53 protein-coding genes, 1 tRNA gene and 2 pseudogenes (1 of these 56 cut by a window edge) are annotated in these 56680 nt (G+C 54.6%); 39 read left to right on the top strand and 17 right to left on the bottom strand.

Features of this window, described 5'->3' with window-relative positions:
* The 4 genes from QZ280_RS08840 to QZ280_RS08825 form a co-directional block, all read right to left on the bottom strand.
* Positions 1-823, bottom strand: the 5' portion of a protein-coding gene (locus QZ280_RS08840) for a Gfo/Idh/MocA family oxidoreductase (protein ID WP_293442792.1). It extends 119 nt beyond the left edge of the window; 823 of the gene's 942 nt are visible here — the first part of the coding sequence; it begins with the start codon at positions 821-823; its stop codon lies beyond the left edge, outside the window.
* A gap of 9 nt (positions 824-832) precedes the next feature.
* Positions 833-1684: a class III extradiol dioxygenase subunit beta gene (locus QZ280_RS08835; protein ID WP_293442789.1), complete on the bottom strand. Its 852-nt coding sequence runs from the start codon at positions 1682-1684 to the stop codon at positions 833-835.
* A complete protein-coding gene (gene ligA / locus QZ280_RS08830) occupies positions 1684-2073 on the bottom strand; it encodes a protocatechuate 4,5-dioxygenase subunit alpha (RefSeq protein WP_293442786.1) in 390 nt (129 codons plus the stop codon). Before ligA ends, QZ280_RS08835 begins: the two co-directional genes overlap by 1 nt.
* Positions 2074-2191: 118 nt before the next feature.
* The gene (locus QZ280_RS08825) at positions 2192-3424 is read right to left on the bottom strand and encodes a LysR family transcriptional regulator (RefSeq protein ID WP_293442783.1); all 1233 of its coding nucleotides are present in this window, start codon (positions 3422-3424) and stop codon (positions 2192-2194) included.
* Positions 3425-3595: 171 nt separating this feature from the next.
* Between QZ280_RS08825 and QZ280_RS08820 the strand changes: the two genes are divergently transcribed.
* Genes QZ280_RS08820 through QZ280_RS16315 form a run of 6 tightly spaced genes read left to right on the top strand, consistent with a single transcriptional unit; the run spans position 3596 to position 8120 of the window.
* Positions 3596-4333, top strand: coding sequence for a PIG-L deacetylase family protein (locus QZ280_RS08820; RefSeq protein WP_293442780.1), 738 nt, complete (start codon positions 3596-3598; stop codon positions 4331-4333).
* Positions 4330-5019, top strand: a complete 690-nt coding sequence (locus tag QZ280_RS08815; RefSeq protein ID WP_293442776.1) for a 4-carboxy-4-hydroxy-2-oxoadipate aldolase/oxaloacetate decarboxylase — start codon at positions 4330-4332, stop codon at positions 5017-5019. The genes QZ280_RS08820 and QZ280_RS08815 overlap by 4 nt, the downstream gene beginning before the upstream one ends.
* Positions 5012-6073, top strand: coding sequence for a 4-oxalomesaconate tautomerase (locus QZ280_RS08810; protein ID WP_293442773.1), 1062 nt, complete (start codon positions 5012-5014; stop codon positions 6071-6073). Before QZ280_RS08815 ends, QZ280_RS08810 begins: the two co-directional genes overlap by 8 nt.
* Positions 6070-6966 (top strand): amidohydrolase family protein, encoded by an 897-nt coding sequence (locus tag QZ280_RS08805; RefSeq protein ID WP_293442770.1) that lies wholly within the window; start codon positions 6070-6072, stop codon positions 6964-6966. The genes QZ280_RS08810 and QZ280_RS08805 overlap by 4 nt, the downstream gene beginning before the upstream one ends.
* Complete coding sequence (locus QZ280_RS16320) at positions 6944-7552, top strand: hypothetical protein (protein WP_365734439.1); 609 nt, start codon at positions 6944-6946, stop codon at positions 7550-7552. Before QZ280_RS08805 ends, QZ280_RS16320 begins: the two co-directional genes overlap by 23 nt.
* Before the next feature lie 43 nt (positions 7553-7595).
* On the top strand, positions 7596-8120 hold the full coding sequence (locus QZ280_RS16315; protein ID WP_365734437.1) for a cytochrome P450: 525 nt from the start codon (positions 7596-7598) through the stop codon (positions 8118-8120).
* A gap of 6 nt (positions 8121-8126) precedes the next feature.
* On the opposite strand, the gene QZ280_RS08795 is transcribed toward QZ280_RS16315, so the two are convergent.
* Together QZ280_RS08795 and QZ280_RS08790 are read right to left on the bottom strand one after the other, a co-directional pair.
* Positions 8127-8918 carry a phytanoyl-CoA dioxygenase family protein gene (locus QZ280_RS08795; protein ID WP_293442767.1) on the bottom strand — a complete coding sequence of 264 codons (792 nt, stop codon included), beginning with the start codon at positions 8916-8918 and terminating at the stop codon, positions 8127-8129.
* A gap of 22 nt (positions 8919-8940) precedes the next feature.
* Complete coding sequence (locus QZ280_RS08790) at positions 8941-9432, bottom strand: MarR family transcriptional regulator (RefSeq protein ID WP_293442764.1); 492 nt, start codon at positions 9430-9432, stop codon at positions 8941-8943.
* A gap of 70 nt (positions 9433-9502) precedes the next feature.
* On the opposite strand from QZ280_RS08790, the gene QZ280_RS08785 reads away from it, so the two are divergent.
* From QZ280_RS08785 to QZ280_RS08725, 13 genes are all read left to right on the top strand, one after another.
* A complete protein-coding gene (locus QZ280_RS08785) occupies positions 9503-10444 on the top strand; it encodes a PDR/VanB family oxidoreductase (RefSeq protein WP_293442761.1) in 942 nt (313 codons plus the stop codon).
* 11 nt (positions 10445-10455) lie between these two features.
* The gene (locus QZ280_RS08780) at positions 10456-11796 is read left to right on the top strand and encodes an aromatic ring-hydroxylating dioxygenase subunit alpha (RefSeq protein WP_293442758.1); all 1341 of its coding nucleotides are present in this window, start codon (positions 10456-10458) and stop codon (positions 11794-11796) included.
* The gene (locus QZ280_RS08775; protein ID WP_293442755.1) at positions 11793-12266 is read left to right on the top strand and encodes an aromatic-ring-hydroxylating dioxygenase subunit beta; all 474 of its coding nucleotides are present in this window, start codon (positions 11793-11795) and stop codon (positions 12264-12266) included. Before QZ280_RS08780 ends, QZ280_RS08775 begins: the two co-directional genes overlap by 4 nt.
* Positions 12263-13864, top strand: a complete 1602-nt coding sequence (locus QZ280_RS08770) for an AMP-binding protein (RefSeq protein WP_293442752.1) — start codon at positions 12263-12265, stop codon at positions 13862-13864. The genes QZ280_RS08775 and QZ280_RS08770 overlap by 4 nt, the downstream gene beginning before the upstream one ends.
* Positions 13861-15030, top strand: a complete 1170-nt coding sequence (locus QZ280_RS08765) for a thiolase family protein (protein WP_293442750.1) — start codon at positions 13861-13863, stop codon at positions 15028-15030. The genes QZ280_RS08770 and QZ280_RS08765 overlap by 4 nt, the downstream gene beginning before the upstream one ends.
* A complete protein-coding gene (locus QZ280_RS08760) occupies positions 15027-16277 on the top strand; it encodes an SDR family NAD(P)-dependent oxidoreductase (protein WP_293442747.1) in 1251 nt (416 codons plus the stop codon). Before QZ280_RS08765 ends, QZ280_RS08760 begins: the two co-directional genes overlap by 4 nt.
* A complete protein-coding gene (locus QZ280_RS08755) occupies positions 16274-17047 on the top strand; it encodes a cyclase family protein (RefSeq protein ID WP_293442744.1) in 774 nt (257 codons plus the stop codon). The genes QZ280_RS08760 and QZ280_RS08755 overlap by 4 nt, the downstream gene beginning before the upstream one ends.
* Positions 17044-17769 (top strand): SDR family oxidoreductase, encoded by a 726-nt coding sequence (locus QZ280_RS08750; protein WP_293442741.1) that lies wholly within the window; start codon positions 17044-17046, stop codon positions 17767-17769. Before QZ280_RS08755 ends, QZ280_RS08750 begins: the two co-directional genes overlap by 4 nt.
* Before the next feature lie 57 nt (positions 17770-17826).
* Positions 17827-18111, top strand: coding sequence for a DUF4166 domain-containing protein (locus QZ280_RS08745; RefSeq protein WP_293442738.1), 285 nt, complete (start codon positions 17827-17829; stop codon positions 18109-18111).
* A gap of 866 nt (positions 18112-18977) precedes the next feature.
* A complete protein-coding gene (locus tag QZ280_RS08740) occupies positions 18978-20021 on the top strand; it encodes a C4-dicarboxylate ABC transporter substrate-binding protein (protein WP_293442736.1) in 1044 nt (347 codons plus the stop codon).
* 80 nt (positions 20022-20101) lie between these two features.
* Positions 20102-22426: a TRAP transporter fused permease subunit gene (locus QZ280_RS08735; protein WP_365734432.1), complete on the top strand. Its 2325-nt coding sequence runs from the start codon at positions 20102-20104 to the stop codon at positions 22424-22426.
* A 24-nt stretch (positions 22427-22450) separates the two neighbouring features.
* Positions 22451-24013 carry a sulfatase-like hydrolase/transferase gene (locus tag QZ280_RS08730; RefSeq protein ID WP_293442733.1) on the top strand — a complete coding sequence of 521 codons (1563 nt, stop codon included), beginning with the start codon at positions 22451-22453 and terminating at the stop codon, positions 24011-24013.
* 335 nt (positions 24014-24348) lie between these two features.
* Complete coding sequence (locus QZ280_RS08725) at positions 24349-24594, top strand: hypothetical protein (protein WP_293442730.1); 246 nt, start codon at positions 24349-24351, stop codon at positions 24592-24594.
* Here QZ280_RS08725 and QZ280_RS08720 read toward each other — a convergent pair.
* From QZ280_RS08720 to QZ280_RS08710, 3 genes are read right to left on the bottom strand one after another with little or no spacing between them, the layout of a single operon-like run.
* Positions 24591-27899 (bottom strand): error-prone DNA polymerase, encoded by a 3309-nt coding sequence (locus QZ280_RS08720; protein ID WP_293442727.1) that lies wholly within the window; start codon positions 27897-27899, stop codon positions 24591-24593. The genes QZ280_RS08725 and QZ280_RS08720 overlap by 4 nt on opposite strands.
* A complete protein-coding gene (locus QZ280_RS08715; protein WP_293442723.1) occupies positions 27896-29380 on the bottom strand; it encodes a DNA polymerase Y family protein in 1485 nt (494 codons plus the stop codon). Before QZ280_RS08715 ends, QZ280_RS08720 begins: the two co-directional genes overlap by 4 nt.
* The gene (locus tag QZ280_RS08710; protein WP_293443731.1) at positions 29322-29888 is read right to left on the bottom strand and encodes a hypothetical protein; all 567 of its coding nucleotides are present in this window, start codon (positions 29886-29888) and stop codon (positions 29322-29324) included. The genes QZ280_RS08715 and QZ280_RS08710 overlap by 59 nt, the downstream gene beginning before the upstream one ends.
* Positions 29889-30045: 157 nt before the next feature.
* Here QZ280_RS08710 and QZ280_RS08705 point away from each other — a divergent pair.
* Together QZ280_RS08705 and QZ280_RS08700 are read left to right on the top strand one after the other, a co-directional pair.
* Positions 30046-30755 (top strand): annotated as a pseudogene (locus QZ280_RS08705) (ABC transporter permease).
* A gap of 318 nt (positions 30756-31073) precedes the next feature.
* Positions 31074-31389, top strand: a pseudogene (locus QZ280_RS08700) (sulfate ABC transporter substrate-binding protein); the annotation flags it as partial.
* Here QZ280_RS08700 and QZ280_RS08695 read toward each other — a convergent pair.
* Both QZ280_RS08695 and ttcA read right to left on the bottom strand, forming a co-directional pair.
* Positions 31386-32513: a lytic murein transglycosylase gene (locus QZ280_RS08695; protein ID WP_293442720.1), complete on the bottom strand. Its 1128-nt coding sequence runs from the start codon at positions 32511-32513 to the stop codon at positions 31386-31388. The pseudogene QZ280_RS08700 and the gene QZ280_RS08695 sit on opposite strands and share 4 nt — an antisense overlap.
* A gap of 72 nt (positions 32514-32585) precedes the next feature.
* Entirely contained in the window at positions 32586-33431 is an 846-nt protein-coding gene (gene ttcA / locus QZ280_RS08690) for a tRNA 2-thiocytidine(32) synthetase TtcA (protein ID WP_293442718.1), read from the bottom strand.
* Between the two features lie 291 nt (positions 33432-33722).
* On the opposite strand from ttcA, the gene QZ280_RS08685 reads away from it, so the two are divergent.
* On the top strand, positions 33723-34562 hold the full coding sequence (locus QZ280_RS08685; RefSeq protein ID WP_293442715.1) for an alpha/beta hydrolase: 840 nt from the start codon (positions 33723-33725) through the stop codon (positions 34560-34562).
* Between the two features lie 26 nt (positions 34563-34588).
* Here QZ280_RS08685 and yidD read toward each other — a convergent pair whose 3' ends face one another.
* From yidD to rpmH, 3 genes are read right to left on the bottom strand one after another with little or no spacing between them, the layout of a single operon-like run.
* Positions 34589-34810 carry a membrane protein insertion efficiency factor YidD gene (gene yidD, locus QZ280_RS08680; protein WP_293442713.1) on the bottom strand — a complete coding sequence of 74 codons (222 nt, stop codon included), beginning with the start codon at positions 34808-34810 and terminating at the stop codon, positions 34589-34591.
* Positions 34807-35211 carry a ribonuclease P protein component gene (gene rnpA / locus QZ280_RS08675; protein WP_293442710.1) on the bottom strand — a complete coding sequence of 135 codons (405 nt, stop codon included), beginning with the start codon at positions 35209-35211 and terminating at the stop codon, positions 34807-34809. Before rnpA ends, yidD begins: the two co-directional genes overlap by 4 nt.
* Positions 35212-35236: 25 nt before the next feature.
* Complete coding sequence (gene rpmH / locus QZ280_RS08670) at positions 35237-35371, bottom strand: 50S ribosomal protein L34 (protein ID WP_009831305.1); 135 nt, start codon at positions 35369-35371, stop codon at positions 35237-35239.
* A 303-nt stretch (positions 35372-35674) separates the two neighbouring features.
* Here rpmH and QZ280_RS08665 point away from each other — a divergent pair, with 303 nt between their 5' ends.
* From QZ280_RS08665 to QZ280_RS08610, 12 genes are all read left to right on the top strand, one after another.
* Positions 35675-36415, top strand: a complete 741-nt coding sequence (locus tag QZ280_RS08665) for a TVP38/TMEM64 family protein (protein WP_293442697.1) — start codon at positions 35675-35677, stop codon at positions 36413-36415.
* A 2-nt stretch (positions 36416-36417) separates the two neighbouring features.
* Entirely contained in the window at positions 36418-37836 is a 1419-nt protein-coding gene (locus QZ280_RS08660) for an FAD-dependent oxidoreductase (RefSeq protein WP_293442694.1), read from the top strand.
* Positions 37837-37883: 47 nt separating this feature from the next.
* Positions 37884-39269 (top strand): HAMP domain-containing sensor histidine kinase, encoded by a 1386-nt coding sequence (locus QZ280_RS08655; protein WP_293442691.1) that lies wholly within the window; start codon positions 37884-37886, stop codon positions 39267-39269.
* Between the two features lie 68 nt (positions 39270-39337).
* Positions 39338-39414 (top strand) — tRNA-Arg (locus QZ280_RS08650).
* A gap of 160 nt (positions 39415-39574) precedes the next feature.
* Positions 39575-42454, top strand: coding sequence for a monovalent cation/H+ antiporter subunit A (locus QZ280_RS08645; protein ID WP_293442688.1), 2880 nt, complete (start codon positions 39575-39577; stop codon positions 42452-42454).
* Positions 42454-42822, top strand: coding sequence for a Na+/H+ antiporter subunit C (locus QZ280_RS08640; RefSeq protein ID WP_293442685.1), 369 nt, complete (start codon positions 42454-42456; stop codon positions 42820-42822). The genes QZ280_RS08645 and QZ280_RS08640 overlap by 1 nt, the downstream gene beginning before the upstream one ends.
* Positions 42819-44363, top strand: a complete 1545-nt coding sequence (locus QZ280_RS08635) for a monovalent cation/H+ antiporter subunit D (protein ID WP_293442682.1) — start codon at positions 42819-42821, stop codon at positions 44361-44363. Before QZ280_RS08640 ends, QZ280_RS08635 begins: the two co-directional genes overlap by 4 nt.
* Position 44364: 1 nt before the next feature.
* On the top strand, positions 44365-44865 hold the full coding sequence (locus QZ280_RS08630) for a Na+/H+ antiporter subunit E (protein ID WP_293442679.1): 501 nt from the start codon (positions 44365-44367) through the stop codon (positions 44863-44865).
* Positions 44862-45149, top strand: coding sequence for a K+/H+ antiporter subunit F (locus tag QZ280_RS08625; RefSeq protein WP_293442676.1), 288 nt, complete (start codon positions 44862-44864; stop codon positions 45147-45149). Before QZ280_RS08630 ends, QZ280_RS08625 begins: the two co-directional genes overlap by 4 nt.
* Entirely contained in the window at positions 45146-45511 is a 366-nt protein-coding gene (locus tag QZ280_RS08620; RefSeq protein ID WP_293442673.1) for a monovalent cation/H(+) antiporter subunit G, read from the top strand. The genes QZ280_RS08625 and QZ280_RS08620 overlap by 4 nt, the downstream gene beginning before the upstream one ends.
* 60 nt (positions 45512-45571) lie before the next feature.
* Positions 45572-46015, top strand: a complete 444-nt coding sequence (gene rpiB, locus QZ280_RS08615; protein WP_293442671.1) for a ribose 5-phosphate isomerase B — start codon at positions 45572-45574, stop codon at positions 46013-46015.
* A 10-nt stretch (positions 46016-46025) separates the two neighbouring features.
* Positions 46026-47351, top strand: a complete 1326-nt coding sequence (locus tag QZ280_RS08610; RefSeq protein WP_293442668.1) for a cytochrome c peroxidase — start codon at positions 46026-46028, stop codon at positions 47349-47351.
* Here QZ280_RS08610 and QZ280_RS08605 read toward each other — a convergent pair.
* The gene (locus QZ280_RS08605) at positions 47348-48829 is read right to left on the bottom strand and encodes a CRTAC1 family protein (RefSeq protein WP_293443728.1); all 1482 of its coding nucleotides are present in this window, start codon (positions 48827-48829) and stop codon (positions 47348-47350) included. The genes QZ280_RS08610 and QZ280_RS08605 overlap by 4 nt on opposite strands.
* A gap of 17 nt (positions 48830-48846) precedes the next feature.
* Positions 48847-50103, bottom strand: coding sequence for an ROK family protein (locus QZ280_RS08600; RefSeq protein ID WP_293442665.1), 1257 nt, complete (start codon positions 50101-50103; stop codon positions 48847-48849).
* A 205-nt stretch (positions 50104-50308) separates the two neighbouring features.
* Between QZ280_RS08600 and QZ280_RS08595 the strand changes: the two genes are divergently transcribed.
* From QZ280_RS08595 to xylA, 5 genes are all read left to right on the top strand, one after another.
* Complete coding sequence (locus tag QZ280_RS08595) at positions 50309-51337, top strand: substrate-binding domain-containing protein (protein ID WP_293442663.1); 1029 nt, start codon at positions 50309-50311, stop codon at positions 51335-51337.
* Positions 51338-51485: 148 nt separating this feature from the next.
* Positions 51486-52808: a sugar ABC transporter permease gene (locus QZ280_RS08590; protein WP_293442660.1), complete on the top strand. Its 1323-nt coding sequence runs from the start codon at positions 51486-51488 to the stop codon at positions 52806-52808.
* Positions 52805-53557: an ATP-binding cassette domain-containing protein gene (locus QZ280_RS08585; protein ID WP_293442657.1), complete on the top strand. Its 753-nt coding sequence runs from the start codon at positions 52805-52807 to the stop codon at positions 53555-53557. Before QZ280_RS08590 ends, QZ280_RS08585 begins: the two co-directional genes overlap by 4 nt.
* Positions 53558-54994, top strand: coding sequence for a xylulokinase (gene xylB / locus QZ280_RS08580; RefSeq protein WP_293442654.1), 1437 nt, complete (start codon positions 53558-53560; stop codon positions 54992-54994).
* A gap of 1 nt (position 54995) precedes the next feature.
* Positions 54996-56297: a xylose isomerase gene (gene xylA, locus QZ280_RS08575; RefSeq protein ID WP_293442651.1), complete on the top strand. Its 1302-nt coding sequence runs from the start codon at positions 54996-54998 to the stop codon at positions 56295-56297.
* Here xylA and QZ280_RS08570 read toward each other — a convergent pair.
* Positions 56294-56680 (bottom strand): class 1 fructose-bisphosphatase (locus tag QZ280_RS08570; protein WP_293442648.1); only part of this gene is annotated, 387 nt, incomplete at its 5' end. The two genes, xylA and QZ280_RS08570, sit on opposite strands and share 4 nt — an antisense overlap.

The following is a 56680-nucleotide window of genomic DNA, read 5'->3' as shown; positions in this document are numbered from 1 at the left end:
TCCCGTTATTGGACACTGCGACACCGCTCAGATCAATCTTATTGTCATTCCCGTCATAAAGATCGTCATAGCGCGCAATGTAGGTGCCATTGTCGCAAATGTAGCGAAAGAACGTGCCGAACGGGCCATCGTTGTTGAAGCTGAGCGAGAGCGTGCAGATTGCGCCGTTCGCTGCCTTAAGGCCGATGGACATATCCATTGCGATGCCTAGGTCCGGATGCATTGGACCTTGTAAACCATGCGCGGCAACAGCAGGTCCGCCCGTTTGGTATTGGAATAAATCTACCGTGTGGCACGCATGATGCCAAAGCAGATGATCGGTCCAGCTACGCGCTTCGCCTTTGGCGTTGGTGTTGGTGCGGCGGAAAAAATAAGTTTGCGCATCAAGCTGTTGCAGGGTGAGCTCGCCCGCTTGGATCTTGTTGTGGATCCATTGATGCGACGGATTAAAGCGGCGCACTTGCCCCGCCATCGCGACTACCCCAGTCTCTTCCTGAACGCGTACAATTTCGAGACTGTCAGCCAGCGAATCCGCCATAGGGATCTCGACCAGCACGTGTTTACCCGCTTTCATACAGGCGATGGATTGCGCTGCGTGCAGGTTTGTGGGGGTGCACAGGATCACCGCATCCACATCATCACGCGCAAGGCATTCGTCCAATGTTGTCGCTGCGTGACCAATCTCGCGTTCAGCCGCCAAAGCGTCGATCTTGGCTTGGGTTGGCCCCATGATCGAGGTGACCTTGACTTCGTCAATCTGCGCCAAGGCGTCGAGATGTTTCAGTCCAAACGCGCCATAAGCACCCGCTACACAAATCCGCATGATCGCCTCCTATTCGTGGTTTTCTAATATAATATGACCGACCGCGGTGTTGGACGCAGGCACGTGATAGTGGCGATGCACCTCTTTGACTTTGTCGTTTAAAGCGCCGCGCATGACGTGCCACATGACCATTTCGATGCCCTCGGACCCGGTCTCGCGCAGATACTCTTCGTGCGTGATCTGGCTGGCGGCGATTGGGTCCTCCGTCATCATATCAAGGAAGCGTTTGTCCCAGTCTGCGTTGATAAGGCCTGCGCGCTCCGCTTGCAACTGATGGCTCATTCCGCCGGTGCCAAAGATCATCACGTTCAGATCTTCGTCGTAGCTGTCGATGGCGCGTCGGATGGCTTTGCCAAGCTGGAAACACCGATTTCCTGTGGGTGGCGGGTATTGCACAACATTGACGCAGAGCGGCACGACGAGGCAGGGCCAATCGTCGTCCTGCGCAACTTCTCCGAACATGATCGACATAGGAACAGTTAAGCCGTGATCGACCTCCATTTCGTTCATGATTGTCAGATCGAACTCATCCAGAATGACCGACTGGGCGATATGGCTCGACAGTCGTTGATGGCCTTTCACGACGGGCACAGGACGCGGGCCCCATCCCTCGTCCGCAGGATGATATTCTGCGGCACACCCCAGCGCAAAGGTCGGGATGCACGACGCATCAAACGCGGTACAATGATCGTTATAGACCAGAAAGATGACGTCGGGCTTGTTGTCTTTCATCCACTTGCGGCTGAACTCAAACCCCTCGAATGCGGGGATCCAGTAGGGTTGTTCTGTGATGCCTTGATCCATTGCGATGCCGATCGCGGGCACATGGGAACATCCGACGCCTGCTGTTAGTCGTGCCATTAGCTTTTCTCCCATTCGGATTTATAACGATTGCCTTCAATCGAGCGACCGCCGTTGAGCATCATGTCTCTGTATTCTTCGCGGCTCACGCCGGTCATCATTGCGGCGAGGTCTTGGAAGGTGATCCCATCGAATGCGGCCAATTTGGACGTGTAATAAATGTTGCCGCCCAGTTCTAAAAGCCGGTTCCAATCGCGATCCCGTACCGCTTGGCGTTGCTCTTCGGTCATTGGATATTTCGCGAGATACGCTTCTGGATCTTCTTTCATCGCCTTGCGATTATTGGCTTGCCGCATCGAGATGCAGAACATGTTCAAATGATACCCCTCTCGCGAGCGATCCGCGTCAAAGACGTAGGTTCCGGGGATGTCTTCGTAGTTTTTTTCCATGTCCAGTCCTTGGGCTTCAAGGTGAGAAAGGTCGGGTTGGTCCGAGGCATAGCGTCAGCTTAGCCTTAGTTGAGCGGCCGCAAAATAGAAAATTCAATAGGACGTTTTGGTATTCAATTTAAGTATAGATGGGAGCAGACGCGTGCGTTGCGGCCTGTCTCAAGAGTTCAAAGAAATGGCCCTGCGTGGGGGTTGGCTTCCAATCTGTGCGGTAGGTTAAGCCAATGGATCGTATGCTTTCGGGCAAGGAAATGTTGAGCGGTATGATCAAGCCTTGCGCGCGCTCTACCTTGGTCTGCTGCAAGGATATCAACGTCACATAATTGCCCTTAGACAATAGGCCGCGTACGAGCACCAAAGAGCTGGAGACAACACGCACTGGTGTGGCGTCTGCATTCGCAATGTCGAGCATGTGGTAGAGATAGGTCCCCGTCGGCGTCGCCTTTGGTGGGGCAATCCAAGGGTAGGCCATCGTGTCGGCCACGCTTAAGTTTGATTTATGTGCAAGCGGATGATGTGGGCCGACGACGATGGCTAAGGTGTCGTCCAGTAGCGGTTCTTGAATGACATCATCGCTCGGCAAAGGGTCGCGCAAAGCACCGATCAAAACATCAAGGTCGCCGTGCCGTAAGCCGCGCAGTAATTCTGCATAGGGGCCATCAACCGTACGCACCTGTATGCTCGCGCCATGCTCTAGTAGTTTATCTATTGCTTCTGGTAATATTGAAGTCCGTGACAGTGGCATGGATCCGACAACAATCGTTGTGCTATCGTCTTCGCTTAGTCGAGTGATTTCATCGTAGCCTTGGCGTAACTCTGCCGCGGCCAGCTTGACAGCGCGCGCGAAAGGTTCCGCTTGTGGCGTCAGCTCAATCCCTTTGCGACTGCTTACAAAAAGTGTCATGCCCGAGAGTTTTTCTAGATCACGTCCTGCACGGTGAATTGAGGGTTGCGATATCCCAATCGCGCGTGCCGCGAGGCTGAAACCACCCGTCTCCCAAATGGCCACCAGTGCGCGCAACTGCGACGCGGTCACTTGATTTTGAAACCCCACATGAGGCTTGTCGCCGCGCCGCGCGGCGGATCTGACCGCATCATCCGCGCCGTTGTCGAGAAGTTGGAACAGATTTTGAACGCGTACGTGCAGGGCCGCTCCCGATTGGGTAACGAACATGCCATCGCGACGACGCTCAAAAAGCGGGGTGACAAAGTGCTCTTCCAGTCGCCTGATCGCTTGTGTGACGGCGGGTTGAGATAGATGAACGCGTACGGCTGCCGCACTTATCCCACCTTGGGATGCAACTTCTTTGAATGCCTTAAGATGGCGTAGATTTATGAATTTTACAGACATTACAGAGGGTTTTCTGTTTTAGTGCAATTGGATGGTGATAAGTCGTATAGCCAGAAATTATACAGTTTCTCGGGAATTGAAATGGCTGTTATGCCCTGCTTTGGGATAGTTTTTGAGGAACACTTGGCTGCTTAGGCAGGCACGCATTCATAACCCTTTGGAGGCTCTCCCATGTCTGACAAAAAAACCGCCCTTGTTATCTCTGCGCACGCTGCTGATTTTGTGTGGCGCGCCGGAGGCGCGATCGCGCTGCATCAGAGCTTAGGGTATGAGGTCACCGTTGCTTGTCTGTCCTATGGTGAACGTGGCGAAAGTGCGAAGCTGTGGAAGCAAGAGGGTATGACGCTGGAAGTTGTAAAAGAGGCCCGCAAAGAAGAGGCGCAGAATGCCGCGAACGCTCTTGGGGTGACAGACATACGCTTTCTTGATCTGGGGGATTATCCGCTGCGTTTAGATCGCGATGCGCAGGATCAAATGGTCGATATTATCCGCGAGGTGCAGCCCAAATGGATGATGAGCCATTCCAAATGGGATCCTTATAATACGGATCACATGAACACGACACGGTTTGCATTAGAGTGTCGGATGATCGCGCAAGCCTGGGGGCATAATCCGGGTGAAAAGGTGCTTGGGGCACCGCAAATGTATTTGTTTGAACCGCATCAGACCGAGCAGATGGAGTGGAAACCGAATGTGTTTCTCGACATCACATCAGTGTGGGACAAAAAACGCGCCGCAATTGAATGTATGCAAGGGCAAGAGCATCTGTGGAATTTCTACACCAATGTCGCTGAAAATCGCGGTAACCATTTCCGCCGCAACTCTGGTGGCATGGCAGGTGGGCGCAAAGCGGAATACGCGGAAGGCTTCGAGATGATCTTTCCGCAAACCGTGGATGAACTGGCATGATCGCGGCAGGTACAACGGGCGTTGTTGTTCAACAAATCGAGCGCGCGGATCAATCCGTCATTGACGGATTAGCAAAATATGGCGTTGCTACGGTGCATGAGGCGCAAGGCCGCAAGGGTTTGCTTGCAGATTATATGCGCCCAATTTATGCAGGATCACGCATCGCGGCTAGCGCGGTGACTATCCTTGCGCCACCCTGCGACAATTGGATGATCCACGTTGCGATTGAGCAACTTCAGGTGGGAGATATTCTTGTGCTGGGAACGATCTCCCCTAGCAATGCAGGCTACTTTGGCGATCTTCTAGCAAGTTCCGCAAAGGCGCGGGGCTGCAAGGGTTTGATAATCGACGCGGGCGTGCGTGATGTGGCAGATCTTACAGAAATGGGCTTTCCGGTCTGGTCAAAGGCAGTGTTCGCGCAGGGCACGATCAAAGAGACATTAGGCAGCGTGAACATCCCTGTCGTGTGTGCTGATCAGTTGATCAATCCCGGTGATATTATTGTCGCTGATGATGATGGCGTGTGTGTGGTGCGCCGCGAAGAGGCGGCAGATGTTCTGGAGAAAGCACAAGCACGCGAAGCCAACGAAACTGCAAAGCGCGTGCGCTTTGAGGCCGGCGAATTAGGCCTTGATATCTATGACATGCGCGGGCGTTTGGCTGAGAAGGGTCTAACCTATGTCTGATGGCATCCGTGCCATGTGGATGCGGGGCGGGACGTCGAAAGGCGGCTATTTCCTTGCCTCTGATTTGCCGCATGATTCAAAGATGCGCGACGCTGCATTGCTCTCGATTATGGGCAGTCCCGATAGTCGCCAGATTGACGGCATGGGCGGTGCGGACCCGTTGACATCAAAGGTCGCAGTGGTGCGGACATCTGAGCGCGTGGGCGTAGATGTGGACTATCTGTTCCTGCAAGTTTTTGTGGATCAGGCAATTGTCACGGATGCGCAAAACTGCGGCAATATCCTTGCAGGTGTTGGCCCTTTCGCGATTGAACGCGGCTTGGTGGCGGCGCAGAACGGTGAGACACCCGTGACTATTTTTATGGAGAATACAGGCCAGATTGCGCAAGCTATCGTGCAAACGCCTGATGCGCGCGTGATGTACAAAGGTAGTGCGCAGATTGATGGTGCACCCGGCACCTCGGCCCCAATCCCGATTGAGTTTAAGGAAACCGCGGGCAGTTCTTGTGGTGCACTCTTGCCAACGGGAAACGTCGTGGATCAGATCAATGGCATTGCGGTAACGATGATCGACAACGGCATGCCCTGCGTGGTGATGCGCGCGCAAGACTTGGGGATTTCGGGTACGGAAGATCCTGTGGATCTTGAAGCAAATGCACCGTTGAGAGGACGGCTGGAGGCCTTGCGTTTAACCTGTGGCCCCTTGATGAACTTGGGCGATGTCACAGACAAGACCGTGCCTAAAATGACCATGGTGTCGCCTGCGATTAACGGCGGAGCGATCATGACTCGAACGTTTATTCCCCATCGCTGTCATAAAACCATCGGTGTGCTTGGTGCTGTCAGTGTGGCCACCGCGTGTTTGCTCGATGGCTCGCCTGCGTATGATCTGGCCGATACCGGGTCAGGTAACACGCGCAGCCTAAAAATCGAGCACCCGACCGGGGAAATGACGGTTGTGGCCACCCTTAAAGGCGATACAGTCGCTTCGGCCGCTATCCTGCGCACAGCGCGCAAATTGATGGATGGCACCGTATTTATAGGAGACGCATGATGGACGTTGACTGGATCCCGTTCCATCCCAATCCGAAGACGCCTGATTTCGTGGTGCCAGAAGGGGCTGTGGATGCGCATTGTCATGTGTTCGGCCCTGTCGCGGAGTTTCCTTATGCCCCTGAGCGCAAATATACGCCATGTGATGCGGGCAAGGACCAGCTGTTCGCGCTGCGCGATCACCTAGGGTTATCACGAAATGTGATTGTGCAAGCGACCTGTCACGGCAAAGACAATCGCGCGATGGTTGATGCGTGTCGTGCAGGGGGCGATCTCACGCGCGGAATCGCAAGCGTTGGTGCGGGTGTCACGGATGAAGAGCTGGCTGATATGCATGATGCCGGCGTTCGTGGTGTGCGCTTTAACTTTGTGAAACGTTTGGTGGATGCGACGCCGAAAGAGGTCTTTACCGAGATTGCAGAGCGGATCGCAAAACTCGGCTGGCATATCGTTGTCTACTTTGAGGCCGCGGATCTCGAAGAACTTATTCCGTTCTTAGAAAGCCTTCCTACAATCATCGTCGTGGATCACATGGGGCGCCCTGATGTGAGCAAAGGCGTTGATCACCCCGATTTTCAACGCTTTGCCGATCTCATGGCGCGCAATGAAAATATCTGGACCAAGGTGACATGCCCCGAACGCCTGACACTCGCGGGGCCACCTTACGACGATGTGATTGCTTATGGTGCGCATATCGTTGAACGTTTTCCTGATCGTGTGATCTGGGGCACTGATTGGCCGCATCCGAATATGAGATCGCATATGCCCGATGATGGCGCGTTGGTGGACTACATTCCTAAGATTGCGCCTACGGCTGAATTGCAGCAAAATTTGCTCGTTGATAACCCGATGCGATTGTACTGGAATACCCATGACGAAACTGGCCCCGATTGATGACACTATCACGCTTGCTGATCTGACAAATGATCCGTTCCCGATTTATCGCAGGCTCCGCCGCGACGCGCCTGTAGTGCGTGTTGCGTCCATGGGGCGCACGCTTGTGACCAGAGCGGCGGATACGAAGTATGTCAAAGACAATCCGAAGCTGTTTAGCTCGGATGATCCAAAGACGCCGATGACGCGTGCCTTCCAAGCCCATACATTGATGCGCAAAGATGGGGCGGATCACATGCGCGAGCGCATGGCGATGGCCCCTGCCTTCGCGCCCAAGGTTATCAAAGAAAAGTGGGTGCCCGCCTACGAACGGATTGCGGAAGAATATGTTGCGCGCCTGCCGCATGGGGAAGTCGTTGATCTGTTTCCAATGCTCGCAGGCCCCTACGCAGCGCGCGGTTTGGCTGTGCTACTTGGGATGGAAGAGGCCACGGATACGCAAATGCAACGCTGGAGCCAAACGTTGATCGATGGCGCGGGCAACTTTGGTCTACGCGACGATCTTTTCGCAGCCTCAGATTCAGCGAATGCAGAGATGAATGCGCTGTTAGACACCGCGCGCGCGTCATCTGGTTACGCCCAATAGCTCCGCTTATTCAGTCATGCTCAACGCGCATGACCCTATCGAGATGAGCCAGATCTACGCCAACATCAAAATCGCGATTGGTGGCGGCATCAATGAACCGCGTGATGCTTTATTGACTATTCTGTGCGGACTTCTGAGCAATCCAGATCAGCTCACCGAAGTGAAACGGAATGGCGACTGGGACAAAGCGTTTGAAGAAGGCATTCGCTGGGTCGCGCCGATCTCTGCCTCCGGTCGCGTGACGACGCAGGACACAGAAATTCGCGGCCACCTGATCCCCAAGGGTGAGACGGTAATGACCATACAAGCCAGCGCCAATCGCGATGAAGAAATTTACGTGGATGGCGAGGACTTCAATGTGTATCGCGCCGCAAGTACGCATCAGTCGTTCGGCAACGGCCCGCATTTTTGCCAAGGCACACATGTAGCGCGTCGGGCGGTGGGACAAGTGATGTTGCCGATGCTGTTTGATCGTTTCCCTAACATGAGGATTCCTGAGCCAACCGATGTGATCTGGTCTGGTTTCGCGTTTCGTGGCCCTGTGCAGATGCCCGTGTTGCTCCAGTAGCTTCGCTTACAGCAACATCGGAAACCAGTCAGTGCGCAGCTTTTGGCCGGCTGTCATATCGTGCCCAGGAAAGGGCGGTGAGGTCGGTCCAGGGCGCTCCACATAACGCGCATCATCACCAAGTAGTCGCAGGGAAAAGGCGCGGCGACGGGTCGTGCTTTCGTTGCCTCGCGCGCCATGCAGCGTTTTGTAATTGAACGCCACTGCATCGCCCGGCTCCATCTTCCATTCAAGAACCTCCATGCCCTCGATGTCAGGGTCCGGTACGGGCATATAGTCGTCCTCATTAGGGTAAAAACTGGTCTCGGCCAGCCAACGCGTTGGAAGGACGGGCTTTTCCCAGTGGTGAGAACCTGCAATGCAGCGTAAGGATGCGTCACTTACAGGGTCCAAAGGTGACCAAAAGCTCACAGTTTGTGCGCCCTCAACAAAGTAATAGGGGCTGTCTTGGTGCCACGGGGTTGGCTTTGATGTCCCCGGTTCTTTCACCAGGACATGATCATGAAACATCTGGACTGTCGTTGATTTCATCAGCTCTGCGGCAACTGCTGCGGCAGGCGAAGCATGGATTGCCGCTTTAAACTCGGGGATGCGCGTCCAATTGCAATAGTCATCAAAGAAACGTCCGCCTTCGCCCTCTTTGAGGTTTTCTGCCGCGTAGGGCCCGGGGTCTGCCATATTGCGCTCAACGCCTGCGCGCAGCTGTTCGATTTGATCTTTGAACAGAGCTTTTACAAGGACTGCGCCATCGCGATCATAAGCCTCGATTTGATCTTGGCTGAGCAAGGGGTGGGTCATTTGGGGTGATCCTCTTTGGGGTTTAGTCAGTGTTGCTGGTTTTGCCTGTCGGTGCGACTGGATCTTCGAGGGTTTTCAAGAGCGCCTTTAGCATAGGTTTGAGGTTTGTGGCATCTGTGTTTGACAGCTGTGCTAGCAGCCTTTTTTCATGCGCACGGGCAAGTGGAACCAAAAGGTCCACAAGGTTTTGTCCCTCAGGGGTCAAAAACACACGCACACGCCTGCCATCGTCGGGGTCGTTTTGACGGCGCAGCACACCACGGGTCTCCATATGAGCGATGATCCTTGTGAGGCGCGATTGCTCGACCAGTGCCAGACGCGCAAGATGCGTGATCATTGCACCGTCGCGATCGTGCAGGCAGGCGAGCACACGCCATTCAGGCACGCGCAAATCATGGCTGCGCACCGTCGCATGAAACTGCGCACTCGCACCCTCACTTGCGGCGGCAAGCAGGTAGAGCAAGTAGTCTGCAACGAACTCTGGTTCGTCAGTTTCGAGGGGCGTGGATGTCATAGGAAGCCCCCAGAAATTCCTTGACCGAAAGTATATGAAAATTCATGTTGTTTCATAGGGAGACTGTCCAATGGCCAAAATCGAAGGTGTCGTTCTTGAGATCGTGTCGTTAACCGACCGTATCAGCAGCTTGCGCATTGCTGCAACCGATGGCAGCGCTTTACCCATTTGGGAGGCGGGCGCGCATGTGGAATTTGATGTGGTCGATGGTGCGCGTGCTTATTCGCTGATCGCCTTTGATCTTGTTACCGTCGCGCCAAACTTCTACCAGATTGCAGTGCAACGCGAGGACGACGGTCAAGGCGGGTCGCGCGCGATGCATGATTTGCAAATTGGTGATCCGATTACCTTTAGCGCCCCCAAAAATGACTTTCCGGTGAAGACAGGTGCCTCTGCGGTTCTTTTGGCGGGCGGTATTGGTGTGACGCCGATGATCTCAATGGCAGCAGCTTTGCACGCTGCGGGTCAGCAGTTTGCGTTTCACTATGCGGGGCGCAGCGCGTCGGTGATGGCTTATCACGCAGAACTTGCAGTGACTTGGGGTGATGCGTTTCACTTGCATTGCGACGATAACGGCAGCGCGCTTGATCTGGATGCCGTCATCGCCTCACTCAACGCTGGGCATTTGTATGTCTGTGGTCCGCGCGGCCTTTTGGATGCTGCACGCGCCAAAGCCGAGGCGCAGGGCATCCCGCAAGACCGCGTACATTACGAGCTGTTTGAAGCAGCGGCGACGCAATCCAATGACTGCGCCTTTGAGGTCCAGATCAACGATGGCACGGTCTATACAATTCCTGTGGGTCAAAGCATCATTGACGTGCTTGAGGAAAACGACGTTGATGTCATGTATGATTGCCAGCGTGGTGATTGCGGGATTTGTCAATGCGATGTTCTTGAGGGCATGCCGGATCATCGTGACGTGGTGCTGAGCGACGCGGAACGCGAGGCAGGTGATGTCATGCAAATCTGTGTCAGTCGTGCGAAAACATCGCGTTTGGTGCTGGATATTTAGAGGGTTTGAGTATGGAGCGATATGCAGGAAATCCGAGCGCGGCCGCTGCCTTGGTAGAGCCAAATCAGGTCCACCGCGATGTCTACATCAATCAAGATGTCTACAAGCTTGAAATGCAGCATGTCTTCGCCAACACGTGGGTGTTCGTCGGCCATGAAAGCCAGACACCCGCAAAGGGTGACTACTTTGCCACGCAAATTGGCGATCAGCCGGTGATCCAAGTGCGCCATAAGGCGGACGATATTCATGTGCTCTACAATCGGTGTCCGCATAAAGGGACCAAGATTGTGATTGATCGGCAAGGCAACACAGGCAAGTTCTTTCGCTGTCCTTACCATGCGTGGTCGTTCAAAACTGACGGCTGTTTGCTCGCGATCCCGTTGAAGAAAGGATACGAGGGCACGGATCTGGAAAAGACAGCCAGCGGCAAGGGGATGAAGGCTGTTGGCGCTGTGAAAAACTATCGCGGCTTCATCTTCGCGCGTTTGGCGGAGGAGGGGATTTCGTTCGAGGCGTTCTTTGGTGATAGCCTCAGCTCTCTCGACAATATGGTTGATCGCTCACCCGAGGGTCGCCTTGAGGTCGTCGGCCCGCCCTTACGCTACATGCATCACTGCAATTGGAAAATGCTGGTCGAGAACCAGACGGACACTTGCCACCCGATGGTTGCGCATGAAAGCAGCGCAGGCACTGCGGTGAAGCTCTATGAAGAGCTTGATCTGCCAGAGGGAGCGCCAAAGCCCCCCGCGATGGAGATTATTGCCCCCTTCATGAGCCCTTATGAGTTCTTTGAAGGCATGGGTATTCGCACATGGCCCAACGGCCACGGGCATACTGGTGTGAACCACTCAATCCATTCGAACTACACCGCCATTGAAGGGTATTTCGAGGCGATGACAGCGGCCTATGGGGAAGAAAAGGCCAAGGCGATTTTGGATGAAAACCGCCATAATACCGTCTATTTCCCCAATATCATGGTGAAAGGTCCAATCCAGCAATTGCGGGTCTTTATTCCTTTGGCGGCGGATAAAACGGTGGTGGAAAGCTACATCTACCGCCTTGTTGGCGCGCCGGATGAACTGACTGCCCGCACGGCGATGTATAATCGGATGATCAATGCGCCGACCTCGATTGTGGGGCATGATGATCTGGAAATGTACGAACGCGCGCAGGAAGGTCTCCAGAGCGACGGCATGGAATGGGTGAACATCCAGCGGCTTTTGGAAGAGGGTGAGGACTTCACTGAAGAGGCCGTCAACAACGGTACGACAGAGCGCCAGATGCGCAATCAATTCAATGCATGGGCCAAGTTTATGACTTATGACGTTGCAGCTCAGGAGGCGGCGGAATGAGCGTCTCTAAAGATCAATTGATCGACTTCATCTATGAAGAGGCCCGCATGTTGGATGAGGGGCGCTATACCGAATGGCTCGCGCTTTGGTTGGCCGATGGTCAGTACTGGATGCCGCTGGATTACAAGCAAAGCGATCCGATCAACGAGACGTCGCTGCTCTATGAAGATATGTTTATGCTGAAGTTGCGGGTGGAGCGTTTAAATGGTGCGCGCACCTTTAGCCAGAAACCCAAAAGTCGCTGTCATCATGTCATTCAACGTCCCTTTGTAGATGAGAGGGATGGGGACCGTTTTGTGACCAATACCTCCATGCATTACGTGGAAACGCGGCTTGATGAACAGCAACTACTGGCGCTGACTGCGCGGCACGAGTTGGCACTTGTCGACGGCAAGCTTCGGATTGCGAATAAGCGAGTGGATATCCTCAATTGCGATGCCGCGTTCCGCAATATCCAGTTGCTTCCATGAGCGTACTTTCGGTCTTTGAAACGTTTACGCAAACTGCGGCGCGGTGGCCGGACCGGCCCTTTTTGCATGTCTTGCAAGAGACCGCCGAGATCTATGGCATCGAAGCGGGCGAGATCTCCTATGCGGAGGCGTTGGCGTTGATTCAGCGCTATATCGCGCAGATCGAGGCTGCGCATTATGTCAAAGGCCAACGCGTGATGTTGCTGCTTGAGAACCGCCCCAGCTATTTCTTATGGTGGCTTGCATTTAATGCGTTGGGCATTTCCGTGGTTCCCATTAACCCCGATCTGCGCAAGGCAGAAATCGCCTATATGATAGGCCACGCGGAACCTGTTCTGGCGGTAAGCCTGTCGAACCGCGCTGAGGACTTGCGCGAGGCTGCGGCAGAGGCGGGAGTCAACATTCCCGTCACGGTGCTTGGCGATGCGTTACCCACTGCGGTGTCTCAGGATGCAATTGCTGAGCGGATCGGCGATCCAGAGGCGGCGCTGCTCTACACTTCGGGCACCACGGGTCAGCCAAAAGGCTGCATTTTGACCAACGAGTATTTCACCCAAGCGGGGCACTGGTATAGCACCGCAAGTGGTGTGTGCGCGCTGACCACTAAAGGCGAGCGTATGATCACGCCGCTACCAATTTTTCATATGAATGCGATGGCGTTTTCCTTCATGGCGATGGTCTGTGTGGGGGGCTGCTTGACGGTGCTGGATCGGTTTCATCCGCGCACGTGGTGGGCAAATGTGCGCGATAGCCACGCGACCTGTTTGCATTATTTGGGCGTGATGCCCTCGATGTTGATGGCAGCAGACCCTAGTGATCTGGATCGCGATCTTTCTGTGCGCTTCGGCTTTGGCGCTGGCATTGACCCCAAACTCCACGCCGCGTTTGAAGCGCGGTTTAACATCCCCCTTAGCGAGGGCTGGGCGATGACTGAAACCGGTGCGGGGGGTACGATCTGCGCCAACCGCGAACCGCGCGTGATCGGGAAAAGCTCTATCGGCACGCCCGACGAAACGGTCGAAGCACGTTTGGTTGATCCGGCGGGGCAAGATTGCGATCACGGTGAACTCCTAGTGCGCGCGGCGGGGGATAATCCGCGCAAAGGTTTCTTCGCCGGATACTTTAAGAACGAGGCGGCCACATCAGAGGCATGGGAGGGCGGTTGGTTTCATACGGGCGACATTGTGCGCCGCGAAGCAGACGGCACTATGTATTTCGTGGATCGCAAGAAGAACGTGATTCGACGCTCTGGTGAAAATATCGCAGCTGTTGAAGTTGAGTCCGTGCTGGCGCGCCACCCCGATATCAAAAGCGTTGCGGTTGCGGCTGTGCCGGATGCGATGAGGGGGAACGAGGTCTTCGCGTGCATCGTTGCGCATGATCGCGGAACTACAGAAATAGCAAATGAGATTACCAACTGGTGCCTAAGCCAACTCGCCTATTACAAAGCACCGGGGTACGTAGCCTTCGTCGATGAACTGCCCGTCACAGCGACACAAAAACTGCAACGTGCAACCTTGAAAGCGCTCGCCGCACACTTGGTGAATGACCCATCCACAAGCGACACGCGCCACTTGAAAAAGCGGAGCGTTGCATGACGCGTTTGCCTTATGATGGCGTTGTGCTCACGGCCCCTGTGTCTGTGCCCTATGTGCGCTATACGAATGAGAGCGCGCATTGGTGGATTGCCCGCGCGTTGCGGGAAACGCTTAAAAAGGCAAGTGTCACACCACAAGAATTGGATGGCCTGTCCGTTTCTAGTTTCACGCTTGCGCCCGACACGCCCGTTGGTCTGACGCAGCATTTGGGGATCTCACCGCGTTGGCTCGATACGGTTCCGATGGGCGGCGCGAGTGGTGTGGCCGCCATGCGTCGTGCTGCGCGCGCTGTGCAATGCGGCGACGTGGATATCGTGGCTTGCGTTGCGGGGGACACCAACCGGATCGACAGTTTTCGCAACCTGCTATCGGCCTTTTCGCGCTTTTCGATGGATGCGACCTTTCCTTACGGGTTTGGCGGCCCCAACGCGAGCTTTGCGCTTTTGCAGGACGCTTATTGCCACACCTATGGGGCTACGCGTGAGGATTTTGGCAAGATAGCCGTGTCACAGCGCGCCAATGCCTTGCACAATCCGCAGGCGATTATGAAGAAGCCCTTGAGCCTTGCGCAATACATGGACGGGCGGATGATTTCGGATCCGATCAGCCTATTTGATTGTGTGATGCCCTGCGCGGGATCAGAAGCGTTTGTGATGATGCGCGAAGAAATGGCGGTTGCGAAGGGTCTGCCATACGCGCGGATCAGCGCCACAATAGAGCGCACGAATGCGTTTCCTGACGACCCTATTCAGCTGCGTGGCGGTTGGGCCGTGGACATTGACGAGTTGTGGGGCATGGCGGGGTACGGGCCTGAAGCGATCGACGTTTTACAGACCTACGACGACTACCCGGTGATTTGCATGATGCAATTCGAAGATCTCGGATTTTGCGCAAAAGGCGAGGGTGGAGAGTTTGTGCGCAGGCATGATCTCACCATCGGTGGAGGCTTCCCCCATAACACGTCTGGAGGTCAGCTTTCTGTCGGACAGGCTGGTGCTGCGGGCGGTTATCTAGGGCTGGTCGAGGCGATTCGCCAAGTGACTGGCACCGCTGGACCGACACAGGTTGAGGGTGCTAAACGGGCGGCTGTGTCTGGGTTCGGGGTGATCAATTATGATCGTGGCCTTTGCTCAGCGGCAGCTGTGATCGAGGGGGCGGGTAGATGACAACACCCCTGACGCTACCGCCAAAGAAAGACCCGCAAAAGCGCACGACGGTCCCTGTCTTACCTCCCGTTGCACGCAGCCGCGCAGCGCTAGGCTTGGGGGTGATGGCGGCGCAAGGGCGCTTTGGATTGCAGGCTTGTTCCGAGTGCGCGGCAATCCAGTATCCGCCGCGTGATGCATGTGTGAAATGCATATCTGAAGATTTGGTGTGGCGGGATGTCGATCCCGCTGGCACCGTGATGGCTGAAACCACAATCCGCGTGTCGCCCGAACCTTATTTTCGCGAACGTATGCCGTGGCGCATGGGAGCGGTACAGCTTGCGGTTGGTCCAACACTGAACTGTCATCTGCACGGCGAAGTTGGTCGCGGAGATGCGGTTCGTATGGCACTGAAACTTGATAAAGCCGGGCAGGGCGTGTTGATTGCGCTGCCACTGAAAGGAAGTGAAGTGATGCAAGATGATCCTGTGCTACGGGCGATGTCGTGTGATCCCAAGCATCGCCGCATCCTAATCAGCGATGCCCGTGCGCCAATGGCTCTAGCGCTGACGCGGGCCTTGCTGTCCGCAGGTGCCGCGCATGTGTTTCTCGGTGAAGCAGAAGCGTGGCTGGCTTGGCCGGAACGTGCGGAGTTTGAGGGGATGGAGAACGTGTCGATCCTGCCCTTAGATGTGACGGATGTGTCTTCTGTCGCAAAGCTTGCGGCGGAAATTGGGGGTAAAATTGATATCTTGATCAACACCGCAAGCTACGTGCGCATGGGGGGGATCATGGACAATGATACGAGTTTTGCGAGCAACAGTTTCGAGGTGAACGCGCTGGGCCTAATGCGTCTTGCGCAAGGCTTTGGGCGGACCATGTCAGGACGCGTGCAGGATGGCATAAATTCGGCGGCTGCTTTTGTGAATATCCTCTCCGTGCGCGCGCTGTCGCCGGATGCAAACTACGGCGCATTTGGGGCGTCGCAGGCCGCCGCGCGCTCAATCTCGCAAAGTTTGCGCGCAGAATTCCAAGGCAGCGGGATGCGCATGATGAATGTTTACATTGGCCCCGTTGAAGGCGATGCATGGTTTCAACCTTTGCCACCTCCCAAAGTGACACCGAATACGATTGCGCGCTCTGTGGTGAGCGGCTTGGTTGATGGCTTGGAAGAGGTCACATGCGGGGATATTGCGCGCGATGTTTACGCGCGCTGGCAAGCTGATGCGCTGCTATTGGAACGCGAGATGACAGGGGGCGGATCATGAGCGATGTGATTGCAAATGTGGCCGAAGCCCTTGCAGAGGGAAGTGCGCGTATCGTCGATTTGACCCACACGTTAGACCCTGATTTTCCGGTCATCATCCTGCCGCCAGAGTTTGGCCAATGCGCGCGTTTTCGAATGGAAGAGGTCAGCGCATATGATCATCGTGGACCTGCCTGGAAGTGGCACAAGCTGACGTTGAACGAACACACGGGCACGCATTTTGATGCGCCCTCGCATTGGGTGTCGGGCAAGGATGTGCCCAATGGTGATGTGGACGAGATAGATCCAAGCGTCTTTGTTGGCCCTGTGGTTGTGATCGATTGCTCAGCCGGTGCGGCAGAGAATGATGATTTTGAACTTACGCCTGATGTGATCCTTGCGTGGGAGGCAGAGCATGGTGAGATCCCAGCAGATGCTTGGGTGCTGATGCGCACGGATTGGTCGAAACGCAGTGGTGCGCAGTATCTCAATATGGCCGAGGACGGCCCTCATTCACCGGGGCCAACTCCGGATACAATTCGGCTATTTTTAGAGCGAGATATTCGCGGATTCGGGACAGAAACAGTGGGCACTGACGCGGGGCAAGGATCGCATTACGTGCCGCCATATCCTGCGCATTATTTACTGCACGGTGCTGGTAAGTTCGGTCTGCAATGCTTGTGCAATCTAGATCAATTACCTGCAACAGGTGCGTTGCTGATCGCGCCGCCGTTGAAGATAAAAGGCGGCACAGGCAGCCCGACGCGCGTGCTGGCGATGGTGAGCACTTGAACAAATATACCGCCGTCATAACAGGGGGCAGCAAGGGTATTGGCGCTGATCTGGGTCAACGTTTGATCGTGAAGGGCTACGATGTTGTATCCTTATCGCGCGGTGCCCCTGAATGGTCCGATGCGCGTTTGCATCATGTTGAAGTCGATCTGCTTGATGCTGCGGCAACCGAGCAAGCCGCGTGCGAGATTGCCGCCGCTCACAACGTCACGCACTTTGTGCACAACGCAGGTATCATCTGGCCCAATCTGGTGGAAGAGGTGAACGCGTCTGATTTAACGGGCCTCACGCAAATTCATCTTGGCGCGCCTTTGATCCTGCTCCAGGCCTTTTTGCCTGTCATGAAAGCCAACCACTTTGGTCGTGTTATGTTCAACGGTTCTCGCGCGGCTTTAGGCGTGCCGACTCGCACCGCTTATTCCGCAACGAAGGCGGGCATTATCGGCATGGCGCGCACGTGGGCCCTAGAGCTTGCACCGCATGGGATTACGGTCAATGTCGTCTCGCCCGGACCTGTGCAAACCGATAATTTCTGGGACATCATCCCGAAAGGCAGTGAGCGTGAAGCTGATCTTGCCAAGCGAATTCCCGTTGGGCGTCTGGGCACCACGCGTGATATTTCAAATGCGTTTATGTTCTTTTGCGATCCTGAGAATAGCTTTGTGACCGGCCAAAACCTATTCGTGTGTGGGGGTGGTAGCGTCGGGGCGTTGTCGCTCTGAACTATGAGTTGACGCAACCCTAGGTTCGCCGCATTCTGAACCGAACGCGCATAAGGGATGTTATCATGGCGTCTGCCCTATTTTGTGCTGGACATAAGTTCAAATAAGAAAGGGATTGCCATGCCGGTTGCGGGTTGGCGGTTGGGGTTTTTGGGCTTGCCGCGTTTCCTTGCACCGCGTTCGGACACACGTGAGTATCAAGATGAGCAAGGCCGTTTCCGATTTGACGCGCGCTTGTCGCTGCCGCTTATCGGCCTGCTCGCGCATTATCGAGGCCGTTTAATGTCTGAAAAAAGCTGGATAGTTTCCGCGTGGGGCAAAGCGTATGATGCAGCATTTTGACTATGTGATCGTTGGTGGTGGAGCTGCGGGCTGTGTTCTCGCCGCAGAGCTGGCCATGCGATCCGATCGTTAGGTTGCGCTGGTTTAACGGGGGCGTCGCGAGGTAAACCCCTAAATTCATATTCCTGCGACGTTCTTTAAAGCGTTGCGATCCAAAGATGTCGAGGTGGTTGTCTCAGAACCTGATCTGAGTTTTGTGGATCCGCCGTTTCCTGTGCCGCAGGGACGTGTTCTTGGGGAGCAATTTCCGTCAACGGGATGATCTGGATGCGTGCCCAAGCGCGTTATTATAACGATTGGGAGGGTGAACATAGCTGACAAGGACGGTCTTGCGTCGATGTTTCGCCCGTGTTTAAGCGCCGAGAACGTTATATGGAACTTGGTAACGAAATTCATGGCATCGACGGGCCTTTAAATGCGGCTGCGCCGACCCCAAAACATCCCACAATACACGTTTGATCGAGGTGGCACTTGCTGTTGGGCAAACCGGTGACGCGCAGATTGAAAGATGTGCGCGGTTTTGCATGGGGCGCAATATTTGTTTGGGCGCAAAGGTTTGCTTGGTTCCAATCCGCAAACAAGCGCGCAAGATTTTTTATCCTGCAGGCAGATGTCGGATAGTCCAAGCGCTGTGATTGATGGAAGCTGCGTGTCAACGACATCGACGGGCTTAGGGTTGCAGATTGATCGGTCATGCCCGCTTTGGCTTTAGGCAATACCAACGCATCGACGATGACGATCGCAGGGCGGGCTGCTGATTTCATCCTTTCGGGATAAACAAGTCAGCGCCTAGCGTAATATTAGTTGTCATGTGAAGTATTTTGTATGATAGTTCTTTCAAACAAAAAGGTTTTTGGGAGGAAACTATGAAACATTCACTTATCGCAGCTGTCGTGGGCGCACTTGTTAGTGCGACGCCAGCTCTAGCGCAGGTTAACCTGACCGCGGAAACCGCAAGCCCGGGTGGTGCGGTGCACCTATCGCCTGCGCATTTGACGGAGGTCGCGGGCACGCTTGGCATCGCGAATATTCAGCTTGCTGAAGGTCAAACACTAACCAACTCGATCCAGAATGTGGCAGAGGGAAAAACTGATATTGCCGGTACGCCGCATATTCTACCATTCCTGATGAGCCGTGGGGTTGGCCCTTACGGATCGCTTGGCAAAGAAAAGGGTGCGGAGCTTGCGGGTAATCTGCGCGCGATTACGCCAGTAACGCTCGGAGTGTTCTTCTTGTTCGCATATGATTCTAAAAATCTGAATGGTTGGGATGATCTTGAAGGTAAAAAGATCTTCAACGGTCCACCACGCGGGGGCGCGCTTACGAATGCGCGTAGCATGATTCAGATTGTTACGGGCTTAAAGGATGGCGAAGGCTACGAGGGCATGCAGTCCAACTGGGGCCAAGCATCTTCTGTCATTTCCGGCGGTGAGCCTGATGCAGTTGTTCTGCCAGAGCTATTCCCGGGGTCACGTCTGACAACAGTTGCAGCGGCGGGTAACATGACCGGTTGGTCCATGCCGAAAGAAGCGTATGAATCTGAAGCGATGCAAAAGTACATGCAAGCGCCGGGCTCTGCGCCGTCTGAGATCGACATCAACGAATTGCGCGAGATTATGGGTGATAGCTGGTCATTTGTCTCTGAGGACGACACGTTCCGTGCGTTTGAGACGATTGGTGGCAACGTAGTTCACAAAGATATGGATGACACGCTCGTCTACGACTTGGTGTCGGCCTATGTTGCGTCCATGGATGAGCTTAAGGCGAAAGCGCCGTTTGGCAATAGCGTGAACTTCGACAATCCGATGCTTGGCATGTGTGGCTTGAACCCAGTGCAGTACCACCCAGCTGCCGCACGTGCATGGCGTGAAGCGGGCTATGAACTCGATGATTGCGCCGTTGCTGAGTAATCCCAGTTTTCGGTAAGTAAAATAGGGCGTCGCCAGACATTGGCGGCGCCCTTTGTGACACTAGACCCCGCAGGTGAGCCATGTCCGACACGAGCGACCAGAAACCGCAAGACACGATAATTCCAAGCAAATACGTGTACATTCTTGCGTTGATTTTTGTTGCGATGGGGATCGTCAACAGCATGCCAACAATCCCAGGGTGGGATCAGATGTGGCAAACGATGACGGGTATCAAAAAGCTGAAAGTGCGCTCTTTCTCTACTGAGTACTTCTATCCATTGGTGTTCTTCATCATGATGCTGATCGTTGTGATGAAACATTCCATGTGGCGCGCATGGGCAGGCACGTCGCGTGCTTGGTTTGGCTGTTTTATGGACACCGCTTTGGTGGTTGCCGCGGCTGCGATTTCCATCACCTATCTCATTGAGATTGATAGCGTTTGCATCATAGATGCCTTTACGGGCGAGCGCGCACGGATCATGGCGGAAACCCTTGCTGCAGAGATCGAGTTCGCGGAAACCATGGGGCTGCCTGTGCCAGACACAGTGGAAGACCCGAAATGCGTGGCGACCACCGGGGTCTGGCTTGTGGCGATCATGGGTGCGTCGATCCTGGTTTTCCTTGGCTATAACGTGAGGGTTTGGGGCTTGCCCTTGGTCTTGGTCGCGATGCTGGTTGCGGCCTACACGATCGGCACGGTGCTGGTGTGGTATTTCCACGGACCTGACGACATCAACAAATATTTGATGACCAAACTTGGCGGGGAGCCGCGCACCTTCCTGGACGGCGTGCCCAATGTGCATGACGCTTTGGTTAATAACTCCTCCGGCATGTTGGGCCGGTTCATGTACGTAATTATGAACCTCGTGTTTCCCTACATTATCCTTGGGGCAATGTTCGGTAAATCGGCGGGCGGAAAATCGCTGATCAAACTTGCCTTCCGTTGGACCCGCAATTTGCGCGGCGGGCCTGCCCATGCGGCGATTGTGTCGTCGGCGATGTTTGGTACGATCACGGGTGGCCCTGTGACGAACGTTCTCTCAACTGGGGTTCTTACGATTCCAATGATGATAAAATCAGGTTTTTCACGTGTCTTCGCAGGCGGCGTTGAGGCGGCGGCCTCCTCGGGTGGCTCAATCATGCCACCTGTGATGGGCGTCGCGGCGTTCATCCTCGCTGCACTCACAGCAACACCTTACGGTGACGTGATTATCGCAGCAACGATCCCTGCGATTGCTTATTTCTTCTGCCTCTTTCTCACTGCGATGTTCCAATCGCGCAAACAAGGGATCGAAGCGTTCGGTGAATTCACCGACGACATGCGTATCACCCGAACAGACATTCTGCACTTGATGCAAATCTTTCTGCCGATCCTGTTGATCCTCGTTCTTTTGCTGACGAAGAAAGATGCGGTTGGCTGTGGTTGGCTTGGTTGGTTGCTCGGTGCTGAGACTGTGATCAATAATGGCGTGTGCCGTCCGATTGAGCTGCCTTGGTTCTTGCAACTCTACCAGAACGCCGCTGGCGATGCGGGCGCGACAGGATGGTGGGGTGCCGCTTTGGTGATTGCGCTGCTATTTCTCGACAAGGATTTCCGCAAGACACCTCGTAAGGCGCTGGACGCTTTGGCGGATGCGGGGATCACGGTATCGACATTGTATCTGATGTTCCTTGCGGTGACTGTGATCGACGTCAGTCTTAACTTCACGGGTCTGTCAAAATTCATTGGGATCGACGTGCTCAGCTTCTTGCTGTCGCTTGATCTTGGCGGTAGTGCGTCCTTCTCCATGCAGCTCATGGCGCTAGGTATCACGATGCTTTTGGCGGTCTTATTGGGAATGGGAATGCCTGCGGTGCCTGCCTATATCAACGTCGCTTTGTTAATGGGGCCACTACTGATCGGCCTCGGACTTGCGACCTTCACTGCGCATATGTTCATCTTTTACTTCGCGGTTGCGTCAGCGATCACGCCGCCTGTGGCCTTGGCTGCATTTGCCGCCTCGACGATCACCAAAGCTGAACCGATGGCTACAGGGTTCAGCGCCGTGCGCTCGGGCATCGTGATGTTCGTGATCCCGTTCATCTTTGCCTTTTACCCAGAATTATTGTTGATTGACCAAGCGCTTATTGACCCATCAAGCCCCGGTAAAAAATTCCTGCCGGGCTATGAGAACGGGGTCACAGTGATAGCGCTTTTGTGGTTGCTCGCACGACTTATCTTCGCGCTTTATCTCATCGCGAGTGCACTGTCGCGCTATGACACGGGACCGCTGAGTATGCCTTGGGTGTTGATCCGTTTGGCCGTTGCGGCAACGGTACTGGCCAAGCCTGAAACGATCCATCTTGCAGCGATTGCGGTGGGCGTTGGTCTTTTGATTGTGCACCGTGTGATGAACCGGCAGTAGATTGCCGCATAGAGGATTTAGCTCATGACACAGAAACCGAATTTCCTGTTGTTTATCACCGACCAACACCGCGCGGATTGGCTTGGCTGTGCGGGGCATCCTGTGGTGCGCACGCCCAACATTGACGCAATTGCCGCCAAAGGCACGCGGTTCGAAGATTTCCATGTCGCTTTGCCCGTGTGCATGCCCAACCGTGCATCCTTGATGACGGGGCGTATGCCGTCAGTGCATGGGTTGCGCCATAATGGCTGTTTGTTATCAGAACGCGCGAATACTTTCGTCGATGTGCTCGCCGCTGGTGGATACGCGACGGCAAGCTTTGGTAAAAGCCATCTCCAACCCTTTACCGATAGTCCACCTCTACGCAAAGAAGATCAAGTTGAACGCTTGGTGCCCGAAGCATGGAGACCTGACACAGGGAAATACACCAAAGAAGAACCAGCGAGTTTTGACAAGCCTTCGGATGCACTGTTCGAGACTCCCTATTACGGTTTTCAGCATGTTGAAATGGCGACAAGTCACGGGGATCAATGTGGTGGCCAATATGGTCAATGGTTCCGCGAAACCGTGCCAAATTGGCAGGAGTTACATGACCCCGCGAATGAGTTGGCGCATGATTACACATGCCCACAAGCTTACCGCACTCCCATTCCAGAGGATAAGTATCCAACTGCTTGGGTTGCGGATAAAGCAATCTCTTATCTAGAGGAGCGCAAAGCGGGCGACGATCCGTTCTTTGCGTTTGTGTCTTTCCCAGATCCGCATCATCCGTTTAATCCGCCGGGCAAATACTGGGATATGTATGATCCTAACGATTTTGACGTGGATCTGCCTTACGATGCACATCAGAACCCGACACCTCCTATGCAGCACGAGACGAAAATGTGGGAGACAGGCGAGGAGCCAGCGATCCCGCAATTTGCTTTCCGAGCGAGCGATCAACATGTGCGAGAAGCGAAAGCGCTGACAGCAGGTATGATCACAATGATCGACGACCACATTGGTCGCGTTATCGATGCGCTGAAAGCATCGGGCGAGTATGATAATACGGTAATCATCTTTACCTCTGATCATGGCGATTATCTGGGCGATTTTAATCTGATGCTGAAGGGAGCGATCCCGTTACCATCTATCACCCGTGTTCCGATGATCTGGTCTGATCCTGGCATGCGCAAAGGTGTACAGACGGGAACTCTTGCCTCGACAATCGACATCTCTGCCAGCATTTTGGATCGTGCAGGTTTGGCCCCCTACAATGGTATTCAAGGCAGTAGTTTTCTTGAGGCGCTGGATGGCACGCAGGTGCACCGCGACGAGGTGATGATCGAGCACAATGATGGTGGTCCGCGCATGGGGTTCACCAAAGCGGTGCGCGCGCGGACGTTGCGGACAAAAGACTGGCGCATGTCGATCTTTGCGGGGGAAGCCTGGGGTGAGCTTTACGATCTGAACACGGACCTGAGAGAGTGCAATAACTTGTGGGATGACCCTTCGGTCAAGGATGTTCGGGCAGAGCTGACACTACGCTTGGTAGATCATTTGACGTTCCAAATGGATGAAAGTCCGCGTGCGACCCGCTTGGCGTAGTGATTTAAAACAGTTGAGCGGATTTATTGGACCTTTCCGGCTTTCAAAGTGGGTTGGATAGTGCTCTAACATTTGCAAAAGCCGTGACATCTTCTTGCGCTGCAGGACGTTGAATGTCAGTACACCTACATGGATTATCCACGACGCTTCCGCCTTATTGCCTGACACAAGATGAAGTGCGTGCGCGTGTGAGCATCAATTTTGGCATTAAATATCCTTAGTTCGGCCGCCTTTCGAAAAGTTTTGTGAGCGCGGGCATTGATCGGCCCTACTCTGTTGTGCCGATTGACTAGTTTCATGAACCTCACGGTTGGGGCGATCGCAACACCGCCTTTATGACAGGTGCGAAAGCGATGTTTCTGGATGCGGCGGGCGCGGCTCTGTGCGATGCAGGTCGGCGCGCGGATCAGGTGGATTGCGTGCTCACAGTATCCTTAACAGGCATCGCGACCCCAACGCTGGAAGCGCAAGTTTTCTCTGACATGGGCTTTCGCGATGAAATTATACGCGTCTCCCTTTTCCATAAATTTTGCCGGGGATTCTCGGCTTGCAGAGACGCGGCAGAGCCCCTCAACCTTTAATGAAAGTCACGACTTGGAAATAGCCGCTTGGCCTGATCCCTCGGATGCATGGCACGCGCAGGTTGGCGACGCGGACGTGGGGCATCATCGGCTTCGGGACGTGTGATTCCGACCTGATCATCAAGCGGATGGCCGAGCTCGCCTAAACGATGCGACAGGTCCTCGACCTCTTGGGCAATCACATGCACGACAATCCCTTCCCGCTGCAAAAAGCCTGTAACGCGCAAAAGGCGCCCCCCCATCACTGCGCGGGGATATTTTTCATAAAGCTTGGGCCAAACCACCACATTACTGACACCTGTTTCATCCTCAAGCGTGAGGAAAATAACGCCTGAAGCCGTGCCGGGCCGTTGGCGCGTGATCACCAAGCCGCATACAGAAATTCTATGTAAAGGTGCGTTGGGCAGCTTATCATGCGGCGTAAGCCCTGCAATGTTCGGGCGCAACAATTCCATCGGATGGGCGCGCAAGGTGAGCCGCATGGAGACGTAATCCTCCACCACTTCCTCACCCAAATGCATGGCGGACAGAACCACATCAGGTTCGTGAATACTCTCCCCATCAATAGGATCGTTGAAGAGCGGTAAGGGTTGCTGCCCACGGATGGCCTTTACCAACCAAAGTGCGTCGCGACGTGTGTGGCCCATATCCGAAAACCCATCCGCTTCGGCAAGGCGTTCCATAACAGCAGGGGCAACCCCCGCGCGCAGCCAGACGGCTTCGGGATCGCGGTAGCCATTGCCGCGCGCAGCGACGATCCAATCGGCATCCGCCTTGCGAAAGCCCTTGATCTGACGAAAGCCCAAACGCAACGCCAAAGCTCCATCGCTGCGACGCTCTAATGTGTTGTCCCAGGTGCTCGCGTTCACGCAAATGGGCCGCACTTCGATATGGTGTTCGCGCGCGTCGCGCACGATCTGGGCGGGGGCGTAAAAGCCCATGGGTTGGGAGTTCAAAAGCGCGCAGGCAAAGACCGCAGGGTGGTGTTTTTTTAACCAAGCCGACACGTAAACCAGCATCGCAAAAGCGGCGGCGTGGCTTTCGGGAAAACCGTATTCGCCAAAACCTTCAATCTGCGCGAAGCAACGCTGCGCGAAGTCCTCATCATAGCCGCGCGCGAGCATGCCATTGATAAAACGGTCCTTCAAGGTGCTGATCGTGCCCATGCGTCGGAACGTGGCGAGGGAGCGGCGTAGTTGATCCGCCTCAGAGGGATCAAAGCCTGCGGCGACCACGGAGATTTGCATCGCTTGCTCTTGGAACAGCGGTACGCCAAGGGTCTTGCCGAGCACATCTTCAAGCTCTTTGGAGGGAAAGTGCACTTCCTCGCGGCCTTGGCGGCGGTTGATATAGGGGTGCACCATGCCGCCCTGAATGGGACCGGGGCGCACGATGGCGACCTCGATCACCAGATCGTAGAATTTGCGCGGCAACATGCGCGGGAGGAAGTTCATCTGCGCGCGAGATTCCACTTGGAAGACCCCAATCGCATCGGCCACGCAGAGCATATCGTAGGTTTGCGGATCCTCCTGTGGAATTGTCGCGATAGAGAGAGTTTTGCGGTCATGCTCTCGTAGCAGATCAAAGCTTTTGCGGATGCAGCTGAGCATGCCAAGGCCTAGAATATCGACCTTTAGAATGCCCAAAGTGTCGATGTCATCTTTGTCCCATTCGATGACTGTACGATCCTCCATTGCGGCGTTTTCAATCGGGCATAACTCATCAAGCCGTTCTTTTGTAATGACAAATCCGCCGACGTGCTGCGATAGGTGCCTTGGAAAACCGATGATCTCACTAATCAGGCGGATGGTCTGTGCAAGGCGGCGATCTTCAAGGTTCAGCCCCAATTCGCGCACGCGTTCAGGGTTGGCCCCTTTTTCTGATTGCCCCCAGATTTGGCTCGACAATCCTGCTGTTACATCCTCACTCAGCCCCATGACTTTGCCCACCTCGCGGATGGCACCGCGGGTGCGAAAATGGGTGACAGTGGCGCACAGCCCCGCGCGATGACGTCCGTACTTGGCGTAAATATGCTGAATCACCTCTTCGCGGCGCTCATGTTCGAAATCGACGTCAATGTCAGGTGGCTCTGCGCGCGCTTCAGACACGAAACGCTCGACCACCATGGTGATCACTTCGGGGCTGACTTCGGTGATGCCGAGCAGATAACACAGGATCGAATTGGCGGCTGATCCGCGCCCTTGGCAGAGGATTCCTTGGGAGCGCGCGAATTGTACTATGTCATGTACAGTCAGGAAATAGGCAGGGAAATCCAGTGCCTTAACGAGCTTAAGTTCCTTCTTGATCTGTGCTTTTGCTTTTTCTGTTGCGCCGTTGGGGTAGCGTCGCATCATGCCCTCATAGGCGAGGCGGGTCAGGCGCTCTTGGGGTGGTTCGCCTTCGCTGATCTCATCGGGGTATTCGTAAGACAACTCGTTGAGGCAAAAGCTACAGCGTGCGCCGATTTCGACGCTCCGCTGCACAGCGGCAGGATGATCGCGAAACACACGGGACATATCCGCATGACCTTTGAGGCGGCGTTCGGCATTGGGCAGCGCACGTGTGCCGATCTGATCAATAGTGATATGTTCGCGCATGCACGTCAGCACATCTGCGAGTTGACGGCGTTTGCCATGGTGCATGAGTGGATCGCCGACAGCGACCATGGGTGCCGATGTTTTGAGCGCGAGGCGGGCGCAAGCGGCAAGGTATGCTTGATCGGAGCCATTGTAGCGCGGGGCCGCGCCAAGGAAGACGTGGCTGGGATAGCGGCGTTGCATTTGTGCGATATCATGGGTGGTTTTGCGCAAAGGACCACGAGGCAGGGCAATCAAGATCATGCCGGAGCAACCCTCAAGCAGATCAGGCAGGTCGAGATGACATTGCCCTTTTTCTGCGCGGCGTTTGCCAAGGGTGAGAAGGCGGGTGAGGCGGCTATACGCTGCGCGATCTTTGGGAAGGGCTATCCAATCGATATGGCTATCGCGTAGCACGAGACGGGCACCAACGATCAGTTTGGGGAGATGGACCGTTTCGGGTCGAGGGATGTGCTGTGGATCGCCTACTTCTTGACGTGACGAGTGATCCAGTTGCGTTTCCGAACGGATGCGTATGGTATCTTCACTCGTGCGTTTAAGCTCCTTAAGGGCCGCATAGGCGCGCACGACACCCGCAATGGAATTGTGGTCGGTGATTGCGATCGCTTGCAGGCCAAGCTCTGCCGCGCGGGTCACCAATTCTTCGGGATGCGAAGCACCGCGTAGGAAGGTGAAATTGGTCGTGGTGGCGAGTTCTGCGTAGCTCATGCGAATTCGCCTTGGACATACCAGCTTGGGCTTTGCGGGGTGAAAAACAGCCAAAGGCGGCGGCCTTGGCGTGTTTCGACGCACCAATAATCTCGCACGCCTGTGCGCCATTCATCTGCTTCCAACCACCACTCAGGTGCGATGCGCTCGGGGCCAGAGGCACGTGCGGTGGCGAAAGACATGCGCCGCCAACGGAAGCGTTTTGGTGGGGTGGGTGCCGCATGTGTGCCGAGCAGTGGTGCAGGTGGAAAAATATGCAGCGGACGGGGGCGTATGGTGCTCCATGCGCTCTCAGGACTTGAGAATGCTGCAGCAGCTATCTGATAGCTGTGTTCTGGAATGTGGCTATCGGCTGGTAGAAAACGTTGCACGTTTTCAAGGCCGATGCGTGTGCCAATGCGGGTGATGAGATCATCAAGCTGGTTTTTGTGACCCGTGGAGACGTGGCTGAGTTGTTGCACAGGCATGGGTTCGACCTGCACCGCCTCAAGACGCATTTGATCGATGCCGTAGCCTGCATCCACATCGTCGATGCCGCGCTCAAACAGCGGTAGAATACGGCTCGCGTCGCGCATGGGGCGGGCGAGGCGGAGCTCGACCTGTTGGCTGTCTTGATCGACGCGGCGCAGGGTCAGCGCTAATATGCGTGCGCCTGTTTCGTGAGATTTTAGCTTGGCGCAGAGCTGGGTGAGCAGGCGCGAGGTGCCCTCCATCACATCGCTTTTGATGCCGATGGGGTCTGGCAGGGTAATGCGCACGCCGTAGTGGGGGGGATCTTTCAACGGGGTAATTTGTTCGGGTTGCTGTCCAAGCGCTTGATCTAGACGCATCAGAAGGGACGGGCCGAAACGACGGGTCAAAGGCGCGCGCGCGGCATTTGCGAGCTCTCCAATGGTACGCAAACCGAGACGTCCTAAGCCTGTGACGGTCTTTTCCTCAAGACGTAGTGCTGCAACAGTGAGGTCTTGGAGAACGTCCGACGTCGCGCCCACAGGCGCAGAACCTTCACCGTGATGAGCCAAAGCCCATGCTGCACCACGACTGTCACCAAGTCCGATGCACGCGGTAATTCCTGCACGTGAAAGCCTTTGACGCATGTCCATCAGCAGCTCTGCTTCGCCACCAAACAGATGCGCGGTACCGGTGATGTCTAGCACGAGACCATCGTCGTCCTCAAGCCCAACCCAAGGGCAATAGCGCACTGCCCAACGGCGCAGCGCATGTTGGAAGCGCTTATCCGCGAGAAGATCGGCAGGGCGGCTTTGCAGGTCAGGACAAAAGGCGCGCGCGTCGGAAAAGGGCATTCCTGCGCTAAGACCAAGCCGTTCGGCTGCGCCATTTAGGCAGTAAATCCGGTTCGTATTGCTGAGGCTATGTGTCAGCGCGAATGGCCCCTCAACGGGGCGCATCCGTAATACGCGATCACTCGCCAGTCGCGGAAACCAGATGGAGACGACGCGACGCTGTATCCCATCGAACATGCCAAAATCCTAATGTTCCTGATTTGTTCTTAATAAGTTCGTAACGTTGGAGAGTCGAGTCTCCCGGGGCAGAGAAAGGGTCAAAAATTGGTGCCGCGTGCCAGCGAGACTCAGCCGCATTGCTGCCCATCCCATCGGGAATAAGGCATAGGCCTGTGGATTTTCCTGCCCTCGCAGAGAGCTGCAATCGACGCCCTTGGATCAATCCCATGGGTTGGCTGATTTCCAGAATGACCAAAGGGGTGGTCCCATCGCGGAGCGCTTCTTCCGCGACGGCGAGCCCCTCTGTTTGATCTTTTACTTTTGCAATCAAGAGCTTGCCGGGGTCAAAGAAGGGCAACAGGCCGAGTGGGTTTAACGTTCCTGGCCGCCAATATTCGCGAATCCAAATGACACTTCCCCGCGTGCTGCTTGCACAAACAGCAGCAAAACTCGCAGCACATGGGCCACACACTTCATGCACACGCTCGGCGCGCAAGGGGAAGGATTGGGTGAAATCAGGTGTCATGGGGAAGAAGTTTAGCGTGTATTTGCGACAGATCCAATTCATAAACTGTCGTCGCCTCTCGGGCCAATCGCGCCGCGAATCTTTGGCATAGAATGTTGATTGGTGATTGTTAGGACGCGAAGGGCGTGCGGACGCTGCCCCGCAAAAGAATGCCGCGATGAACGACATTTGGGCCAGATTGGAGGCTGCATTCTGGCTGATCGTCACGTTTAACGCCGATCCGGTCGAAATCACGCTGCGCTCTTTGCAAGTCAACCGGTCTGCGTTGGTGGCTGCCTCGCTGATTGCTTTGCCGTTTGGCACGTGGCTTGCGATCTGGCGGTTTCGCTAGCGGCGCACAGCGTGCGGTGTCCAATGCGTTGATGGGCTTGTCGCCTGTGGTGGTTGGCTTGATTGTCTATTTGCTGCTTAGCAGGTCTGGTCCATTTGGGGAGGGGCGGCCTCTTCTACACGCCAAGCGCGATGATCATTGCGCAGGTAATTATTATCACGCCGCTTATTGCCTCGACCACCCATCAGACGATGTGCGAACTTTGAGCGGAATGTCATGATCTGCTGATCTCACTGAGTACCGCGAAATGGGAACGCATCATGACGTTGATTTGGGACGGACGCCGTGCTTTGCTGGCTGTTGCCTTGGCAGGGTTTGGCCGCGCGATTGGCGAAGTGGGCGCGATCATGATTGTGGGTGGTAACATCGATCACGCGACGCGGGTTTTGACGACTGCAATAGCGTTGGAGACGGGGAAGGGTGATTTTGCGCTCGCGCTCGCGCTGGGGCTTGGTTTCGTGCTGGTCGCATTGGCGCTTGCGGTGAATATCTTGATCCACACCCTCTCGCGCACAGAGCAGGAGGAACGCTGGTGAGCTGGCCCTTTCGAAACTGGACGCTCAAGCGTGGCAAGAGCAGGTGTATGTGTTTTAAAACCCCATCATGTTGCGCCGCACAGTGCGCGCCAATCTTGTCTACCCTTTAGAGCTGATGGGAACGGCAAGACCCATTATTAGACAAAAGGTTGAGCATTGGGCTGAGCGTATCGGACTAGCAAACGCTCTGGAGCGGCACGCGCCGTGATTGTCGGGGGGCGAAGAGCAAAAGCTCGCCCTTGCGCTAATTCGCTCGCCGGATGTGCTCTTGCCCGCAATCAAGGAAGACGTGGACATCGAATTGCAGTTTTTAATCCTTGGTATAGAGCGGCTGGAGCGGGCATGGGGGCTAGCCTCAATACAGCTTCCGCAACGAGCGCATATATCCTTGCGGATCGTCTGAGTTGGTTAAATTATTGGCAATAAGACAGACCTTGCGCTACTCTATTCAGGCGATCCTGCGCTGTTTAATCAATATGCCTATTTGCCAGTGAGCGCTGCGAAGCACGCCAATATAAATGTGGCCGCAGCACAGGCTTTAAAAGTGTGGTTGGTGTCGCTTAAAGTAGCCGATTTGATCAATTTCTACACAATCAATGGCGCGCGCTTGTTTACGTTTAACGCTACAAACTAAAGACCGCGCAGCAACGCTTGTGAAGGGCGTCCTGTGATCTCTAAACCCTTTCTGCGCTGATAGTCACTGATCGCTGCGCGACTTTTGTTGCCGAGAATGCCGTCGGCCCCGCCTGTGTCAAAACCCCGCGATGTCAGGCGTTTTTGCAAAGCGATGCGATCGTCTTTTGTCAGGCCAAACTCATCGGGTGGGAAGCTTCCGCGCAAGGGGCCAGCGCCGCCGATGCGGTCCGATAGATGTCCGACGCCAATCGCGTATGCATCTGAATTGTTGTAGCGTTTGATCGCGCGGAAGTTGCCTGTAGTAGAAAATTTTGGTCCTCCCGCTTGGGGCTGTAAAGTTCCAGAGCGTGATTCCGCGCCCCAGCGCACACCACGGCTCCACCCGTTGCGTTGCAGGTAAGCGGCAGTTGAGGCGAGCGCGTCGCTTGGATCAGCTGACCAAATATCGCGTCGCCCGTCGCCCGTGAAATCGACGGCAAAGGCAGCGTAGGACGTCGGAATAAACTGGGTGTGGCCCATGGCACCGGCCCAAGATCCAAACATGCGATCCGCCGTGATATCCCCATTTTGGATGATCTTCAGCGCCGCGACGAGTTGCTTTTCAAAGAATGCTCCGCGCCGCCCGTCGAACGCCAATGTCGAGGTGGAGGAGATTACAGGAATGTTGCCTTTACGCTCGCCAAATTGGCTTTCTAAACCCCAGATTGCGCAGATGATTGTCGCATCGACCCCGTATTTTTTTTCCAACGCATTCAAAGTACCGCGATGGCGGGCGAATGCGGCGCGGCCTTTGTTAACGCGATCGTCGGACGCTGCGATGGAGAGGTAATCTTCGAGCGATCGTTTGAATTCCGTTTGATTGCGGTCGCGTTTCACGACATCGGGCAGATACCCTGCGCCACGAAACCCTGCGGCGATTGTTGCGCTGCTGAGCCCATATCCACCGGCACGGTTTTTGAACGAGGCGACCCAAGCGCCATAGCCTGCATTAGGTTGCGGGCGCATATCTGGTGTGAGACCTGTGGATTTGGAGCGGCTCGTGCTTTGTGGGGTTGTGCCGCGGCACGCACTTAGGCCAAAGGCGCCCAGAGTGAGGGCGAAAGTTCGTCTGGTAATCGTCATAATACTGCCCGTTCAAATTACTTTGTTTTACGAAACAGTAACGCATTGTTGCGCAGCCGCAAACAACCACCTTCAGACTTGCGTCTCGGGCACACCTCCGCGCATCAAACCTGCGAAATCAAAAATCTTTGGGTCGAGCAGGTGCGATGGGCGCGCATTGGTCAAGGCGCGGAACATGACTTGGCGACGACCAGGATTGTTGGCTTCCCATCCATCAAGGATTTGTTTCACTTGCTGGCGCTGCAATCCATCCTGAGAGCCGCAAAGATCACAAGGGATAATCGGATAATTCATCGCGCTCGCGAATTTCTCGCAATCGACTTCGGCCACATGAGCGAGAGGGCGGTACACGAACAAATCGCCCTCTTCATTCAGCAATTTGGGTGGCATCGTCGCAAGGCGCCCCCCGTGAAAGAGGTTCATAAAGAAGGTTTCCAAAATATCATCGCGGTGATGACCAAGCACGACGGCGGTGCAGCCCTCCTCGCGGGCCACGCGGTAGAGATTGCCGCGACGCAAACGCGAACACAGCGCGCAAAAGGTGCGACCTGCTGGGATCTTATCCATGACGATTGAATAAGTGTCTTGGTACTCAATGCGATGTGGTACGCCCATTTTTTCAAGAAACTCGGGCAGTACGGTTGCTGGAAATCCGGGTTGACCTTGATCCAGATTGCACGCGAGCAACTCTACAGGCAAAAGCCCGCGCCATTTGAGTTCAATCAGAATCGCAAGCAACGTATAGCTGTCTTTGCCACCGGACATGCAGACCAACCATTTGCCCCCCGGTTCGATCATGCCGTATTGCTCAATCGCTTCACGCGTGTAGCGCACCAGACGTTTGCGTAGCTTTTTGAATTCTGTGGTGCTCGGCGCACCAGAAAAAAGCGGGTGAATGTCGTCGTGATTATCTAACATGCGCTGGATATGGCATTTTGAAGGGGGTGTGGGAAGGGCGTTTTCAATTGAGCTGAGCAGGGTCGGCACCGCCAAAATGTCAAAATTTTTTAGTGTCCTTGGACTTAATGTGAATGCACACTTTTAAAGTGTATTAACGTTGAATGGCTCACCTTTTTAGAGATTTTTTCGCATTTTTGGAGATATCTTGATATGTATTATGTTTTTGTGTCTCGCGGTAAATTGGGTGGTGGTTTTCAAATGAGCCCGCGGTGAGCCATTTTTTTTGAGTTACCTAGTTCTGCGAATGATATGAAATACGCGCATCGCATTTCGAAAAGCAAATGGACCAAAGCAATCTTGAAAGAAACGATGGGCGGGACAAGCAATCCTTTGACTGAAGGAGATATTGTTTTTTACCTGCACGGATTCAATAATTCGCAAGCCACAGTTCTAAAGAGGCATTGCAAAATCAAGAAGGGTTTAGAAAAGCAAGGGTTTGACGGTGCTGTTGTGAGTTTTGACTGGCCAAGTGCGGATACTGCGCTGAACTACCTAGAAGATCGTGAGGATGCCAAGCTTTCAGCATTTCGCTTTGTGCGGGATGACATTGAAACGTTTTCTACTTTTCAGCAACCTGATTGTCATATTGATCTTCATGTACTGGCCCATTCTATGGGGTTCTACGTTGTGCGCGAAGCGTTTGACGACGCGGATGATCGTGCGAGGGTAGCCGATCGCAGTTGGGCAGTCAGTCAAGTCATGCTGATGACGGCGAATCTTCCGGTAGATAGCCTGTCGAAAGGCAATCCAAAATCGTCGTCGCTCGATCGTCATTGCGCGCGATTGACGAATTATTCCAATCCATTGGAGGATGTTCTTTCGATCTCTTTGATGAAGCGTTTAGCTGTGGCTCCACGCGCGGGACGGACTGGTATGGAGGCACCTGAACATCCAAAGGGTGTTGATATCTATTGTGGTAATCGATTTCGTGATGGAAAACATGGAAGCAGCATTAGGGCGGGTCACACTTGGTATTTTGATGATCCAGTAGTTATGGAAGATATCTATCACACGATTTGTGGGCGTTTGGATCGACATGAAATTCCGACACGCGCTTTTACGGACAGGGGTAATCTTGGCTTAAAATAGGTCACTTGGAAAAGTGTGTTCGGGAATTAATCGGGTACGTTATCTATGCCCGAACTGCCCCATGGGTGACAGCGCCCAATGCGGCGCGCGGCCAGCCAACTGCCTTTGATTGCGCCGTGTTTCTCTAGCGCTTCCATCGCGTAGGCTGAGCACGTGGGGTGATAGCGGCAATTGAAACCGACCCAGGGTGAGAAGACCAATCGATAGGCGCGCACGGGCAGGGCGATGATATGTGCAAGCGGACTCATTTTGAGGCGTGGAGTTTTTTGAGGGCATAGCGCAGATCACCGACAAGCAAATCGAAAGGCCGGTTGGCTGTTGCTTCGGTGCGGCCGATCAGAACGTAATCGCACCCTTTTACGCCATGTAGGGGTAATACGACACGCGCGGCTTCGCGCAGACGACGTTTGGCACGATTGCGCGCAACGGCGTTGCCAACCTTCTTGGAGCAAGTGAAGCCAACACCGACATTTGGGTCTTTATCGTGACGGTCTCGCATTTGCACCATCATTGACGTCGTGCCCTGACGACGCGCCCGGGCTGCATGCAAAAACGCGCTACGCTTTTTGAGAACGGCCAGGCTCAATGAAACCGCCGGAGGCGTGTTCCCGTCAGCGCAATGCGCGTCAGAGGCCTCCGGCGGTGTCAAAGTCATAAACCTAGAATGCGGGCGCTTACGCGCTCAGCTCTTTACGGCCCTTTGCGCGGCGCGCGTTCAGGATCTTGCGACCTGCTTTTGTGGCCATGCGTGCGCGAAAGCCGTGGCGGTTCTTGCGAACGCGATTAGATGGTTGAAAGGTGCGTTTCATCGCTCCGTCTCCGTGTAAAGCAGGGCAGCCGCGCAGAATCGCCGAGGCCCCATGTATCTTGAAGCTCGTCCAATAGAGGGGCGTGGGGAATAAGTCAAACCAAAGTGGCACGTTTTTCTGCAACAATTGGTCTGTTCTTGTGTGGGTGAATGTTACAGTTCTGATGCAAAGTCCAGCTTTGTTCACTGCAATTGTTACTCTTGATCAAGCAGGCGTGATTAGGCTTACGCAAACCACATCAAATCAGCATGTTGCACTCAGACAAGCGAAACTAATTTGATCCGAAAGAGAAAGTTGAGCGACATGACACAGACTCCAGAGAGCCAACCTAAATCCAAGTCTGGATTGGCCAGAATGCTCCCAATGCTGGTGATCCTTGTGGTTGCTGTGATTGGCGCTTTTACGTTAAAAGACTATCTCAGCTTCGATGCGCTGCGCGACAATCGTGAGGCTTTAATCGCCTTTCGTGACAGCAACTATCTTATCGCGGCATTTGGCTTTTTAGCGGTTTATGTCGCAATCGTCGGCTTCTCGCTTCCGGGTGCCACAATCGCTACACTTACGGGTGGTTTTTTGTTTGGCACCGCGTTTGGCACCTTCTTTAACGTCACAGGGGCCGCGCTAGGTGCGACGCTGATATTTCTCGCGGCGCGCTACGGGTTTGGTGAAAAGCTGGGGGCGAAACTGGAAAGCAGCGAAGGAGCTGTGAGGAAGATTAAAGATGGGATCGACGAAAATCAGTGGTCGATGCTCTTTATCATTCGCCTTGTGCCAGCGGTACCTTTCTTCATCGCCAACCTGATCCCGGCGTTTCTTGAAGTACCGCTGCATCGCTATGTGATCTCGACCTTCCTTGGGATTATCCCTGGCACGCTGGTCTTCACCTCCGTGGGTGCGGGTCTTGGCGAAGTGTTTGCTGCGGGTGAGACGCCAAACTTCGGGATCATTTTTGAGCCACATATCCTCTTCCCAATTCTTGGCTTTAGCGCTTTGTCGCTGCTGCCCATCCTCGTGAAAGCCGTCACCGGCAAAAAGGGCATCTAATCATGGAAACGATCAAAACAGATATTCTGGTGATTGGCGCAGGCTCTGGTGGTCTGTCCGTTGCGGCAGGTGCAGTTCAAATGGGCGCAAGCGTGGTTCTGCTTGAGGGTCACAAGATGGGGGGCGATTGCTTGAACTTCGGTTGTGTCCCGTCCAAAGCGCTGATCGCCTCGGGCAAAGCATCCTACGGACAAGCGCATGCCTCCGCTTACGGTGTCGCGGATGTGACGCCAAAGGTGGATTACGCGGCTGCTAAGGATCACGTGGCAAGTGTCATCGCGCAGATCGAACCTATGGACAGCCAAGAGCGTTTTGAAGGCTTGGGCGTGCGGGTGATCCGTGAGTACGGCAAGTTCGTCTCACCGACTGAGGTTGAAGCGGGCGAATACCGCATCGAAGCGCGTCGTGTTGTGATTTCCACAGGCTCTTCGCCATTCGTGCCGCCCATTCCAGGTCTGGAGAGCGTGCCTTACGAGACGAATGAGACCTTATTCGAGTTGCGCGAACAGCCAGAGCATTTGCTGGTTATCGGCGGTGGCCCAATCGGTATGGAAATGGCGCAAGCGCATTTGCGGATGGGCTCTAAAGTGACCGTCATTGAAGGCGCGAAAGCGCTGGGCAAAGATGATACTGAGATGGTGGGGATTGTGCTCGATAACCTGCGTTCTGAGGGGCTTGTCATCGAAGAAGACGCCCTAGCCGGTGAGATCAAAGGCACGGCAGGTGCGATTGAAGTGCACGCTAAGGACGGCCGCGTGTTCAAGGGTACGCATCTGTTGATGGCCGTTGGGCGCAAGCCCAATATGGACAAGCTGAACTTAGAGGCCGCTGGCATTGAGACGCATCGCACAGGCATTGTTGTTGATGACAGTTTGAAGACGACGAACAAAAAGGTCTACGCGATTGGCGATGTGGCGGGTGGTCTGCAATTTACCCATGTGGCAGGTTATCAGGCCGGTGTGATTATTCGCTCCGCTCTGTTTGGATTGCCAGCCAAGCAAAGCACCAAACATATTCCTTGGGCGACTTATACGGACCCTGAATTGTCCCAAATTGGTTTGACTGAGGCACAAGCGCGCGAGGAACATGTTGATAAGCTGGAAGTCGTGCGTTTCGACATTCATCACAACGACCGTTTGATCGCAGAGCGCAAGGCCTCTGGATTGATTAAAGTGATGGTTGTGAAGGGCCGCCCTGTGGGTGTCTCGATTGCTGGGCCGCAAGCGGGTGAGTTGATAGGCATGTGGTCGCTTGCGATTGCGAACAAGCTCAAAATGAGCCAAATTTCGGCAATGGTTGCGCCTTATCCATCTGTGTTTGACGTGAACAAGCGCGCGGTGGGGGCCTATTTCATACCGCGTCTGTTTGAGAATGACACGGTCAAGAAAGTGGTGCGCCTTGTGCAGCGTTGGCTGCCATGATTGGGTGAGTGCGTGAGTTGCAAGTGCAAGATGAAGCGAGTGGTTGAATGTTGAACTCACTATCTGGGCGATTTTTGATCCTGACCACCGTGTTTGTGATGTTGGCGGAGATGTTGATCTTCTTCCCTTCCGTGGCTCGGTTTCGTGAAGATTTTCTATTGTCCCGATTGGAGCGCTCACAGATTGCATCCCTCGCGCTCTTGGCTGACGACATGATTGATGCGGATTTGGAGGAAGAGCTACTTCTGAATGCGGAAGTCTATAACGTTGTTCTACGTCGCGATGCGGTCCGGCAATTAGTTCTAACCTCGCCCATGCCGCGCCCGATCGACGATACGTTTGATCTGCGTGATCCGAGGGCCATGGTCTTGATCAAGGATGCGGTGGCGCGTTTGCTAAGCGCGGAGCCTCAGGTCATCCGCATCATTGGCGCGCCTGTGCGCGAAGCGGGGCTGCTCATCGAAGTCACCATGCCTACGGAAAGTTTGCGCGCCGCGATGCTAGATTACGGGTTGCGCATTCTTGTGCTGTCTGCGGTCATCTCGATCTTCACGGCTGGCTTATTATTTCTTGCGGTGCGCTTTTTGCTTGTGCGCCCCATTCGCGGTGTTGTGGACCACATGCAGCGATACGCGGTGGCCCCTGAAGATGCGCGCCAGATCATTGAACCAAGCGCTGGTGTGACGGAGTTGCGCGAGGCCGAGGATGCTTTGCAATCGATGCAGATAGAATTGACTCAAGCATTGAAGCAGAAAGAGCGGCTTGCGCAACTAGGTGGGGCAGTCGCGCGAGTTAGCCATGACCTGCGAAATATTCTGACCTCTGCGCAACTGTTCACAGACCGCATCGAGATGAGCGAAGATCCCGTCGTTCAGCGCATGGCGCCGAAGCTGGTGAATTCGATCACGCGTGCGGTTAATCTTTGTGAGACGACTTTGGCTTTTGGAAAAGCGGAGGAACCCGCGCCGCGTCTTTCCCGTTTTCCGTTAAGTGAAATAGTCAACGATGTCATCGCGTCGGAGAGGCTGGCCGTTGGGAAACATGATCTAAGCTTTGCCGAAGACGTGCCGGCTGGGCTTTCCATTCGCGCAGATCTTGAGCAACTGTACCGCGTCATATCCAATCTTGTGCGCAATGCGCGGCAAGCGATTATCACAACGGGAAAGTCGGGTGAAATCTCGGTGTGCGCGGATGAAAGCGATCAAGAATGGCTCATTCGTGTGCATGACACAGGTCCTGGTTTGCCCAAAAAAGCGCTCGCGCATTTGTTCACCCCGTTTCAAGGTGGCGCGCGCAAAGGGGGGACCGGATTGGGTCTTGCTATTGCGGCGGAACTTATCCGTGGGCATGGGGGAGTGCTGGAATTAACGCACTCCACAGAGGCTGGGACCTGCTTTGAGATACGCTTGCCCAAAGGCGATGTCGCTGTTTGAATATTCGCGTAAGTCTGGTACTTTTTGCGCTTGCAACGCTTTCGCACCTCGTCTAATCAGCGCTTAACGGACCGATAGCTCAGCTGGATAGAGTACCTGACTACGAATCAGGGGGTCGGGGGTTCGAATCCTCCTCGGTCCGCCATTTCTTACAATTTATGCATTTCAAGCCTACATTTTGCAGGCTGGGCAGATGTGCAGTTTACAGGACCAGGTTTTCTTTGACATTCTAACCGCTTGCCCTTGCGCTTTTGAGGATTCGACGCACATTAGACGAAATCAAAATCTTCGAACTAGGAGTCCGCGTGTCCCTCTTCTTTATCGTCGCTTTGCCATTCTTTGGTGCACTTTTGCCAGGTTTGATGAATTCCGCTGGTCGGGCCGCGACGGCCGGTGTCACATTTACTGTCACCTTAGCCGCATTCGTGGGCCTTTTGACCAACCTGCCAAGTGTTATCGCGGGTGAGGTCGTCATGGCGCGTGTCGATTGGATGCCGCTTTTGGGGCTGAATTTCACGCTCATGCTCGACGCGCTTGGCTTCTTCTTTGCGCTTTTGATCCTGGGCATCGGACTTTTGATTATTGCCTATGCGCGCCACTACCTAAGCCGTGACGATAATATGGGGCAGTTCTTTACCTATTTGTTGCTATTCCAAGGTGCGATGGTGGGCATTGTCCTTAGCGATAACATTCTGCTTTTGCTGGTCTTTTGGGAACTAACTTCGCTGTCGTCCTTCTTGCTGATCGGCTATTGGAAGCATCTACCGGAGGGTCGTCAGGGCGCGCGGATGGCGTTGACTGTGACGGGCATGGGCGGGCTCGCGATGATTGGTGGAATGCTGATGCTGGGCCAGGTTGCAGGTAGCTATGATCTTAGCGTGATCTTGCAAAATCGTGATCTGATCCAAGCGGATCCGCTCTATGTTCCTGTGCTCATTCTCATTCTGTTTGGTTGCTTTACGAAGTCTGCACAATTCCCATTCCATTTTTGGCTACCACACGCGATGGCGGCACCGACGCCAGTTTCCGCCTATCTGCACTCGGCCACGATGGTAAAGGCGGGTATCTTCTTGATGGCGCGGATGTGGCCTGCGCTTTCGGGCACGCCGGAGTGGTTCATGATCGTCACGACTGCTAGCTTGGTCACGATGGTTTTGGGTGCAGTGATCGCGCTGTTCAAGCATGATATAAAGGCGCTTTTGGCCTTTTCCACGGTCAGTCATTTGGGGCTGATCACGATGCTTTTGGGCACGGGTACCGCGTTCGGCGTAATGGCGGCTATGTTCCACATTTTAAACCATGCGACGTTCAAGGCAGCCTTGTTCATGTCCGCGGGGATCATCGATCACGAGGCGCATACGCGCGACATTCGTCTGCTTGGAGGTTTGCGCAAACTGATGCCTTTGACCTTTTTTATTGCGACATTGGCGGCGCTGTCTATGGCGGGTATCCCGCTGCTTAACGGTTTCTTGTCGAAAGAAATGATGCTTGAAGAAGCGAACCACACGGTTCTTTTCAACATGCCCTGGTTAGTGCCTGTGTTGGCGACTGTCGGGTCGCTGTTTTCTGCGGCCTATTGCTTCCGCTTGATCGGGCACGTCTTCCTTGGACCTGTGCGGGACGACTATCCAGCAAAGCCGCATGACCCGAATGCGGGTCTTTGGCTGCCGCCTGCGATTTTGGTTGTGTTGGTCGTCGTGATTGGTACCGCACCGTTCCTTGCGGAGCCTTTTGTGAAAATGGTAACCGCCTCCGTTTTGGGCGACACCGCGAGCGTGCCGAAGGCGCATTTCAAGATTTGGCACGGGCTTGTACCCGCCCTGTTCATGTCCATCGCGGCGGTTGTTGGTGGCTTGTTGATGCTATCCATTTTCAAGCCAGCCTTGCGCCTTTGGGACGCCACGCCGCGCCCCGAAGCAAAGCCCATCTTTGAAGCGATTGTGGAAAGCGCGGTCAGCTTGGCGCGTGCCGTGATCCTGCCGCTGCACAATGGTGCATTTTCGCGCTACGCGGCGATTGGATCGATCACAATTGTCGCTGCAGGGTATCATGCGTGGAGCACGGGTGCGATCAGTGCGCCGACCTATGAAATGCAACCCGCGGGCATTGTTCCCTTCGCAGGTTGGTTGATGTTGGTGGCCGCGACATTTGGCATGGTGATGATGCATCGCAACCGGCTTCTGTCACTCATTCTGATTGGTATAGTGGGCCTGATGGTCTCGCTCGGGTTTGTCTATTTCAGTGCGCCAGACTTGGCGATGACACAGTTCACCGTCGAAGTCGTAACTATCATCTTGTTGCTTTTGGCGCTCAATTTTTTGCCTAACAAGACGCCTATCGAGAGCAGTGTCTTGCGGCGCGTGCGCGACACGGGTGTGGCGATTATCGGCGGTATTGCAGCCTTTGGGTTGTCGTATCACTATATGCTGCGCGACGCTGTAAGCGCGCCGATCTCTGAATTCCACCTCGCCAATTCCTACAAAGGTGGCGGCGGCACGAACGTGGTCAACGTGATCCTCGTTGATTTCCGTGGCTTTGATACCTACGGCGAAATTATCGTGTTGAGTATTGCTGCATTGTTGATTTTTGCTTTGACTGAGACATTGCTGGGTGGACCCGTGCGGGCGCGTTTGGTGAACCGTAAACCTGATCAATTAAGAGCAGGCAACACGCACCCAATGATGATGGTTGTTCTGACACGTGGTATTATGCCTGTGGTTCTGATGGTCGGTTTCTACATCTTCCTGCGCGGACATAACGAGCCCGGTGGTGGGTTCATTGCGGGTCTTATCGTGTCCATCGCCGTCGTAATGCAATATATGGCGAGCGGATTTGGCTGGGCCTCTGCGCGTCTGCGCTACCCGTATCACGGGGTAATAGGTGCGGGTGTCTTGATCGCGGGTCTGACCGGTATTGGGTCGTGGTTTGTTGGCAAACCTTTCCTCACATCGGATTTCACCTACGTGCGCATTCCGCCGTTTGAGAAGTTCGAACTGGCAACGGCAGCCCTGTTCGACTTGGGTGTATTCCTTGCAGTCGTTGGTGCTGTGATGTTGTCGCTTGAAAGTTTCTCGCGCATCGCGCGACAGGCGGGGCCCGATAATAGCGAACATGCAATGGATATTGATCCATCCCGCGATGACCCGGCGCGTGCGCTGGATGCGTCAGCGAAGGAGGCCGTGTAATGGAACTACTCGTAGCATCCGCAATTGGCGTCCTTACGGCGGGGGGTATTTATCTGACCTTACGCCTGCGCACCTTCCCAGTGATTTTGGGTATCTCGCTATTGACCTATGCGGTGAATGTCTTTTTGTTCACATCCGGCCGCTTGACCATCGGCGCACCTCCGATCCTCCAAGACGGGATTGATGCCTATGCAGACCCGCTGCCACAGGCCTTGGTTCTGACAGCAATCGTGATTTCATTTGGCATGACCGCGGTGGTGGTGATGATCGGCCTAGGCGCGTTCCTTGGATCTGATGATGATCATGTTGATGATCTGCCTGGAGAGCGCTCACAAACAGATGAGAGTGCATCGGAGGGCACATCATGACCCATTGGATCGTCGCTCCAATTATTCTGCCCGCATTGGTCGCGCCTTTTATCGTGCTGGCCGCGCGCTATCACATTGGCATTCAGCGCGTATTGTCTGTTGCGGGCGTTGTCGCTTTGATCGCTGTCGCTGCAAGCCTTGCTTGGCAGGCCGCTGACAGTACGACTACGCTGTATCAGATGGGTGATTGGGCCGCACCGTTCGGCATCGTGCTGGTCGCGGATCGCCTGTCGACGATGATGGTTTTGTTGACCTCTGTGCTGGCTTTGTTTGTTTTGCTCTATGCTATTGGATCAGGTTGGGACGATCGGGGGCGGCATTTCCATGCGCTGTTCCAGTTCCAGCTAATGGGCATTATGGGCGCTTTCCTGACAGGCGATTTGTTCAACCTTTTCGTCTTTTTCGAAGTCCTGCTGATCGCGTCATACGGATTGATGATCCATGCGGGCGGCAATGCGCGGCTGAAGGCGGGCGTGCAATATGTGCTCTTCAACCTCATTGGATCGACCTTGTTCCTCTTCGCGCTTGGCTCTCTCTATGCTGAGACTGGTACGCTGAACATGGCGGACCTGGCACAGCGCGTGGCATTGATCGGGCCTGAAGAAACGGTTGGCATCCGTGTCGCGGCAGTTCTTCTGTTGCTGGTCTTTGCCATCAAAGCAGCTCTTGTGCCACTGCATTTCTGGCTGCCGTCCAGCTATTCGGAGGCACCCGCACCGGTCGCCGCCCTCTTTGCGATTATGACCAAAGTTGGTGCCTATGCCATCATTCGTGTTTACACGATGGTCTTCCCACCAGAGTTGGAATCTACAGCAGGCCTGTTCGATGTCTGGCTTTTGCCGGCGGCTCTGGTGTCGCTTGCGCTTGGGATAATGGGCGTGTTGGCCGCGAAGAAGTTGGATCGTTTGGTTGCGTTCTCCGTTATCGGATCAATGGGCATGGTGATGATTTCGATCTCCCTGTTCACGCCGGAAGGGATCGCGGCTGCCCTCTACTATATTGTGCACTCGACCTTGGCGGGGGCTGCGCTGTTCTTGATCTCGGATCTTGTCCGAACTGGTCGCGCCAATCTTGACCTGACACCGCAACCCGTTATTGCGGGCAATGCGTTGACAGCAGGTTTGTATTTTGCGGCGGCCATTGCAATGGCAGGCCTACCGCCTTTTTCAGGATTTCTTGGCAAATTACTGGTGTTGGACGCCGCCTATGACAGTGCATTGATGATCTGGATTTGGGCGATTGTGTTGTCTTCTGGCTTGATCAGCATTCTTGGGTTTGCGCGCGCGGGCAGCATTCTGTTCTGGAAAGCGCATAGTGTTGAAACTGATGAAGACAGGGGCTTGGGCGTGCGACCTGCTGCTTTGTCGTATGCGGCTGTTGGTGGTCTCATCACGCTCTTAGCGGCGCATACGATTTTTGCGGGGCAGGTCCACGGCTACACCACGAAAATGGCTGCTCAGCTCTTTTCGCCGGAGCCTTATATTTCCCAAGTTCTTGAGACACCTGGCAAGCTGAGCAAGCCACAAGAGGGGGATCACTAAGATGACACGCGCTTATAATTGGCTTGTCCCACACCCGTTTCTAACGCTTTTGCTAACTTTCGTTTGGGTGCTTTTGCAGAACGAATTCTCTGCGGGCATGGCTGTGTTCGGCCTGATCCTTGGTATTGTCATTCCGCGTATGACTGCAATCTGGTGGCCTGATCGCCCTCAGGGCTTTCGCCTTGGCAAAATGCTCAGCTATTGCGTTCTGGTGATGTGGGACATTGTTGTTGCGAACATCCAAGTGGCTTGGATCGTGCTGACAGTTCCTAACTCCAAACTGAAACCAGCATGGATAGTGATCCCGCTTGATCTGGTGCAACCCGAAGCAATCACGATGCTCGCGGGCACCATTACGCTGACGCCCGGCACTGTGTCGGCGGATTTGTCAGATCAGGGTCATAGCCTCCTAGTTCATGTGCTTCACACAGATGATCAGCAATCCGTTGTGGACGAAATCAAGACTCGCTATGAAGACCGCCTAAAGGAGATTTTCCAATGAGCGCTGCAACAGAGCTGATGAACTTCGCGATCATCGTCGCGTTTGTAACGTTGGGATTTGGCCAGATCCTGTCCATGGTGCGCTTGGCGCTCGGCCCAACTTCGGGCGATCGCATTTTGGCGTTGGATACGATGGTGATAAATGCGCTGGGCTTAGTAGTGATGCTGGGCATTTATCAAGGCGCGCAGATCTATTTTGAGGTTTCTTTGATGATCGCCATGCTTGGATTTGTGTCAACGGTCGCGCTGGCGCGCTTTATGCTACGGGGGGATATCATCGAATGAGCATGGAGATTTTGGGAACCTACGCTGTCGCCATTTTCCTGTTGATCGGGTCCGGATTTGCCGCTGTTGCGGTGATTGGCCTGTTGAAATTTAACGATCCGATGACGCGCCTTCATGCGCCGACGAAAGTTGGGACCATCGGCATTGGCGCGCTTTTGCTGGCCTCTATTGGGCACTCGATGTTGCTTGGTGAAACCTCGATGCATGAATTGCTGATCATGGGCTTTCTCTTTGTGACAGCCCCGATTTCTGCCAATTTCATCGCAAAGGTCAATATTCATCTCGGCGTGTGCGAAACTCCTCCAGCGCCGCAACGAGATGTTACATGGGCAACGTTGAAACGGCCCGAAGAAGACATTTAAACACCCAAAGATTTGAGCGCTGACTAAGTCCGCGTCTTTTTGAACATAGGACGGCCAATCATGACGAACCCGAAACGCATCGTTCTCTCCAGTGATCATTCTGCGATAGAGCTACGCCAAACGATTGCTCAACATATTGTAGAGCAAGGCTGGGACGTGCTCGACATCGGTCCGACCACCACCGAAAGCACGCATTATCCGACCCACGGACAAGCCGCGGCAGAACGTGTGGTGTCGGGCGAGTGTGCCTTGGGCATCATCCTATGTGGCACGGGGCAAGGCATCATGATGGCCGCGAACAAGGTCAAAGGTATCCGCTGTGGCGTGTGTTCCGATACGTTTTCTGCGCAGATGATCCGAGCGCATAATGACGCGAATATTCTCTCCTTGGGTGCACGTGTCTTGGGGGCAGGCCTCGCGCTGGAGATTGTTGACGCTTTCCTCTCCACAGAGTTTGAGGGTGGCCGACACGCAACTCGCGTCGACATGATCGAGCCTGCGTAAAGGCATCGCGATGAAAGCCTTGGTCCTATTCGCGATAGCCGCCTTTTCAGCGTTCCCTGCTATTGCGCAAGATCTGCCGCAGCCCTTGCAAGATAACGATTTCATTGCAGTGAACTTGGACGAGGCAAAGCTCGGGCAATTGCTGTTTTACGACCCGATCTTGTCGGGCAACAAAGAAACCGCCTGCGCGACCTGTCATCATCCAGCGTTTGGCACGTCTGACGGCGTGTCCTTGTCGTTTGGTGATGGTGGTATAGGGCTAGGCCCAAAGCGGATCCCAGACCCAAAAAATATGCCGGAAGAGCGTATTCCGCGAAATTCCCCGGTTTTGTTTAATCTGGGCGCACATGAATTTACGGTACTGTTTCATGATGGTCGCCTTGAAGCTGATCCGTCGACCCCCTCAGGTATTCGCACGCCGATGGGCGATGATATGTTGGCTGGCTTTACCTCGATTCTCTCTGCGCAAACGATGTTTCCCGTGCTCAGCCGTGATGAAATGGCGGGGTCTTTCAAAGAGAACGAGATTGGCCGTCTTATTCGTCAAGGTATCATAACGGGTGAGGGTGGTGCATGGGATGTGCTGTCCATGCGGGTGGCGGAGATTCCTGAATACGTGGATCAATTCCGCGCTCTTTACCCGCATATCACGGACCCTGAGGACATTGCATTCACCGATATTTCTAATGCAATCGCTGCCTTTGTTGCCCATGAATGGCGCTCTGACACTGCGTCCTTTGATGCGCATCTGAGCGGCGAGACCTTGTTCCAAGGTAAGGAACGCGCAGGACTTGAGGTGTTTTATGGAGATGCGGGTTGTGCAAGCTGTCATATGGGCGCGTTCCTGACGGATCACAAGTTTCACGCGATGGGCGCGCCGCAAATTGGCCCGGGAAAATCCGCAACCTTTGAGGATCATCATCGTGATGATGGACGCTTTCGTGTGACGGGGCTTGAGGCGGATCGCTACGCCTTTCGCACGCCGTCCCTGCGTAACATCGCATTGAGTGCGCCTTATGGGCATGCAGGGGCGCACGCGGAGTTGGAAGATTTCATCAGAGCACATGCGGATCCTGTCAAAGGGCTGACGGAGTATGATCGCACGCAAACGGTTTTGCCGGACCATGATAGCGCTGATTTCAAGGTTATGGATGATCCCGAGCAGGTACGTGCAATTTCCGAGGCAGTGTCTCACGCGCGTGTTGCTTTGGAAGAGAGCGAGATCGCCGCACTTGTCGCATTCTTGCAAACGATGACCGATCCCGTCAGCATCGCGGGCCGTTTAGGTGTACCGACGAGTGTGCCCAGTGGCCTAACCGTGCCAAACCCTGACTAGGGTTTCGTGATCACGTGTCGCTGACCCGACTTTAAATATGTTGTCGTTTGTGATCCATCCGGCCAGTCTACAGTGATCCTTGCTTTGTCTGCGGCGCCAAGGCCAAAATGACGGGGCAACATTTGCCCGCCTGCGTGACCACCGCCAATAACATGTTGTATCGACTGTTTTGCCCCGCCAGCCTCCACCGAAATGACCGATCCAATCGCATCGCGATTGGGACCAGGCTGCGCCAACATGATCGCAATCCACTGACCGACACTTTCAGTCACATTGCGGTAAAGCTCTAGCGGGGCGCGCCTGTTGGAGACCACAAGATCTAAGCGCCCGTCGAGATCAAAATCTGCAAGTGCAGCCCCACGGGAGCGATCCATACTCGCCACGCCAACGTGGTGCGAGATTTCGGTGAACGTGCCGTCTGCGTTTTGACGCAACAGCGTATTTGGATCGCGCATCGCCATTCCGGGCATCTGGTCCACGTTGCCTTTGGCAATGAAAAGATCGGGCCGCCGGTCATTATCCACATCGCCAAATTCCGCATGCCAGCCCGTGGATGCGCGACCTTCGTCGCCAATGTGGGGGCGTTGAGCATAGGTGCCTTGGCTAAAAGGCGCCGCTTTATACCCGCCACCAGGAATCGCAAATTGCAAAAGCTGGTCACCCATAGAGGTTAGCATGACATCATCAAAACCATCCGCGTTTAGGTCACGACTTGCAATGCCCATGCCCCAGAGGGAGACGTTTCTCCAACCGTCAGCTTCATCAAGAAAGCGTTGATCTTGGATATCCCACATTTGTTCATATCCGCCGGACACATAATAGTGTCGATCATTGGAGATGCGCAGCGTGTCGCGTCCGCGAGAGTCCTTGGCAGCAAGCATCGACAGGGTGCAAAATCCGGGCACCAGGATTTCCGCACTATATCCATCAGGGCCGGGTCGCAGGATGACGTTGTCGTCGCAGGCCTCAAACGGGCCGTCGGGATCATCGCGGTCGACGTAATTGCCGATTGCAAGGGTGGGGCGGTCTTCGTTATTTTCCCACCATGCGGTGAATGCGGTGCTCCATGCGGATGATTGGGGCAAGCCGAATAATGCGCTTGCGTCGGTGAAGGCGCAATCAGGCCCGCCTTTGAGAATGCGGTTCTCACCTGCGCGCAGCACAAACAGATCAAGCCATCCATCCGCGTCCAGATCGATAGGGTAGGCACCTGTCACGCCCAGTAACCCTGGAATGTCGACGGCTTCAAAATTGAACGCCCCGAGGTTGCGCATCAATCGCGCAGGGTTTGCGCCGCCTGCTGCGAAGATGTCGGGATGCTCGTCGTTGTTGCAATCAAAGACCGCGAGACCACCGCCGACGAAATGCTCCCAGCCGCCTGCATAGATGTGCTGAGGAAAGTGCGAAGACAGGTTTTCAAATACTATTTCAGCCTCTGCTGCTTGCAAATTGGCAGGCAAAGCAAAGCCAAGCGCCATGATCGGCAAGACCTTGATCACGTTTGAGTACCCAATCCGCCGATCAGGCGATCTGTCAACGCGACAAGGGCGGGAACCGTTGCGCCGCGGGCCCAAACGACGTCATCCCATGTGTGCGTCTCGATCTGGCAAGGCTGGCGGGAATTGGAAAGGGTGAGTTTCTGCATCTCGGCAAGAACCTCATCCGAATGGAAATAGTCAAACCGCATCCGGTCCCCCGATATGATAATCAGCGGCGGGTCGAACAGTTGCACAACATTGGACAATCCAACCGACAGATAACGCCCCGCGCGGCGAAAGATCGCCTCAGCAGCCTCGTGACCGGATTTGGCTTTCTCAAACAAAAGATCGAGCAGTTCTTCGTTGTCTTTTTGCGTTGTATCCTCGTGATCCAGCGCTGTTCCCGCCTCGCGGGTCAATGCGTAGTCCCCGAGATAGGCTTCCAAACAGCCACGTTGGCCACATCTGCACAGTGCGCCATCAAGTTGCACTTTGGTATGCCCCAGCTCTAAGCCGACACCATGGGTGCCACGATAAAGTCTGTTGTTCAGAACCAACCCCATGCCGACGCCATTTTCAATCGTGACAACCGCAAAGTCGGTTTTGTCACGACCCACACCAAACCAAAGTTCGGCGAGGGTGAGCATATTGGTATCATTGTCGAGAAACAGGGGTGCATTGAATTTCGTCGCGAAGGAAGAGGCGAGATCCACATTGGTGTCCTGCAAAAGGGAGCACCAGCGGATCCGGCCACTCGCTTGATCGACAATGCCAGGAATGCCGACGCCAACCGCTGCGATATCTTGCTCTGACATGTCGGCCGCTTTGATCACGCGATGACAGAGCGCGATGATTTGCTCTATAAGAACGTCTTCGCTGCTGCGTTTGTTTTTTGTGGGCAAGAAGGCAGTGGCCAGTACGTTTCCTGCGAAATCACAGAGCACTGCACTGTGCTGTTTGAATGAAAGCTTGATGCCAATCACGTAGCTCGAGTCGGGCACAACTTCCAAAGCAACTCGCGGGCGGCCGCGCCCGTGTTCGCGATCCGGCTCATCCACCTCGCGCAAGAAACCTGAGGCTATAAGGTCGGCTGTCAGGGTCGTTGTGCTGGCGCCGCTTATGTTCAACTCGCGCGTAATATCAGCCCGTGCAGCGCGCCCAGAGGAACGTACATACTCAAAAACCTGCTGGCGCAGCGCGGGTAAGCGCGCTGAATCGCCTGCAAGGAGCGGCCCGCAACCAGATTTCGTTCTTATGCTGGAGCTATAGTTCACTGAGTAAATTAAAGCCTTTGTTCTGGAGTGGTTGGACGACCCTATACTCCCTAATCTCCAGCGAAAAGCAAACTATTTTGAATAATTCGCAACTCGCATCAGTTTTTTATTTCTCAAATTGAAATTAATCGCTACACCAGATCTACTATTCGAGTCACGTGACTCGCCCTTGGCTGTGGTCGGGGGGTTCTTTGGGAGGAAAACAATGAAGAAGTATATTTTCGCGGCATCCATTGCTGCAGCAAGCTTGGCGTCCGCGGCATTCGCAGACGGCCATAGTGTTACGGTTGGCGTAAGCTGGTCCAACTTTCAGGAAGAGCGTTGGAAAACTGACGAAGCGGCGATCAAAGGTGCTTTGGAAGCGGCTGGCGCGAAGTACATTTCCGCTGACGCGCAGTCCTCTGCGGCTAAGCAGCTGACAGATATCGAAGCACTGATCGCTCAAGGCGCAGATGCTTTGATCATTCTTGCACAAGACAAAGACGCGATCGGACCTGCACTTGATGCGGCTGAGGCGGAAGGCGTGCCAATGATCGGATACGACCGTTTGATCGAAGATCAGCGTACATTCTACCTTACGTTCGACAACAAAGGCGTTGGCCGTATCATCGCACAGTCCGTGACAGCAGTGCAGCCTGACGGCAACTTCGCGATCATCAAAGGCGACAAGGGCGATCCAAACGCGGGTTTCTTGCTAGAAGGCATGATGGAAGTCATCGCAGATGACGTTGCCTCTGGCAAAATCAAGATTGTCGGCGAAGCGTTCACAGACGGTTGGAAGCCAGATAATGCTCAGAAGAACATGGAGCAGATCCTGACAGCCAACAACAACATGGTTGACGCAGTTCTGTCCCAGAACGACGGCATGGCTGGCGGTTCCATCGCAGCTCTAGAAGCACAGGGTCTTGATATCCCTGTTGGTGGTCAAGATGGTGATCATGCGGCTCTGAACCGTGTTGCACGTGGTACGCAGACTGTGTCTGTTTGGAAGAACAGTCGTGATCTCGGCAAGAAAGCTGGCGAAATCGCAGTTGCGCTTGCAGGTGGTGCGGCGATGGCGGACATCGACGGCGCATCCACGTTCAGCGGTGGCGCTAAAGGCATCGAGATGAACGCAATACTTCTGGATCCAACACCTATCACAAAAGACAACATTTCTGCTGTGATTGATGCAGGCCACATCGCAAAAGACAAAGTTTGCGAAGGCGCAATGGACGGTGTCGCGGGCTGCTAAGCTCATGCTAAGTACATTTGTATCGGCGGCCGACGCGTCGCCGATACATCCCAAAACAGTTCCAATTTTCCAAAACGTGTGACTAGATTAACCTGCGGCTTAAACTTTGCCGTTGGATCAAAACACGTACATCTTTGAGGGCGCACTCATGAGCGACACCAACACTGATACCAAGGCCAGCGATGTCAAACGCGAAGGTGCATTCGCAAAGTTCTTGCGAGAAACAGAGGTCGACACACGCCTTCTGGGGATGCTCGCCGCATTGGCGCTGATCTGGATTGGCTTTCACTACTACGGTCTGTTCGTGAACGGCTTTGGCGCCTTCCTCACGCCGCGCAACCTGTGGAACCTTTCGGTTCAAACATCCTCTATCGGAATCATGGCAACTGGCATGGTTCTCGTGATCATCACCCGCCACATTGACCTGTCCGTAGGCTCTATGCTGGGCTTCATCGCGATCATCATGGGCACGGTGCAGGTGAATATCTTGCCGCAGTATCTTGGCCTCGGACACCCGATGATCTGGATCATCGCGATCTTCGCTGGTCTGTTGATGGGCACGCTCCTCGGTGCATTCCAGGGCTGGATGATCGCTTACGGCACCATCCCCGCCTTCATCGTGACCCTTGGCGGTTTGCTGGTCTGGCGGGGTGCTGGATTCCTAGTCGCACGCGGTGAGACGATCGCGCCTGTGGATGCAACCTTCAAACTCCTTGGCGGCGGCCCCTTCGGCGCAATCGGCAACACGGGCAGCTGGATCATCGGCATTCTTGGCTGCATCGCCGTATTGGCTTTGATCATCCTAGGTCGTCGGAAGCGCAAAACCTTCGGCTTACCGCTACGCCCAGTTTGGGCGGAAACATTCCTTGCCGCAATCGGTGCAGGCGCTGTCATTGGTACGACCTTGCTAATGAACGCCTACCCTTGGCCGAAAGGGATCATCAAGAAATACGCCGCCGCTGAAGGCATCGAAGTGCCGCCAGAGGGTATTTTCATCTCGCATGGCTTCGCGATCCCTGTTTTGATCCTGATCGGCGTCACCATTGCTATGACCATCCTGATGACGCGCACCAAGTTTGGTCGCTACGTTTATGCCATCGGTGGCAACCCCGAAGCGGCGGAACTCGCAGGCATCAACACACGCTGGATGACCGTCAAAATCTTCGCGCTCATGGGCTTCCTTACAGGGATCGCATCTGTCGTCGCCTCTGCGCGCCTTGGCTCTGCCACCGCAGCACTTGGCACGTTGGACGAGCTCTACGTCATCGCCGCAGCCGTGATCGGCGGCACGTCCCTAGCAGGCGGTGTCGGCACGATCTACGGTGCAATCCTTGGCGCGATTGTTATGCAAAGCTTGCAGACTGGCATGGTCCTTATCGGCTTTGATGCGGCCATCCAGCAAGTCGTTGTCGGCTCCGTTCTGGTCATCGCCGTCTTCCTTGATATTCTCTACCGGAGGAACTCCAAATGAGTGATACCCCTCTCGTTCAACTCAAAGACATCTCAATTTCTTTTGGCGGCATCAAAGCGGTGGATCATGTTTCCCTCGATCTGCACGCAGGCGAAGTTGTTGGCCTATTGGGTCACAACGGTGCTGGCAAATCCACGCTGATTAAGATCCTTTCGGGGGCGTACAAAAAAGACGGTGGTGAGATCTGGATCGATGGCAAACGCGCCGAGATCAATTCGCCCCGTGATGCGCGCGATCATAACATCGAGACCATTTATCAAACGCTCGCGCTTGCTGACAACCTTGATGCGGCATCGAACCTGTTCTTGGGGCGTGAGCTGACATCGCCTATGGGCTTTGTCGATGATGCGAAGATGGCGGCGGAAACGGCCAAGATCATGGCGCGTCTCAATCCCAATTTCAAAAAGCTGAAAGAGCCTGTGTCCGCCCTCTCCGGTGGTCAACGCCAGTCCGTCGCGATTGCGCGCGCAGTCTATTTCAACGCGAAAATCCTCATCATGGATGAGCCGACAGCGGCGCTGGGTGTGCATGAAACGGAAATGGTCGCGGACCTGATTAAGGAACTAAAAGATCAAGGGCTTGGCATCTTCCTGATCAGTCATGACACGCGCGAAATGATGGATTTGTGTGATCGTGTCTCTGTCATGAAGAATGGTCAGATGGTTGGCACAGAGCGGGTCGAGGATGTTACGGAGGATGACATCCTCTCGATGATCATTTTGGGCAAGAACCCCAAAGCGGCGGCGTAAATGTACATCGGACTTGATCTTGGCACGTCTTCTTTGAAGGCAATCCTTGTGGATGAGGATCAGTGCATTCTTGCGGAACATGCGGTGCCTCTCAGCGTCTCACGTCCGCAGGATGGTTGGTCCGAGCAAGACCCGAGCCAATGGTTCGCCGCCACAGACGTTGCGATGAGGGCGCTTGGTGTTCAGGCTGATCTTTCCGCTGTGCGTGGCATTGGACTTGCAGGTCACATGCACGGCGCAACCTTGCTGGACAAGGCCGACAACGCGCTGCGCCCTTGCATCCTATGGAACGACACGCGCTCTGCGGATGAAGCCCATGCGCTTGATAGTGATCCGCAGTTTCGCAACGTCTCTGGCAATATCGTCTTTGCTGGTTTCACAGCGCCAAAAGTCGTTTGGGTCAAAAATAACGAGCCTGAGATTTTCGCCAAACTTGCCAAAGCCCTGCTTCCCAAAGACTACCTGCGCCTTTTGTTGATCGGCGATCACATCGCAGAAATGTCGGACGCGGCAGGCACCAGCTGGCTGGATGTGGCCAAGCGCGATTGGTCAGATGAACTTCTCAGCGCGAGCTATCTTGATCGCACACACATGCCGCGCCTTGTAGAAGGCTCTGAGAGTTCCGGCATACTGTTAGACACCCTTGCCCAAAATTGGGGTCTCCCCAAGGGGGTTGTCGTGGCTGGTGGAGGTGGCGACAATGCGGCCTCTGCGATCGGGGCTGGTGTTGTAAGCAAAGGCGATGCGTTTGTTTCGCTCGGCACGTCAGGTGTGCTGTTCGCGGCCTCTGATGCGTATCAGCCAGATGCTGCAAGTGCTGTGCATACGTTCTGCCATGCGCTTCCTGACACATGGCACCAAATGGGTGTGATCTTGGCGGCCACCGATGCTTTGCAATGGCTTTCGCGCCTCACGGGGCAAAGCGCCGCTGATCTCACGCGTGACCTTGGCCCACTGCAGGCACCGTCACGCACGCTTTTCCTACCCTATCTTGGTGGTGAGCGCACACCGCACAACAACCCCAGTATGCGCGGTCAATTCCTGCATTTGGATCAAGCCACAGATGCGCGCGAAGCCGCGCGTGCGGTGGTTGAGGGCGTCACATTTGCCTTTGCAGATTGCCACGAGGCTTTGCGCTCTACAGGCACGGTGATCGAGCGCGCACTCGCACTCGGTGGTGGGGCGAAATCAGACTATTGGCTCAGCGCAATTGCGACGACATTGAACCTCCCCTTGATGCTCCCCCAAGCGGGTGATTTCGGAGCGGCTTTAGGGGCTGCACGCCTCGGAATGATGGCGGCATGCGGCGCAGGCACCGAAATCGCCACCTTGCCGCCCATCGAGAAAACCATTCAACCCCAGAGCGCGCTTTCAAACGCGTTCCAAGACACACACGCGCGCTACCGCGCTGCTTACTCCGCTCTAAAGGATCTCTGACATGACGGACTTTTTTAAAGGTATTCCCGCGATCAAATATGAAGGTCGCGAGAGCGATAATGATTTCGCATTCCGTCACTACAACCCCGACGAAGTGGTTATGGGCAAACCAATGAGCGAACATTTGCGTTTCGCTGCCGCTTATTGGCACTCTTTCGCGTGGCCCGGCGGTGATCCTTTCGGTGGCCAAACGTTTGAGCGACCTTGGTTCGGCGACAGCATGGATGATGCGCGTTTAAAAGCGGATGTTGCGTTTGAGATGTTCCAGATATTGGGCGTGCCCTATTTCTGTTTCCACGACGCCGATGTGCGCCCTGAAGGCGCTAGCTTTGCGGCAAGCACGAAGAACCTAGAAGCTATCGTTGATTACTTCGGCGAAAAGATGGACGAGACAGGAATTAAACTGCTTTGGGGCACGGCCAATCTCTTTTCGCACCGTCGCTTTATGTCTGGTGCGGCGACGAACCCCGACCCTGATATTTTTGCGTATTCTGCCGCGACGATAAAAACCTGCATGGATGCCACGATCAAACTGGGGGGCGAAAACTATGTGCTTTGGGGCGGTCGTGAAGGCTATGAAACACTGCTCAACACCGACATGGGACGTGAACGCCAGCAAGCGGGCCGCATGTTACAAATGGCTGTGGACTACAAACACAAGATGGGTTTCAAAGGTGCAATCCTGATCGAACCTAAGCCGCAAGAGCCTACAAAACACCAGTACGACTACGATGTTGCGACGGTTTATGGCTTTCTGAAAGACTTCGGGCTTGAGGACGAAGTGCAAGTGAACATTGAACAAGGCCATGCGATCCTCGCAGGTCATTCGTTCGAGCATGAACTGGCTCTTGCGCGTGAGCTGGGTATCTTTGGCTCAATTGATATGAACCGCAACGACTACCAATCTGGCTGGGACACGGACCAATTCCCGAACAATGTGCCAGAGATGACGCTGGCCTATTACGAAGTGCTGCGCGCTGGTGGGTTCAAAACAGGTGGTACGAATTTCGACGCCAAGCTGCGCCGCCAATCGCTTGATGCAGAGGATCTGATCCTTGCTCATGTTGGCGGCATGGACGCCTGTGCAGCGGGCTTCAAAGCGGCGGCAGCGATGCTGGAAGACGGCAAGTTAGAGGCCGCACGTGATGCGCGTTACGCGGGTTGGGAAAGCAAAGCTGGCAAAGCATTGCTCAGCAGTGATCTAGATGCGATCCATGATGATGTCGTGGCCGCCGGCCTTGATCCGCACCCGCAATCGGGTCGTCAGGAGCGCTTGGAAAACCTTGTGAACCGCTACCTTTAAGCGTTGTCGTGAAAGCCATCAATCCGCGCGACTTCGTCTTTTGATCCCATGATCACAGGCACGCGCTGATGGTGCGATGCTGGTATGACATCCAAGATGCGCTGCGTCCCTGTGGATGCAGCACCGCCGGCCTGTTCCACGACGAAGCCCATTGGGTTGGCTTCATACATCAGGCGCAACTTGCCTCCAGTCGCGCGATTGCCGGCATCTTCGGGGTATAAAAATACACCTCCACGCGTCAAGATACGATGGATGTCAGCCACCATCGACGCGGTCCAGCGCATGTTAGTATTTGCGCTGCGTTCGCCGTCCACGCCTGCAAGGCATTCGTTGAAATAGCTGCGGATCGGTTCGTCCCAGAGGCGATAGCGCGAGGCATTGAT

This window comes from Planktotalea sp., assembly GCF_018607995.1.
GTDB lineage: Bacteria > Pseudomonadota > Alphaproteobacteria > Rhodobacterales > Rhodobacteraceae > Planktotalea.
This window is presented reverse-complemented; position numbering and strand designations above follow the sequence as displayed.

Excerpts from the sequence above, each read along its gene's own strand:
- QZ280_RS08835 (WP_293442789.1), bottom strand. The coding sequence starts at position 1,684 with ATGGCACGACTAACAGCAGGCGTCGGATGTTCCCATGTGCCCGCGATC.
- ligA (WP_293442786.1), bottom strand. The coding sequence starts at position 2,073 with ATGGAAAAAAACTACGAAGACATCCCCGGAACCTACGTCTTTGACGCG.
- QZ280_RS08825 (WP_293442783.1), bottom strand. The coding sequence starts at position 3,424 with ATGTCTGTAAAATTCATAAATCTACGCCATCTTAAGGCATTCAAAGAA.
- QZ280_RS08820 (WP_293442780.1), top strand. The coding sequence starts at position 3,596 with ATGTCTGACAAAAAAACCGCCCTTGTTATCTCTGCGCACGCTGCTGAT.
- QZ280_RS08815 (WP_293442776.1), top strand. The coding sequence starts at position 4,330 with ATGATCGCGGCAGGTACAACGGGCGTTGTTGTTCAACAAATCGAGCGC.
- QZ280_RS08810 (WP_293442773.1), top strand. The coding sequence starts at position 5,012 with ATGTCTGATGGCATCCGTGCCATGTGGATGCGGGGCGGGACGTCGAAA.
- QZ280_RS08805 (WP_293442770.1), top strand. The coding sequence starts at position 6,070 with ATGATGGACGTTGACTGGATCCCGTTCCATCCCAATCCGAAGACGCCT.
- QZ280_RS16320 (WP_365734439.1), top strand. The coding sequence starts at position 6,944 with ATGACGAAACTGGCCCCGATTGATGACACTATCACGCTTGCTGATCTG.
- QZ280_RS16315 (WP_365734437.1), top strand. The coding sequence starts at position 7,596 with ATGAGCCAGATCTACGCCAACATCAAAATCGCGATTGGTGGCGGCATC.
- QZ280_RS08795 (WP_293442767.1), bottom strand. The coding sequence starts at position 8,918 with ATGACCCACCCCTTGCTCAGCCAAGATCAAATCGAGGCTTATGATCGC.
- QZ280_RS08790 (WP_293442764.1), bottom strand. The coding sequence starts at position 9,432 with ATGACATCCACGCCCCTCGAAACTGACGAACCAGAGTTCGTTGCAGAC.
- QZ280_RS08785 (WP_293442761.1), top strand. The coding sequence starts at position 9,503 with ATGGCCAAAATCGAAGGTGTCGTTCTTGAGATCGTGTCGTTAACCGAC.
- QZ280_RS08780 (WP_293442758.1), top strand. The coding sequence starts at position 10,456 with ATGGAGCGATATGCAGGAAATCCGAGCGCGGCCGCTGCCTTGGTAGAG.
- QZ280_RS08775 (WP_293442755.1), top strand. The coding sequence starts at position 11,793 with ATGAGCGTCTCTAAAGATCAATTGATCGACTTCATCTATGAAGAGGCC.
- QZ280_RS08770 (WP_293442752.1), top strand. The coding sequence starts at position 12,263 with ATGAGCGTACTTTCGGTCTTTGAAACGTTTACGCAAACTGCGGCGCGG.
- QZ280_RS08765 (WP_293442750.1), top strand. The coding sequence starts at position 13,861 with ATGACGCGTTTGCCTTATGATGGCGTTGTGCTCACGGCCCCTGTGTCT.
- QZ280_RS08760 (WP_293442747.1), top strand. The coding sequence starts at position 15,027 with ATGACAACACCCCTGACGCTACCGCCAAAGAAAGACCCGCAAAAGCGC.
- QZ280_RS08755 (WP_293442744.1), top strand. The coding sequence starts at position 16,274 with ATGAGCGATGTGATTGCAAATGTGGCCGAAGCCCTTGCAGAGGGAAGT.
- QZ280_RS08745 (WP_293442738.1), top strand. The coding sequence starts at position 17,827 with ATGTTATCATGGCGTCTGCCCTATTTTGTGCTGGACATAAGTTCAAAT.
- QZ280_RS08740 (WP_293442736.1), top strand. The coding sequence starts at position 18,978 with ATGAAACATTCACTTATCGCAGCTGTCGTGGGCGCACTTGTTAGTGCG.
- QZ280_RS08735 (WP_365734432.1), top strand. The coding sequence starts at position 20,102 with ATGTCCGACACGAGCGACCAGAAACCGCAAGACACGATAATTCCAAGC.
- QZ280_RS08730 (WP_293442733.1), top strand. The coding sequence starts at position 22,451 with ATGACACAGAAACCGAATTTCCTGTTGTTTATCACCGACCAACACCGC.
- QZ280_RS08725 (WP_293442730.1), top strand. The coding sequence starts at position 24,349 with ATGACAGGTGCGAAAGCGATGTTTCTGGATGCGGCGGGCGCGGCTCTG.
- QZ280_RS08720 (WP_293442727.1), bottom strand. The coding sequence starts at position 27,899 with ATGAGCTACGCAGAACTCGCCACCACGACCAATTTCACCTTCCTACGC.
- QZ280_RS08715 (WP_293442723.1), bottom strand. The coding sequence starts at position 29,380 with ATGTTCGATGGGATACAGCGTCGCGTCGTCTCCATCTGGTTTCCGCGA.
- QZ280_RS08710 (WP_293443731.1), bottom strand. The coding sequence starts at position 29,888 with ATGACACCTGATTTCACCCAATCCTTCCCCTTGCGCGCCGAGCGTGTG.
- QZ280_RS08695 (WP_293442720.1), bottom strand. The coding sequence starts at position 32,513 with ATGACGATTACCAGACGAACTTTCGCCCTCACTCTGGGCGCCTTTGGC.
- ttcA (WP_293442718.1), bottom strand. The coding sequence starts at position 33,431 with ATGTTAGATAATCACGACGACATTCACCCGCTTTTTTCTGGTGCGCCG.
- QZ280_RS08685 (WP_293442715.1), top strand. The coding sequence starts at position 33,723 with ATGAAATACGCGCATCGCATTTCGAAAAGCAAATGGACCAAAGCAATC.
- yidD (WP_293442713.1), bottom strand. The coding sequence starts at position 34,810 with ATGAGTCCGCTTGCACATATCATCGCCCTGCCCGTGCGCGCCTATCGA.
- rpmH (WP_009831305.1), bottom strand. The coding sequence starts at position 35,371 with ATGAAACGCACCTTTCAACCATCTAATCGCGTTCGCAAGAACCGCCAC.
- QZ280_RS08665 (WP_293442697.1), top strand. The coding sequence starts at position 35,675 with ATGACACAGACTCCAGAGAGCCAACCTAAATCCAAGTCTGGATTGGCC.
- QZ280_RS08660 (WP_293442694.1), top strand. The coding sequence starts at position 36,418 with ATGGAAACGATCAAAACAGATATTCTGGTGATTGGCGCAGGCTCTGGT.
- QZ280_RS08655 (WP_293442691.1), top strand. The coding sequence starts at position 37,884 with ATGTTGAACTCACTATCTGGGCGATTTTTGATCCTGACCACCGTGTTT.
- QZ280_RS08640 (WP_293442685.1), top strand. The coding sequence starts at position 42,454 with ATGGAACTACTCGTAGCATCCGCAATTGGCGTCCTTACGGCGGGGGGT.
- QZ280_RS08635 (WP_293442682.1), top strand. The coding sequence starts at position 42,819 with ATGACCCATTGGATCGTCGCTCCAATTATTCTGCCCGCATTGGTCGCG.
- QZ280_RS08630 (WP_293442679.1), top strand. The coding sequence starts at position 44,365 with ATGACACGCGCTTATAATTGGCTTGTCCCACACCCGTTTCTAACGCTT.
- QZ280_RS08625 (WP_293442676.1), top strand. The coding sequence starts at position 44,862 with ATGAGCGCTGCAACAGAGCTGATGAACTTCGCGATCATCGTCGCGTTT.
- QZ280_RS08620 (WP_293442673.1), top strand. The coding sequence starts at position 45,146 with ATGAGCATGGAGATTTTGGGAACCTACGCTGTCGCCATTTTCCTGTTG.
- rpiB (WP_293442671.1), top strand. The coding sequence starts at position 45,572 with ATGACGAACCCGAAACGCATCGTTCTCTCCAGTGATCATTCTGCGATA.
- QZ280_RS08610 (WP_293442668.1), top strand. The coding sequence starts at position 46,026 with ATGAAAGCCTTGGTCCTATTCGCGATAGCCGCCTTTTCAGCGTTCCCT.
- QZ280_RS08605 (WP_293443728.1), bottom strand. The coding sequence starts at position 48,829 with ATGGCGCTTGGCTTTGCTTTGCCTGCCAATTTGCAAGCAGCAGAGGCT.
- QZ280_RS08595 (WP_293442663.1), top strand. The coding sequence starts at position 50,309 with ATGAAGAAGTATATTTTCGCGGCATCCATTGCTGCAGCAAGCTTGGCG.
- QZ280_RS08590 (WP_293442660.1), top strand. The coding sequence starts at position 51,486 with ATGAGCGACACCAACACTGATACCAAGGCCAGCGATGTCAAACGCGAA.
- QZ280_RS08585 (WP_293442657.1), top strand. The coding sequence starts at position 52,805 with ATGAGTGATACCCCTCTCGTTCAACTCAAAGACATCTCAATTTCTTTT.
- xylB (WP_293442654.1), top strand. The coding sequence starts at position 53,558 with ATGTACATCGGACTTGATCTTGGCACGTCTTCTTTGAAGGCAATCCTT.
- xylA (WP_293442651.1), top strand. The coding sequence starts at position 54,996 with ATGACGGACTTTTTTAAAGGTATTCCCGCGATCAAATATGAAGGTCGC.